At 60.5% G+C, this 56,387-nt stretch carries 54 protein-coding genes and 1 pseudogene (2 of these 55 cut by a window edge); 27 read left to right on the top strand and 28 right to left on the bottom strand.

Annotated features, from left to right (window positions below; genetic code table 11):
* The 3 genes in view from asnB to LGR44_RS01735 are tightly spaced (at most 60 nt apart) and all read left to right on the top strand, a layout consistent with a single transcriptional unit that may run on beyond the window.
* Window positions 1-1,398: the 3' portion of an asparagine synthase (glutamine-hydrolyzing) gene (gene asnB, locus LGR44_RS01745; protein ID WP_226736562.1), read on the top strand. The gene continues 585 nt to the left of window position 1, outside the view; 1,398 of the gene's 1,983 nt are visible here — the last part of the coding sequence; its start codon lies off the left edge, out of view; the stop codon is at window positions 1,396-1,398.
* 60 nt (window positions 1,399-1,458) lie between these two features.
* The gene (locus tag LGR44_RS01740) at window positions 1,459-2,619 is read left to right on the top strand and encodes a polysaccharide deacetylase family protein (protein ID WP_226736560.1); all 1,161 of its coding nucleotides are present in this window, start codon (window positions 1,459-1,461) and stop codon (window positions 2,617-2,619) included.
* Entirely contained in the window at window positions 2,616-3,884 is a 1,269-nt protein-coding gene (locus LGR44_RS01735) for a glycosyltransferase family 4 protein (RefSeq protein WP_226736558.1), read from the top strand. The genes LGR44_RS01740 and LGR44_RS01735 overlap by 4 nt, the downstream gene beginning before the upstream one ends.
* Window positions 3,885-3,910: 26 nt before the next feature.
* Here the strand turns inward: LGR44_RS01735 and LGR44_RS01730 are convergent, their stop codons facing one another.
* Window positions 3,911-4,882, bottom strand: a complete 972-nt coding sequence (locus tag LGR44_RS01730) for a glycosyltransferase (RefSeq protein ID WP_264196300.1) — start codon at window positions 4,880-4,882, stop codon at window positions 3,911-3,913.
* Window positions 4,883-5,206: 324 nt separating this feature from the next.
* Between LGR44_RS01730 and LGR44_RS01725 the strand changes: the two genes are divergently transcribed.
* From LGR44_RS01725 to LGR44_RS01710, 4 genes are all read left to right on the top strand, one after another.
* On the top strand, window positions 5,207-6,295 hold the full coding sequence (locus LGR44_RS01725) for an AraC family transcriptional regulator (RefSeq protein ID WP_226736556.1): 1,089 nt from the start codon (window positions 5,207-5,209) through the stop codon (window positions 6,293-6,295).
* A 236-nt stretch (window positions 6,296-6,531) separates the two neighbouring features.
* On the top strand, window positions 6,532-7,821 hold the full coding sequence (locus LGR44_RS01720) for a GNAT family N-acetyltransferase (protein ID WP_226736554.1): 1,290 nt from the start codon (window positions 6,532-6,534) through the stop codon (window positions 7,819-7,821).
* Between the two features lie 170 nt (window positions 7,822-7,991).
* Window positions 7,992-9,221 carry a polysaccharide biosynthesis/export family protein gene (locus LGR44_RS01715; protein ID WP_226736552.1) on the top strand — a complete coding sequence of 410 codons (1,230 nt, stop codon included), beginning with the start codon at window positions 7,992-7,994 and terminating at the stop codon, window positions 9,219-9,221.
* Window positions 9,222-9,311: 90 nt separating this feature from the next.
* Window positions 9,312-10,490: a GNAT family N-acetyltransferase gene (locus LGR44_RS01710; RefSeq protein WP_226736550.1), complete on the top strand. Its 1,179-nt coding sequence runs from the start codon at window positions 9,312-9,314 to the stop codon at window positions 10,488-10,490.
* 58 nt (window positions 10,491-10,548) lie between these two features.
* Here the strand turns inward: LGR44_RS01710 and LGR44_RS01705 are convergent, their stop codons facing one another.
* On the bottom strand, window positions 10,549-12,240 hold the full coding sequence (locus tag LGR44_RS01705; protein ID WP_226736548.1) for a GNAT family N-acetyltransferase: 1,692 nt from the start codon (window positions 12,238-12,240) through the stop codon (window positions 10,549-10,551).
* Between the two features lie 325 nt (window positions 12,241-12,565).
* Between LGR44_RS01705 and LGR44_RS21895 the strand changes: the two genes are divergently transcribed.
* From LGR44_RS21895 to LGR44_RS01685, 4 genes are all read left to right on the top strand, one after another.
* The gene (locus LGR44_RS21895) at window positions 12,566-13,885 is read left to right on the top strand and encodes a sugar transferase (protein WP_226736546.1); all 1,320 of its coding nucleotides are present in this window, start codon (window positions 12,566-12,568) and stop codon (window positions 13,883-13,885) included.
* A gap of 262 nt (window positions 13,886-14,147) precedes the next feature.
* Window positions 14,148-15,149 carry a GNAT family N-acetyltransferase gene (locus LGR44_RS01695; protein ID WP_226736544.1) on the top strand — a complete coding sequence of 334 codons (1,002 nt, stop codon included), beginning with the start codon at window positions 14,148-14,150 and terminating at the stop codon, window positions 15,147-15,149.
* Window positions 15,150-15,356: 207 nt separating this feature from the next.
* Entirely contained in the window at window positions 15,357-16,133 is a 777-nt protein-coding gene (locus LGR44_RS01690) for a heparin lyase I family protein (protein ID WP_226736542.1), read from the top strand.
* Between the two features lie 264 nt (window positions 16,134-16,397).
* Window positions 16,398-17,117: a LuxR C-terminal-related transcriptional regulator gene (locus tag LGR44_RS01685; RefSeq protein ID WP_226736540.1), complete on the top strand. Its 720-nt coding sequence runs from the start codon at window positions 16,398-16,400 to the stop codon at window positions 17,115-17,117.
* Between the two features lie 133 nt (window positions 17,118-17,250).
* Here LGR44_RS01685 and LGR44_RS01680 read toward each other — a convergent pair whose 3' ends face one another.
* Window positions 17,251-17,565, bottom strand: a complete 315-nt coding sequence (locus tag LGR44_RS01680) for a DUF6894 family protein (RefSeq protein WP_226736538.1) — start codon at window positions 17,563-17,565, stop codon at window positions 17,251-17,253.
* A 437-nt stretch (window positions 17,566-18,002) separates the two neighbouring features.
* Here LGR44_RS01680 and LGR44_RS01675 point away from each other — a divergent pair, with 437 nt between their 5' ends.
* Window positions 18,003-18,725 (top strand): LuxR C-terminal-related transcriptional regulator, encoded by a 723-nt coding sequence (locus LGR44_RS01675; RefSeq protein WP_226736535.1) that lies wholly within the window; start codon window positions 18,003-18,005, stop codon window positions 18,723-18,725.
* A 25-nt stretch (window positions 18,726-18,750) separates the two neighbouring features.
* On the opposite strand, the gene LGR44_RS01670 is transcribed toward LGR44_RS01675, so the two are convergent.
* A complete protein-coding gene (locus tag LGR44_RS01670) occupies window positions 18,751-19,677 on the bottom strand; it encodes an NAD-dependent epimerase/dehydratase family protein (protein WP_226736533.1) in 927 nt (308 codons plus the stop codon).
* 264 nt (window positions 19,678-19,941) lie between these two features.
* Here LGR44_RS01670 and LGR44_RS01665 point away from each other — a divergent pair, with 264 nt between their 5' ends.
* Window positions 19,942-21,033 (top strand): mannose-1-phosphate guanylyltransferase/mannose-6-phosphate isomerase, encoded by a 1,092-nt coding sequence (locus LGR44_RS01665; protein ID WP_226736532.1) that lies wholly within the window; start codon window positions 19,942-19,944, stop codon window positions 21,031-21,033.
* Here the strand turns inward: LGR44_RS01665 and LGR44_RS01660 are convergent.
* From LGR44_RS01660 to LGR44_RS01635, 6 genes are all read right to left on the bottom strand, one after another.
* The gene (locus LGR44_RS01660) at window positions 21,030-22,670 is read right to left on the bottom strand and encodes a GMC family oxidoreductase (RefSeq protein ID WP_226736530.1); all 1,641 of its coding nucleotides are present in this window, start codon (window positions 22,668-22,670) and stop codon (window positions 21,030-21,032) included. The genes LGR44_RS01665 and LGR44_RS01660 overlap by 4 nt on opposite strands.
* Window positions 22,671-22,736: 66 nt before the next feature.
* Complete coding sequence (locus LGR44_RS01655) at window positions 22,737-23,702, bottom strand: branched-chain amino acid ABC transporter permease (protein ID WP_226736528.1); 966 nt, start codon at window positions 23,700-23,702, stop codon at window positions 22,737-22,739.
* A gap of 4 nt (window positions 23,703-23,706) precedes the next feature.
* Entirely contained in the window at window positions 23,707-24,594 is an 888-nt protein-coding gene (locus LGR44_RS01650; RefSeq protein WP_226736526.1) for a branched-chain amino acid ABC transporter permease, read from the bottom strand.
* A 7-nt stretch (window positions 24,595-24,601) separates the two neighbouring features.
* The gene (locus LGR44_RS01645) at window positions 24,602-25,309 is read right to left on the bottom strand and encodes an ABC transporter ATP-binding protein (RefSeq protein WP_226736525.1); all 708 of its coding nucleotides are present in this window, start codon (window positions 25,307-25,309) and stop codon (window positions 24,602-24,604) included.
* The gene (locus LGR44_RS01640) at window positions 25,302-26,060 is read right to left on the bottom strand and encodes an ABC transporter ATP-binding protein (RefSeq protein WP_226736523.1); all 759 of its coding nucleotides are present in this window, start codon (window positions 26,058-26,060) and stop codon (window positions 25,302-25,304) included. The genes LGR44_RS01645 and LGR44_RS01640 overlap by 8 nt, the downstream gene beginning before the upstream one ends.
* A 134-nt stretch (window positions 26,061-26,194) precedes the next feature.
* The gene (locus LGR44_RS01635) at window positions 26,195-27,406 is read right to left on the bottom strand and encodes an ABC transporter substrate-binding protein (protein ID WP_226736521.1); all 1,212 of its coding nucleotides are present in this window, start codon (window positions 27,404-27,406) and stop codon (window positions 26,195-26,197) included.
* A 330-nt stretch (window positions 27,407-27,736) separates the two neighbouring features.
* Here LGR44_RS01635 and LGR44_RS01630 point away from each other — a divergent pair, with 330 nt between their 5' ends.
* On the top strand, window positions 27,737-29,224 hold the full coding sequence (locus LGR44_RS01630; protein WP_226736519.1) for an NAD-dependent succinate-semialdehyde dehydrogenase: 1,488 nt from the start codon (window positions 27,737-27,739) through the stop codon (window positions 29,222-29,224).
* Window positions 29,225-29,290: 66 nt separating this feature from the next.
* Here the strand turns inward: LGR44_RS01630 and LGR44_RS01625 are convergent, their stop codons facing one another.
* Window positions 29,291-30,133 carry an endonuclease/exonuclease/phosphatase family protein gene (locus tag LGR44_RS01625; protein ID WP_226736517.1) on the bottom strand — a complete coding sequence of 281 codons (843 nt, stop codon included), beginning with the start codon at window positions 30,131-30,133 and terminating at the stop codon, window positions 29,291-29,293.
* Window positions 30,134-30,186: 53 nt separating this feature from the next.
* A complete protein-coding gene (locus tag LGR44_RS01620) occupies window positions 30,187-30,999 on the bottom strand; it encodes an HAD family hydrolase (RefSeq protein ID WP_226736515.1) in 813 nt (270 codons plus the stop codon).
* A gap of 223 nt (window positions 31,000-31,222) precedes the next feature.
* On the opposite strand from LGR44_RS01620, the gene LGR44_RS01615 reads away from it, so the two are divergent.
* Together LGR44_RS01615 and LGR44_RS01610 are read left to right on the top strand one after the other, a co-directional pair.
* A complete protein-coding gene (locus LGR44_RS01615; RefSeq protein ID WP_226736513.1) occupies window positions 31,223-32,266 on the top strand; it encodes an aldose epimerase family protein in 1,044 nt (347 codons plus the stop codon).
* 34 nt (window positions 32,267-32,300) lie between these two features.
* On the top strand, window positions 32,301-33,551 hold the full coding sequence (locus LGR44_RS01610) for a glycerate kinase type-2 family protein (protein WP_226736512.1): 1,251 nt from the start codon (window positions 32,301-32,303) through the stop codon (window positions 33,549-33,551).
* Between the two features lie 34 nt (window positions 33,552-33,585).
* Here LGR44_RS01610 and LGR44_RS01605 read toward each other — a convergent pair whose 3' ends face one another.
* Window positions 33,586-34,365: a sensor histidine kinase gene (locus tag LGR44_RS01605; protein WP_226736510.1), complete on the bottom strand. Its 780-nt coding sequence runs from the start codon at window positions 34,363-34,365 to the stop codon at window positions 33,586-33,588.
* Window positions 34,366-34,714: 349 nt separating this feature from the next.
* On the opposite strand from LGR44_RS01605, the gene LGR44_RS01600 reads away from it, so the two are divergent.
* Window positions 34,715-34,894, top strand: coding sequence for a CsbD family protein (locus tag LGR44_RS01600; protein ID WP_226736508.1), 180 nt, complete (start codon window positions 34,715-34,717; stop codon window positions 34,892-34,894).
* A 54-nt stretch (window positions 34,895-34,948) separates the two neighbouring features.
* Here the strand turns inward: LGR44_RS01600 and LGR44_RS01595 are convergent, their stop codons facing one another.
* From LGR44_RS01595 to LGR44_RS01585, 3 genes are read right to left on the bottom strand one after another with little or no spacing between them, the layout of a single operon-like run.
* Window positions 34,949-35,170 (bottom strand): sulfurtransferase TusA family protein, encoded by a 222-nt coding sequence (locus LGR44_RS01595; RefSeq protein WP_226736506.1) that lies wholly within the window; start codon window positions 35,168-35,170, stop codon window positions 34,949-34,951.
* 42 nt (window positions 35,171-35,212) lie between these two features.
* Entirely contained in the window at window positions 35,213-35,857 is a 645-nt protein-coding gene (gene mobA / locus LGR44_RS01590) for a molybdenum cofactor guanylyltransferase MobA (protein ID WP_226737087.1), read from the bottom strand.
* The gene (locus LGR44_RS01585; protein ID WP_226736504.1) at window positions 35,857-36,984 is read right to left on the bottom strand and encodes an Mrp/NBP35 family ATP-binding protein; all 1,128 of its coding nucleotides are present in this window, start codon (window positions 36,982-36,984) and stop codon (window positions 35,857-35,859) included. Before LGR44_RS01585 ends, mobA begins: the two co-directional genes overlap by 1 nt.
* 254 nt (window positions 36,985-37,238) lie before the next feature.
* Here LGR44_RS01585 and LGR44_RS01580 point away from each other — a divergent pair, with 254 nt between their 5' ends.
* The 6 genes and pseudogenes from LGR44_RS01580 (at window position 37,239) to LGR44_RS01555 (ending at window position 42,471) form a co-directional block, all read left to right on the top strand.
* Window positions 37,239-37,742, top strand: coding sequence for a pyridoxamine 5'-phosphate oxidase family protein (locus LGR44_RS01580; RefSeq protein WP_226736502.1), 504 nt, complete (start codon window positions 37,239-37,241; stop codon window positions 37,740-37,742).
* Window positions 37,743-37,916: 174 nt separating this feature from the next.
* Window positions 37,917-39,182, top strand: a pseudogene (locus LGR44_RS01575) (PQQ-dependent sugar dehydrogenase).
* 56 nt (window positions 39,183-39,238) lie between these two features.
* Window positions 39,239-39,568: a c-type cytochrome gene (locus LGR44_RS01570; RefSeq protein ID WP_226736500.1), complete on the top strand. Its 330-nt coding sequence runs from the start codon at window positions 39,239-39,241 to the stop codon at window positions 39,566-39,568.
* Between the two features lie 94 nt (window positions 39,569-39,662).
* Window positions 39,663-40,955: a nicotinate phosphoribosyltransferase gene (pncB, locus tag LGR44_RS01565; protein ID WP_226736498.1), complete on the top strand. Its 1,293-nt coding sequence runs from the start codon at window positions 39,663-39,665 to the stop codon at window positions 40,953-40,955.
* A 5-nt stretch (window positions 40,956-40,960) separates the two neighbouring features.
* Window positions 40,961-41,725 carry a LamB/YcsF family protein gene (locus tag LGR44_RS01560; RefSeq protein WP_226736495.1) on the top strand — a complete coding sequence of 255 codons (765 nt, stop codon included), beginning with the start codon at window positions 40,961-40,963 and terminating at the stop codon, window positions 41,723-41,725.
* Window positions 41,726-41,727: 2 nt separating this feature from the next.
* A complete protein-coding gene (locus tag LGR44_RS01555; RefSeq protein WP_226736493.1) occupies window positions 41,728-42,471 on the top strand; it encodes a class I SAM-dependent methyltransferase in 744 nt (247 codons plus the stop codon).
* Here LGR44_RS01555 and LGR44_RS01550 read toward each other — a convergent pair.
* The 3 genes from LGR44_RS01550 to LGR44_RS01540 are packed head-to-tail and all read right to left on the bottom strand — an operon-like array spanning window position 42,468 to window position 45,643.
* Entirely contained in the window at window positions 42,468-43,349 is an 882-nt protein-coding gene (locus tag LGR44_RS01550) for an alpha/beta fold hydrolase (RefSeq protein WP_226736491.1), read from the bottom strand. The two genes, LGR44_RS01555 and LGR44_RS01550, sit on opposite strands and share 4 nt — an antisense overlap.
* Window positions 43,350-43,372: 23 nt before the next feature.
* Complete coding sequence (gene ade, locus LGR44_RS01545) at window positions 43,373-45,082, bottom strand: adenine deaminase (protein WP_226736489.1); 1,710 nt, start codon at window positions 45,080-45,082, stop codon at window positions 43,373-43,375.
* Between the two features lie 15 nt (window positions 45,083-45,097).
* The gene (locus tag LGR44_RS01540) at window positions 45,098-45,643 is read right to left on the bottom strand and encodes a YcbK family protein (protein ID WP_226736487.1); all 546 of its coding nucleotides are present in this window, start codon (window positions 45,641-45,643) and stop codon (window positions 45,098-45,100) included.
* A 336-nt stretch (window positions 45,644-45,979) separates the two neighbouring features.
* Between LGR44_RS01540 and LGR44_RS01535 the strand changes: the two genes are divergently transcribed.
* Together LGR44_RS01535 and LGR44_RS01530 are read left to right on the top strand one after the other, a co-directional pair.
* Window positions 45,980-46,417 carry a DUF4112 domain-containing protein gene (locus LGR44_RS01535; protein ID WP_226736485.1) on the top strand — a complete coding sequence of 146 codons (438 nt, stop codon included), beginning with the start codon at window positions 45,980-45,982 and terminating at the stop codon, window positions 46,415-46,417.
* Between the two features lie 2 nt (window positions 46,418-46,419).
* Window positions 46,420-46,809 (top strand): hypothetical protein, encoded by a 390-nt coding sequence (locus LGR44_RS01530; protein WP_226736483.1) that lies wholly within the window; start codon window positions 46,420-46,422, stop codon window positions 46,807-46,809.
* 3 nt (window positions 46,810-46,812) lie between these two features.
* Here LGR44_RS01530 and LGR44_RS01525 read toward each other — a convergent pair whose 3' ends face one another.
* The 5 genes from LGR44_RS01525 to LGR44_RS01505 form a co-directional block, all read right to left on the bottom strand.
* Window positions 46,813-47,604: an ABC transporter ATP-binding protein gene (locus LGR44_RS01525; RefSeq protein WP_226736481.1), complete on the bottom strand. Its 792-nt coding sequence runs from the start codon at window positions 47,602-47,604 to the stop codon at window positions 46,813-46,815.
* Window positions 47,597-48,322 (bottom strand): ABC transporter permease, encoded by a 726-nt coding sequence (locus LGR44_RS01520; RefSeq protein ID WP_226736479.1) that lies wholly within the window; start codon window positions 48,320-48,322, stop codon window positions 47,597-47,599. Before LGR44_RS01520 ends, LGR44_RS01525 begins: the two co-directional genes overlap by 8 nt.
* Window positions 48,322-49,044 carry an ABC transporter permease gene (locus tag LGR44_RS01515; RefSeq protein ID WP_319004797.1) on the bottom strand — a complete coding sequence of 241 codons (723 nt, stop codon included), beginning with the start codon at window positions 49,042-49,044 and terminating at the stop codon, window positions 48,322-48,324. Before LGR44_RS01515 ends, LGR44_RS01520 begins: the two co-directional genes overlap by 1 nt.
* A 140-nt stretch (window positions 49,045-49,184) precedes the next feature.
* On the bottom strand, window positions 49,185-50,030 hold the full coding sequence (locus LGR44_RS01510; protein ID WP_226736477.1) for a lysine/arginine/ornithine ABC transporter substrate-binding protein: 846 nt from the start codon (window positions 50,028-50,030) through the stop codon (window positions 49,185-49,187).
* Window positions 50,031-50,249: 219 nt separating this feature from the next.
* Window positions 50,250-51,095, bottom strand: a complete 846-nt coding sequence (locus LGR44_RS01505) for a transporter substrate-binding domain-containing protein (protein ID WP_226736475.1) — start codon at window positions 51,093-51,095, stop codon at window positions 50,250-50,252.
* A 267-nt stretch (window positions 51,096-51,362) separates the two neighbouring features.
* Here LGR44_RS01505 and LGR44_RS01500 point away from each other — a divergent pair, with 267 nt between their 5' ends.
* Both LGR44_RS01500 and LGR44_RS01495 read left to right on the top strand, forming a co-directional pair.
* Complete coding sequence (locus tag LGR44_RS01500) at window positions 51,363-52,832, top strand: FAD-binding oxidoreductase (protein ID WP_226736474.1); 1,470 nt, start codon at window positions 51,363-51,365, stop codon at window positions 52,830-52,832.
* Window positions 52,829-53,755 (top strand): sugar kinase, encoded by a 927-nt coding sequence (locus tag LGR44_RS01495; RefSeq protein ID WP_226736472.1) that lies wholly within the window; start codon window positions 52,829-52,831, stop codon window positions 53,753-53,755. Before LGR44_RS01500 ends, LGR44_RS01495 begins: the two co-directional genes overlap by 4 nt.
* A 57-nt stretch (window positions 53,756-53,812) precedes the next feature.
* On the opposite strand, the gene LGR44_RS01490 is transcribed toward LGR44_RS01495, so the two are convergent.
* The 4 genes from LGR44_RS01490 to mbfA form a co-directional block, all read right to left on the bottom strand.
* Window positions 53,813-54,619 carry a DUF4142 domain-containing protein gene (locus LGR44_RS01490; RefSeq protein ID WP_226736470.1) on the bottom strand — a complete coding sequence of 269 codons (807 nt, stop codon included), beginning with the start codon at window positions 54,617-54,619 and terminating at the stop codon, window positions 53,813-53,815.
* A gap of 232 nt (window positions 54,620-54,851) precedes the next feature.
* Window positions 54,852-55,331: a YbaK/EbsC family protein gene (locus tag LGR44_RS01485; protein WP_226736468.1), complete on the bottom strand. Its 480-nt coding sequence runs from the start codon at window positions 55,329-55,331 to the stop codon at window positions 54,852-54,854.
* On the bottom strand, window positions 55,328-56,242 hold the full coding sequence (locus LGR44_RS01480) for a metallophosphoesterase family protein (RefSeq protein ID WP_226736466.1): 915 nt from the start codon (window positions 56,240-56,242) through the stop codon (window positions 55,328-55,330). Before LGR44_RS01480 ends, LGR44_RS01485 begins: the two co-directional genes overlap by 4 nt.
* Before the next feature lie 53 nt (window positions 56,243-56,295).
* Window positions 56,296-56,387, bottom strand: partial view of an iron exporter MbfA gene (gene mbfA, locus LGR44_RS01475; RefSeq protein WP_226736464.1) — the end only. 880 nt of this gene lie beyond the right edge of the window; only the last 92 of its 972 coding nucleotides appear in the window; its start codon lies beyond the right edge, outside the window; it ends in the stop codon at window positions 56,296-56,298.

Below are 56,387 nucleotides of genomic sequence, written 5' to 3'. Positions count from 1 at the left end.
ATGATCAAGAGTGTGCGAAAGCTGCTCCCAGGTCACGCCTTCGTCGCGCGAGGTCAGCGGATCGAGAGCATGTGGTCGTTCTACGATCTGCCTTATGCGAGCGCGCCCCAGGAGATGAGTGCGGAAGAAGCGATATCGATCGTTCATGACGGGGTTAAGAACGCCGTGGAACGTCAGATGATCGCGGATGTACCTGTCGGAGCATTTCTTTCCGGCGGCCTTGACTCAAGTTCCGTGGTTGCATTCGCGAAAGCGAGCGCCAGGGGCGGCCGGCTACCCTGCTTCACGATTCGCTTTGATCGCGCCGACGCCCGGCAGGAGGGGATTGAGGACGACCTGCCTTATGCTCATCGGGTTGCACGGCATATTGGTGTCGATCTCGAAGAGGTCTCCGTCGGCCCGGATAGTCTCAACCTTTTGCCTGACATGATCTACATGATGGATGAGCCTCAGGCCGACGTATCGCCCATCAACGCCTATCTCATAAGCTCTGTTGCGCGGAAGCAGGGGATCAAGGTCCTCCTGTCCGGGATGGGGGGCGACGATATCTTTACCGGGTATAGGCGGCATTATGCTCTCGAACAGGAGCGATATTGGCGATGGCTGCCCGGCGCGGCGCGTGCCACTGTCGCGCAAATAGCAAGTCACATGCCCGTGCGCATTCCCCTCATGCGCCAGATGCGAAAAGCGCTTTCCTATGCACACTTGCCACAAAGGGAGCGGATTGCCAGCTACTTCTACTGGGGACACCCTGACCTTGTCGCATCGTTGCTTGCTCCTGACCTAAGACAGGAGCTCGCCGGCGAGGGAGTTGAAGCTCCGCTCGTGGCAGCCCTGGAGCGATTGCCGGCAGCAACCCCTCTCACGAACCAGATGCTCTACCTGGATGGAAAGTTCTTCGTACCGGATCACAACCTGAACTTCTTCGACAAGGTGTCGATGGCCTGTGGAGTCGAGTGCAGGGTTCCGCTGCTCGACATCGAACTGGTGAAGATCGCAGCGGCACTTCCGACCCGGTTCAAGCAAGCCGGGAGAGAGGGAAAGTGGGTCTTCAAAAAGGCAATGGAGGCTCATCTGCCTCATCAGGCGATCTATCGCCCGAAGACCGGATTCGGCATGCCTTTGAGAACCTGGATGCGAAATGAGCTCAGAGATCTGCAGGAGGATCTGCTGTCTCCTCAAGTGATACGGAGCCGAGGTTTCTTCGACCCACAGGAGGTCCAGAAGCTTAGAGCTGCCAATGAAAGCGGTCATGTGGATGGATCGTATACATTGCTGTCCCTCATGAGCATCGAATTGTGGGGACGCATCTTCCTAGACCGTACGATGACACCTGCAGCCGGCATTCCCACTTCTGGTGAGAGGCATCTCGACACAGGCATTCCCGAAGTCGCCTGACAGACCTGAGAGTTGCGCTGAACCTGCCTCTATCGGAGGTAACGGACACGAGAGGATACAGTGAGCCATTCATCGAGCAGCTTCGGGCGCCAGGTTCACAAGGATGGATCAGCGGGGATTCTCCCGCACTCGTTGCTTGCTGCCGGCTCCGCTGGTGCGGGGCGTTTGATCAGGCTCCTGTCGACCAACTGGCTGACCGTCATCTGCTACCACCGCGTCCTAGTGCCGGGAGACTTGCTCTTTCAAGGCTACAAGCCGACAATTAGTGCGACGCGGGACAATTTTGCGCAGCAGATGGATTTCCTGCGTATGCATTACAACCCTATCTCTCTGCGTGACCTCGTCGCTTGGCTTGACGAGGGACGGGCAATGCCGCCACGTCCGGTCATCGTTACGTTCGATGATGGTTATCGGGACAATGGAAGCATTGCATGGCCCATCATGCAGGATCGCGGCATTCCTGCCGTTATATTCCTGGCAACGAATCACATTGGAACAGGGCGACCCTTCATCTGGGATCTCGCCGCCTATCTCTTCTCGAAGGCAGCTCCGGGCACGTTCGACCTCCCACTGATCGGGCAGGCGGAGCTTCGGGCAGCGGCAGAGCGCGATGCCGCAACCGACGCGTGGGTGGAGGCCGTTAAGCGCCAGCCTGGATCGAAAAGAACAGATGCCGTTCATGAACTGTCTGTTGCGCTGGATGTGCCCATCCCGTCCCCCAATACGTTCGAGCATCTCTATCTCAACTGGTCCGAGGTTCGAGATCTCGCCCGGCAAGGGGTAGAGTTCGGCGCTCACACGCACACGCATCCGATTCTGACGAGCCTGCCGCAGGAGGAGGCTTCCAGGGAGATCGCCACGTCGGTTGAGCATTTGACGCGTCATCTCGGCGCCAAGCCGCTGGGTTTCGCTTATCCGAATGGTTCCGTAAGAGACTACTCGGCAGCGCATGGAGGAGCGGTCGAAGCTGAAGGGCTTCCACTGGCGTTCAGTCTGGAGCCGGGACCGGTATCCCTTTCACAGGTGCCGCGGCGCCGGATGGCTGTTCCTCGGGTTTACGTCGGAATGCAGGATACAATGCCTCGCTTCATCGCAAAGCTGGCGGGCTTGGCTCGGGTCAGCCATGTCGTCCGTCCTCCGCAATCAACTGCATATCCCTTAAACCGCCTGAAGGTCGCCTTCGAGGCGCGAAGTCAAACACGTGGAGCTGGTTGTTCATGAGAATCATCTATCTTCACCAATACTTTTTCACTCGGTCGATGATTGGAGTTGCCGGCAACCGTTCCTACGAGTTCGCGCGACGCTTGGTGGCGATGGGGCATCAGGTCGAGATGGTGACATCTTATACCCATGCACGGGAGAATGATCCTGCGGAGTGGTTCGAGACAGTGGAGGAAGGAATTCGCGTTCACTGGCTCCCTGTTCCGTACTCGAACAAGATGGGCTTCAGAAAGCGGATACAGGCGTTCTTCCGCTTTGCGGTCGGCGCATCTCGGAAAGCTGCGTCGATCGACGCAGATGTCGTATTTGCAACCAGCGGACCGCTGACCATTGCACTTCCCGGCATTTATGCCTCTTGGCTGCGTAAGGTCCCGATGGTGTTCGAAGTGCGTGACCTTTGGCCCGAGGGTGCCATTCAGCTCGGAGTTCTTACCAATCCAATTGGGAAGAGGCTGGCTCGCGGACTTGAACGTCTGGCATATGGCTGGGCCCGTCATATTGTGGCGCTTTCTCCCGGAATGCGGGACGGTATTGTAGATGCGGGGGTTCCCGAGAATAAGATCACGGTCATCCCAAACGCTGCGGACTTGGACCTTTTCCATCCGGACATCGATGGCAGCGAGATGAAGAAGAGTATCGGGATTCAGGGGCGCTTTTCGCTCGCGTATATAGGAACGATGGGACTCGCCAACGGTCTTGGGTTCGTCTTGGACGCAGCCGCTGAACTGAAGCGGCGGAACGAAAACGATATCGTCTTCGTCTTGCACGGGGATGGGATGGAGCGAGCAAATCTTGAGGCGCGCGCAATCCGGGAGGGGCTCGATAATGTCGTTTTCTCCGGCCCGACGCCTAAGCACCTTACAGCCGAGGTAGTTGCGACAGCCGACGTCTGCATGACGATCTTCAAGAATGTTCCGGTGCTTCGAACCTGCTCTCCCAATAAGTTGTTCGACGCACTAGCCGCAGGCAAGCCGATCCTCACCAATATGCCAGGGTGGTTAGGTGAGATTGCCGAGGGGCATAGAACGGGTGTTCTCGTAGAGCCGGATAATGCTTCTGACTTCGCCGACAAGGCTGTTTGGATGCGCGACAATCCGCAAACGTTATTGGAGTTTCAGCATAATGCGCGCCGTCTTGCAGAGGAGCAGTTTTCGAGAGATGTGTTAGCGCGGCGTCTTGAGGCGACTCTTGCGCAGGCTATGGCGCCGTCCTCACGCCACGCGCCTGTGAAGATCGTGCCTGCAGGCAAGGGTGAGCCTACATAGGGATGTTATCTCTTGCAAACTATCGCTTATCGGGCCGGCATCAAGCTCTGATAGATCGATAGAACCCTGCTTGTCGTGTTCTCTTCCGATACATCGCCAGCCCGAGTCGAGCCATTGGAACGAGCCCCTGTCTTCAACACATCAATAATTGCCTCCCCAATGACCTTCGGGTCCGAAGGGACGATTCTGGAGGGTTCAACGCCCGCCAGGAGTTCTTTTACGTCGCCCACGTCAACTGAGACGACAGGCAGATTGCAGGCAAGGGCCTCCTTGACGACCGTGGGAGATCCCTCCCAGTCGCTCGTGAGGAGTAAGCAGTCGCATCCATTCATATAGAGCGGGATCTGCTCTGGAGCGACTTTGCTGACCGGGACGAGATCAATGTCGGGAATAGCTGATCGAGCGTGATCGATCGCGCTCTCCGCGAGCGAGAGGCGTTTGCCCGCTGGGCGCCCCCCAAGATTGAAGAAGACCAGTTTGCTGTCCAGGCTCCATCCGAGCTTCCGCCGAGCCTCAAGTTGCGGGATCGGCTTGAACAACGAAAGATCGACGCCATCGAAGATGATGGAGGTGGGGCAGGGGCGAGCCCAAAGCCTGTCTTGGAGCTGCTGACTGACGCATATCACATGTTTTGCTCGTAGCACCGAAACTTGGGAGAAGAGACGACCTACCAGGCTCCGCAGAAAGCCGATGTCGCTTGTCGGGTTCAAATCGCTGCCACGGAAGCTGATGACGAGTGGGTGCGCCGATCCCATCGCGCAGAAAAGCGCCGTCATCGTGCCATAGTGGGCATGCACGACATCGGGATCGAACTGCTTGACGGCTTGCCTGAACCGTCTCAGTTCTCGAAAGACTTCACTGGGCGATGTGCGCGAGGAAAGGAAGAAGGTCCTTACCTTCACGCCTCTCTTCTCGAGAGACGACATTTGGCGCCTGGCGAAAACCATGCTGCTCCGGTCGTTCTCATCGCCTGGAATGACGGCTAACACCCTTGGCATGGCAGCTGCGGAGTTCGGACCGCTCCAAGCGGTATGAGTTGCATTCTCGCTATCGTGGAGCATCTTTCAGCCGTGCCTGTTCCAACTTCGGATAAGAGTCGCGCGCCTGCACGCCGTAGGACAACGAGCATTTCGCCGCTTCGCCCCAGGATGCCCCACAGACTACTTGACTGCCACAGAAGACGTCAGGCTTGTAAGGAGTAGTACCAAGGTGGGTTGGCTCCGTCGTCCATCGGCATTGTTGACTGCTTTCCCTCGTGCGAGACTACATCCCCGGCGCTGATGAAAGGCGTCAATGATTGCTGTCACCGTTAGGCGTCTGACATGCCTCGGGGTAGGAACGACCAGTTACCGAGAGACGCTCCCGTCAGATCTCCGACTACAACCGGAGTGCTCTCAAAGCTTGCCGCGGATCGGGCCGCTCTCGTGGGGTTGGACGTAGGTCATTTATTCCGTAAGGCTGGAATTTCAGCCGTGACGGCAACCGGTTCGGAGAGCCGGATTAATGTTCGCAATCAAATTGAGTTTCTCAACGTCACTGCAGAGGCCCTCCAGGACAAGTTGCTGGGGTTCCATCTTGCCAGAGAAAGCGACCTGCGAGAGCTTGGCGCACTCTATTACGTGATGGCTTCGGCCGCTAAACTGGGTGAGACTGTCGACTATGCAGTGCGGTACAGCTTCGTCATCAACGATGCGATTCAAATCCACAAAGCGGCAAACTCACTGTCTATGGAGTTCGAGCATGTAGGCGTGGAGCGCCACATCGATACTCACCAGATCGAATTCTGGGCGACAAGTCTTCTACGTATGGCAAGGATCTTCACAGGACGGGAACTCGTTCCCGTCTCGGCTGAGTTTCTTCATCAGAGCAAGGGCGATGTGTCCGAGCTGGAGCGATACTATGGATGCGGGGTCAATTTCGGATCTCAAAGGGACAGAATCGTCTTCGACCCACAGGATGCTGAACTGCGTAATGCAACGGCAGACCCATTCCTGAACAAATTTCTAGTCGAGTACTATGAAGGGATCCTTGACCGCCGACAGCTGAAACAAAACCCTCTCCGTATCCGGGTCGAGAATGCTATCACTCCTCGCCTGCCGCACGGTGCGGCAGTCGTCGGCAATATCGCGAGCGATCTCGGTATGAGCGCGCGGACGCTGTCGAGAAGGCTTGCCGAAGAGGGGCTGACATTCAGCGGAATCCTCGACGATATTCGTTCAAATCTTGCTATTCGGTATCTGCAGAACAACGATCTGTCGATCTCCCAAATTGCGTGGCTCCTCGGTTACACAGAGGTGAGTTCGTTCGTCCACGCTTTCCAGCGTTGGACAGGAAAATCACCGACTCATTTGAGACGACAGATTGTGCAGGGCGATGGCACGGAGGAAAATCACAAAGTGGATTCACAGTAGGTTCTTCGCCTCGAGTGACAGCTCCTCTGGCAAGGATACCGATGTCACCTCAGGGTTTGTCGACGATCTGCCTCCATATGGGCATATAGGGTTACTCCTTCTGTGGGTGCCATGTTCTATAGAAATTCCCTCAGCGGGTGCGCTAGATTAGAACTGCTTAAGTAACCCGGCGAGCGCATAATACTCTGTAAGACCACGGATACTGGAGCCACTTCGACTGCTGAGGAGAGGCGATTGTGGAATCTTTGCGGACAATCGTTCCTGAATCTGGCGATGTAGGTTTGCCCTATCACGAGCTTATGGGCTCGGACTCCGCCAGATTTGCCGATTTGTCAGTCATCACGAGTGTTGACGACCTTGCTAGCTACACTGCGGATCTAGAGGACCTTGCGAGCGATCTAGCTGTTCAGAACCCTTCCTATGAGCCGTGGGTATTACTCCCTATCGTTAGAGCTTCTGCCGAACGCCGCAGCTTCGTGTTCGTGCTGGCTTTCGAAAGTCACCGGGTGCACGGGCGGCGGTTGGTTGGCTTTTTTCCATTTGAACGGATTTCGATACATTCTTTGATGCCCGTTTCGTGCCTTCGGCTTTGGGCAGATCCTTTCAATTATCTCAATGCCAGATGCGATCCGCTTATCAGGTGCGGAAATGAAGCCTGCATCCAGGACATGCTCAATTGGTTCATGCAGGGCGGTGCCCATGCAGAATTGCTCAATCTGCGCGGCTTGACGGATGGAACTTCCATTGCAGCCGCCGTTACGCGCTACCTGTCGACATCAGAGCTGACGCATACTCACAGCACCATCGAATCTCACCTCTACCGGCGCCATTCTGATGCAAAATCTTACATGGATCACGTCTTCTCCACAAAAAGCCAGCAAACTTTGCGCCGGTACGAGAGGCGTCTGCGGGAGCTGGGGCCCATAGAATACTCGGACGTGACGGAGCATACGGATATCGAGGTGCTGGCCGACGAGTTCATCGACCTGGAGGACAGGGGATGGAAGGGGCAGCAAGGAGTATCTGTTGCCTCTTACGGCCATCGCGATCTCGTCAAGGGTATCCTTTTAGAGGCACACAGACGCAATCGCCTCTCACTGCTGACGCTGCGCATTGCGAAGAAGGTCATCGCCGCACGATGCGTGGTTCTGGCGAAGCCAGGCAGTTTCCTGTTCAAGCTGACGTATGATGAGAGCGAGACCTACTCGAAGCGATCGCCCGGTCTCCTGTTGGAGCTGGAAGCCATCCGCAGAATGCATTCGGACGGTGAGTTGCTCGGTCATCAGGTCGAGTGGATGGATACCTGCGCGTCGCCCTATTCGTCGATCTTCGGCAGAAGCCGATCCGATGCGCTGAAGGTTCACCGGTTTCTGGTCGCGAGGCCAAGAACCATTGGGGCGATAATGCTCGCGATGCTGCCGCACATGTTGATCCTGAGGGATGCGCTCCGGACGCACGGTTCGCAACTTGTGCATCGGGTGAAAGCTTGGCGCACGCGAAGAGGAGGTGTTCGCGGTGCCACTTAGGACTTGCGTAGAAACGAGCTCCCGTTCAGCCGCCGGTTCTCGGGAAGTCCCCGTTTCGATATCCATCGATCCTGCGCCCAGCCACCTCTTGTGGGCTGAACTGCAGGCAGCCACTCGGGATAGTGTTGATGATGTTCAATCGTAGGAAGTGCCGAAGCGAGCCGAATGGTATGCGCCAGTTGATCCTGATGGCCATAATGCTGGCTCTCTTCATTCCGAGGACGGCATTGGCGGACTATCTCGTGGCGCCCGGGGACACTCTCGAAATTTCGATAGCCAGCCTGCCGGAGTTTCGCCAGAGAACGCAGGTCAACATGGAGGGGCAGATCACTTATCCTCTTGTAGGCAGCATTGGCGTCGCAGGTCTCTCTCTGAGCGATATACAGACAAAGCTGAAGAACGAGTTGGCCAACAAATCAGTCCGCAGCCGTTCTTCCGACGGAACCGAGAGGATCGTCTACGTCTATCCGGAGGAGGTATCCGTCGTCATTGCTGAGTATCGCCCTGTCTATGTCAATGGCGACGTGTCAAAGCCTGGCGAACTACCCTACCGTCCCCGCATGACGGTACGGCAGGCTATAGCTCTCGCCGGAGGCCTGGACACGCTGAGGTTCCGGACACGAGATCCTAACCTTGAGGAGGTGGATCTACGGACAGAGAGTAATCTCCTGCGCGAAGAGCTGATGAGGCAAGAGGTGCTGGTAGCGCGTTTAGCTGCCGAGCTGAAGGGCGAGCCTGAGTTTCAGGTCCGCGATGAGGAGGCTGCGGCTCAGCCGATATCAAGGAACGAAAGGGCTCAGGCTGAGGAACTCAAGCTCGCCCTGATCGATCACGACCGGGAAATAAAATCTCTTGGGCGATCACTGGAGCAAACGCAAGCACAGGCCGCTACGCTCGGACGTCTGCAGGAGCAGCTGACGAAAAGCTATGAGCAGCAGGCGGAGGAGGTCGCCAGGTTAAGGTCATCGTTCGAGCGAGGTCTCGCTTCTGTCGCACGCATCGCGGAAGAGCAAAGAGCCCTCGCATTCGCATCCGAGCGCCTGCTGCAGACCGAGGCGCAGTTGAGCTTGGTAAAGAAGGATGAAGAGGAGCAGCGTCGGCAGTTGCAGAAGGCCGAAGACCAGCGGCGTTTGAAGCTCATGCGCGACCTGCAAGAGGCTGAAACGAAGCTCCATGACCTTAAGGCAAAGATCCGAGCTGCCGATGAAAAGATTCTTTACGTTGGTTCCCTCAGGTCCCGGTTAGCGTCGGATTCGCTCGGCAGGCCCCGCGTCCAGATCTTCCGAAACAGCAAGCAAGCCTGGGAGGGACGTGAAGTCGATGAGGACACGGAGCTTGTGCCCGGAGACGTTGTAGAAGTCACCCTGCGGCAAGCCCCAGCGATGAGGGCTCTGCCATAGTCTGGCTCAGCCGTCATGATCTCGGCATGTAGGACTCGAACTGTCCTCATCGGTAAATCCACTGCCGCAGAACTTTTTGGAATCTGGTAGATGCAGAATCTGCAGAAGGCTTCGACTTCACACGCTGCGAATTTCCGCCTTCTGCGGGCTGCAGACGTTCGGCCAGAGGACATTTCGGCCTGGAAGACGCTCGTGCAGGAGGCTGTCGAGCCGAATCCGTTCTTCGAGCCTGAATTCGTACTGCCGTTGTCTGAGGCACGGCCGGAAGACAATGTGCACTTGGTGGTCGTGGAACAGGCCAACCGTTGGACTTTTTGCTTGCCTGTCGTCATCAGGTGGGGGTGGCGCAAGATGCCAGTGCCCGTCATGGCGACATGGCTCAGTCAGTATACTTTCCTTGGAACGCCCTTGATAGCAGCCAGCGAAGGGCCAGCACCCCTGCTTAGGTTGCTTCAGGGAGTGCAGCACGCGCGCGCCGGCCTTTTGGTCTTCGAGTGGGTTGCCGCTAATGGGCCTGTTTCGTCAATGCTGAGGCAGGTGCTGTCGCAATGTGGCAGCCCGTTTGTCCAATGGGAGCGGTATGAACGCGCCGCTCTAGGCCGAGACGTGACGTGCAATCCGCATCTATCGAATAAACGGCGCGCGGAATTGGGGCGGAAGCGAAGAGCTCTAGAACGAGAATGTGGTGGTGTGCTGAAGCTCGTTGACCGAACAGGAGATCCATCCGCAGTCGACGAGTTTCTGGAATTGGAGGCGTCAGGCTGGAAGGGGAGTGAAGGCACTGCAATCGCGTCCCGTGCGGCGGACATCGCATTCTTCCGTAAGGCTTGCAGCGCCATGGCGGAGGCGGGCCATCTGCAGATGCTGGCTCTGATGGGGAATCGAGCGGTAGCGATGCAGTGCAATTTCGTCTCCGGAAACAGCCTTTTCGGCTTCAGGATGTGCTATGATGAGACGCTTTCCCGCTTCTCTCCGGGTGCGTTGTTGCTGTTCGATGCGATTACTCACTTTTACGATAGCAAGGCCGTTTGGTTCGACTCCTGTACTGCTCCGGATAATGAACTGTGCAACCGTCTGATGCATGAGCGTCAGACGATCGAGACACTCCTCGTCGGAGGCGCGGATCCTATCGGAACGACGCTGGTGGTCACGATGCGAACCGCGTCAGTCCTGCGGCAGGCACGGGGCAACATGAGGAGCGCAGGACGCTTATTGAGCTCTCGCCGCTGGATGCATCATCTGCGTGTGCGGCAGGCCGGCAGTGGTTGAGGTTGAGCCGAGATACTCGCCTGAGCCGGATTTGGACGATCGCTGCAGATAATCCTGCTCACATCGAAACAGCTCTTCGGATCGCGGCATCATCCAACTCGTTGCGAGGCGTCATCTCGTGCTGAGGGGAATGCGCGTCTGCATCTGCTGGAACCAGGATCGTCTCTACATTCGGTTCTGCTGCTGCATCGGCTAGACGCTGTTCCAGCGAGAGTTGCGCGAGGCCGCGTTTGCGTGCTTCGGGGTGAGTATAGTCGTCCAGCAGCACACAGGAATTTAGCGGCGCCTCAATTGTATCAAAGGGGGCGACCTTGTGACCGCTCTTCGGCAGGCTGAGCCAAGAACAATGCAGGAGAACGCCGCCCTCCACGATTGTGTACGCGCGGTCGCCCGCCTCAAGTCGCTGTGAGGCTGCGAGAAGAAACTCCATCTTGCTTCGGTCATTCCTGCTTTCGGGTTCATAGCACAAAAGATCCGAAATGCAGTTGATGTTGCAGACGTTCCTGGAGCTGATCTGGCGCGCGCGCTCCAGCGAGACGGTGTTGAAGTGCATGATGGGGAGTCTGCCGGTCCTATAGGTCGATCGCAGAAGTCCGTCCGGGAGCAGACCACGCAAGCCATAGCGGGAGATTTGCTTTCGATATGAGCTCAGAGCCTGCCCATGACGGCCCAGAGCCTGAGTTGCTGCCGCACGGATCCGTACCCTGAGCCAGTGCCAGAGGAAATCGAAACGGTCGAGATGGACGCTAAGCACATATACCTGATCGTAATGATCTGCCGAGCGATCCTTGTACATATCGCCGCCTGGAGTCAGGTCGAGCTCCAAGAGGCCCTGCCTCCCAAGGGTCTGCGCCAGAAGAAGGATGAGGATCTTTCCAGGGGAGTGTTCAGCGAGAAAAGGGGAATGTGCCAGAACCCCAACCGAGACCGACGTGCGGCTGATCAGGCCGATATTGGCGGCGGCTACGGCATCGCCCACTTTCAAAATCGAGACATGTGCGATGCCCGGCTTTTCCAGAAGCTTCAAACAGAACTCTCTCTTCTGGGGGTCCTCTTTGAAGGGCAGAGACGAGTTTATGGCTCCTTGGCGCAGGTCGCAATACTCGGCAATCGAGTCGATATAACGCTCGAGCTCGCTGCGTGTCCGAACCTCAACGAGCGACAGGGGAGCTGTCTTCCTGAGACGGTTGATGCGGCTCTTATTGCTTTTCTTCCTCAATGAATCTTCGACAGAGCTGCCAGGCCCAAGTGTCAGGACCGGGCGCTTCTTCTCGACGATGAATGCTCGCGAGTTGTGCCGCGCCTTGTTGCACCACTGCACCGGGGAGCCAGGCGGAAGATATTGGAGGTGCAGCCGACATCCGGGAAAATCCGATGCCAGAACATCCAAAGCTGCCTCTATGAACGACGTGGAATTGAGATCCGTCGCAATCCAAACCTGATATTCAGCCTGCTCGGCACCCACGTGAACAATCTTGCCGGACGCTCTCTCAATCGCGAGGGGTAGAAGTCCAATAAGTCGTCCGACCTCATCGTGTTCTACGATGAGAAGGGGTTCAAAGCGCGCGATGTAGGCTGCAAACCAAGCTTCAGCGAAGCCTGGGGATTGGCATGCGGTGCTCCAAGGGCATTGTTTGACAAGCGCAGACCAAGCCTGTTCGAAGGCCTCGTTGATCAACAGTTCTCCGGCCATCTCTCCACGGATCAGGTCAACGCTGGATCTCCAGGGGTAAATACTTGAGCCGGTCATGCTGTATTTCCCGCGAAAATACGATGGTAAGAGCTATCTTCAGCGGTTCTATGAGAATAGATTGCAAAAGCAAGCTCTAAGGGGGGAAATTTCTATCATAAATATTTTACAATCGCATACAAAGCGTGATCAAGCGATAAAAGAATATCTGAAATGATAATGGGTATATTCTGCTGAGTAATGTGAACTACCACCTCAGTATATTTGAACTTCTATAGAATAGGCTGGTTGTCCAGCATATCATGCTCCATAACGTGCAAAGCATCGACATCTGTCTTTTTTGAGGCGGCTGGTTCCATAGAGCGGAACGATCGGGAGGTCATCTGTGGCGAATAGTTCCAAGATTCCCCTCCAGAGCACTGCGAGAGGAACTGGGCTCAGCCCCGCCTATGTGCCTGCGGAAAGGCCTCTCCGCCTGTTCATCGGGCCGGCGATTGCCGCTTTGATAGGGCTGCTTTGTTCGATCCAGTCTGCCTTGTTCCTAGGCTTCATCCTCGGCCTAGGCCCATCGGATTCTCGAATCGTTCTTACTATCGTCACCGTAACGGCGCTCAATACATCGGCGGTGGTCACGATTGCCGCATTCGCCCAAAGGGGCTCCACGTCGCGGCTGCTTCTGGCTTTCATATTTAGTTTTATTGCACATTTTACCTGGTTCGCATTTGCTGCAGGGCTGAAGCAGGACATCGCCTGGAGTTTCGTGCCGGCGACGTACATTGCAGCGGTGGCCTGCAGCATCGCCGTAGATCCATTGCGAAGGATTGCTCGACCGCGAAAGATCGGAGCTGTCGCTGCTGGTCTGTCGCCGGAGATCCTGCGGCGGCTTGATGTGGGCGTCGAGATCATCTCCGATCCTGCCGCTGCCGTTTCCCGGTACGATGTCATACTCGTGGACTTCGGCGTGGCGTTGCCGCCGGAATGGACGCGATACATCTCCTTGGCGGCCATGTCGAACTGCGAGCTTCGTCATGTCCGCAACTATGTGATCGACCGTTCCGCATACCTCCTGCCTGAGGATGTCGAGCCTGATGTCCTTCGGCATCATCTTCAAAGAAGCGCGTCATATGCACCGCTCAAACGCTGTATCGATATTGGCGCCTCGCTTCTGATGGCGCCAATAGCTTTCATGCTGGGCGGTGCAGCGGCTTTGGCGATTGCCGTCACTATGGGGCGCCCGATTATTTTCGCTCAGGACAGAGTGGGGCGGAACGGCCGAATATTCCGCATGTACAAACTGCGTACGATGAGCGTGCATAATACGGGTGGCAAACAGATTGCGACCTCAAAGAGCGACTGCAGGGTAACACCACTCGGCAAGGTGCTTCGCCGCTACCGGATCGACGAGTTGCCGCAACTTTTCAATATCTTGAAAGGCGATATGAGCCTAATCGGGCCTCGGCCGGAGCAGCCCCAGCTCGTCTCGGAGTACCAGCAGATCATCCCCCATTACGATCTGCGTCACGCCGTACAGCCGGGGCTCTCCGGTTGGGCTCAGGTCAGCTACGGATATGCATCCACGGTCGAAGAAACGCGCGCGAAACTGACATACGACCTGTTCTACGTTCGGGAGTACGGTCTATCCCTTGATGTCGAGATCGCCGTCGCAACGATCTGGACGCTTCTGGCGGGTCGAAATGTCCGGTAACGCCATGGCAGTCGCAGACATTCCAGTCGCCTCTCCTCGCGCATACGCTGAGCGGGCGGACGGGGAGCTGAGGGTGACGACGGCCTCTAATGTCGCAGACCTCGCTCCACATATCGATTGTTGGAACGAGCTCGCCTCAAAGGCTCCTCAGCGGATTCCCTGTCTGATGCCAGGGTGGGTCAAGGCCTTTCTGGAGCATCGCGTAAAGCCTGGGGAGCATTGGCTCTGTAGCTTCGCCTACGAAGGAGAGAGACTCGTCGGTGTGCTGCCTGTCATTGCCAGAGCGCACCCGCTTCTTGGTACGCGCCGGCCCGTACTGCATACGCTGTATGACGACTTGACACCATCTGGTGATGTCTTGCTGGCTCCCGACCGTGCGGAGGCGGCGCTGCAGTCGCTTTTCTCAGAGCTTCGAAATCTGATCCCTGGTCACCTCGGTCTCACCTTGAGCGGAGTTCGGCAGGGATCTCCTGTTCTGCGGGCCCTCCAACATGGTGCGGATGGCTACGTCAGGTATCGTGGCACACGTTCCTCATACTCATATCTCAATGTGCAAGGCGATTACGGACAGTACTTCGCGGGTCTGGGAAATATGCGCCGCAATCTCAAGCGGTTCCGCAAGAAGCTCGAAGGGCATGGGTCCGTCCTGGTTGAGCTCAGGAAAGGCTACCCGGCGGCAAGTGAGCTCCTAGGCGAGTTCATAGAGCTCGAGGCATCCGGCTGGAAGGGGCGCAATGGAACGGCGATGGCCGATAATCCTGGAGCGGTCGCGTTCTACAAAGCCTTGGCAGAAAACCTGGGGTCGGATGAGGAGTTCGAATGGTATGTCATTCGGGTCAACAATCGTGTCGTGGCGGCTCAAATGTGCATCCGATGCGGCGAGGCTCTTATGCTGGCCAAGATCGCTTTCGACGAAACCTATGCGGATTGCAGGCCCGGTCATCTCCTGACGGGTGAAGTCTTGAGGGATGTTTTCTCTCGCCAGGATGTCGCGGAGGTGAACCATCTCAGCAATGCCGACTGGGAAGGATTCTGGAGGATGAGCCATGACGAATACGTCGATGTTCATCTCGTGCGAAAAAGCGCTATGTCCACGCTGTTTCAAATGCCTCGCGCGGCGGTACATTTCGCCTACCAAAGTTATGTCCGCCCACGGATCCCGCAGAGGATCAAGAGGATCTATCGCGCGTTCAAGCGAAGAGGCGATCGAAAGCCGCTGCGCAGCGCCACCAGTCGCTCCGTCAGGCAGGATGAGAAGAGATAGACGGCCGAGTTCCAGGTGGCTTCACCTTGCCGGAATCTGAGGGCCACGCTCGAAGCTGCCGAAACGATTCTACGGGGGGCGAACACAGGAGCTCCCACAATTCTGTCAGCTAAGCGAGCAGAGGAGGCCGGCATGAGGAACATTGGAATCAAGTCTGTGGCGAGGGCCTCTGGATCATGGCTTTCTGGGATTCTCCTGACCACGTACATGCTGCTCTCTGCAACAGTTGCGACGGCCTCGGACTGGCGGCCTGTCATCGCACCTCTCACCATAGGCGGGCATTATTACGAGCCGGCCTCGGCAGCCTCGAATCATCAAGCGATCCAGCTATCCAAATCTCAGACTGCCCTGCTTCGTTTTACGGTCCGCCGAGGGGAGAACTCACGCTGGGATGCGAAAGAAGGATCTGCTGTCGACAGAGCTGAGCTCACGGGGTGGGCTCAACCTAATCCTCTTGGGAAAGATGTCTGGATCTCCTATGCCCAAAGAATTCTCCCGGGAGAGCCGGTAACATCAAGATGGTGTGTGATCGGCCAGATGCATGCCACGACCCAGGCTGGCGACCGGGGCTCTTCACCGCCGTTCGCCTTGCAGTTGCTGCCTGGCGATGTGTTCATGATATCGACTCGCTACGTTGCCGCGGCAAGACATACAGTTAATCCGGACGAGACGATCCGTTATTCCGGCGCCATTGAACGGGACCGCTGGTATCGGCATGTGTTCCGCTTGCGCTTCGGCTACAAGGGCGATGCCATTCTTCAGTGGTGGCGCGACGGCGTGTTGATGCTCGACCTAACCGATTTCTCCATGGGGTATAATGACCCTGAAGGGCCATACTGGCAGTTTGGGATCTATCGGAATACCTCTCCAGAGGATCTAACGATCGAGTACCGCGATGTCGAAGTCAGTCAGACCTCCTTGGCTCACCGGATCGCTCCGCCTTTATCAAAAGAAACTGCGTCAGACCTGAAATTGATGAGGTAGCTTGCAGGGTATTGGCAGCTCCCAGCGGCGCCTTTAGTCATGAGGAGGGGCGCGGAACTATTTACGCTCTTGGGTAATAAGCGCGGAATTGTGTATTATTGAGCCCGTAAAGTCGCGTGCTGCTAAACAGAAATATTAAGCTTTTACTCCTCACGTTGGCGGTCCTGTACCTCAAAAGCGCTAGAGCCTACTCCTTTTTCATCAATAGTCGCAAAGAGGTTAATTTGTATAATTGAGGACAGATTTCAAAAAAGGATCTTTCGCATGACACGATCTGCGTCGCTGGTGCCAACGATCCTTGTTTGTAAAAACTCAATGCTTCGAGAAGGGCTGAAGCATACTCTTTCGACTACTCGCTTCAGGGTGTGCTCGGAGGGTGATGGTGACGGTCAGGATGAGACTGACAAGGCTCCATCCCTGTTCGTTGTCGATATCAATCTTCACCAGCAAGCCACTTCCGATTTCATCCGGGATATCAAGAGCCGCTACCCGACTTGCCGCACAGTTGTGTTGGCCGAAGAGTTCGATCTGCAAAGCATGATGTCAATGCTGCAGTCCGGAGCCGACGGCTACTGCCTTTCGACGGTGTCGTGTGAAGTCTTGGTCAAATATCTCGATCTCGTCATGTTGGGAGAAAAAGTATTCCCGTCGACTTCCGTGCTCATGGATTTGTCGGCAGGAAAGCTCTCGCGTGTAGAGCGGCCAGTATCAGCCGAGACGCCGGACAATTTGCAGATTATCTCAGCCGGAGCTCCCATTCGAACGCTGTCAAGCCGAGAGGCGGAGATTCTGCATTGTCTGATGCAGGGCGCCCCCAATAAGATTATTGCGCGAAAGCTTGAAGTTGCGGAAGCCACTGTGAAGGTTCACATCAAGGCGATTCTCAGAAAGATCCGCGTCACGAACCGCACACAGGCTGCTATGTGGGCTGTTGCGCACCTCCCGGCCGCCGGCGCATCCGACGAGTCTTGGACATCCCGCTGAAGGGTTTGGTTTATGACAGGTGCGAAGCGCGCGAGGTTCTTTGTATTGCTCGATATGAAGAGCCGTCCTGGGCCGTCGGGGCGGGGGGTTGAAATTGACTTTCCCTATGAAAGCGCGTCCAGGGTGTTGGAGATCAGTGCAGGACACCGCCGAGATTGATCGTGAACAGAATGTTCCCGAATGCATCGGTAACTTCGAGGCTCCAATTCGCCCATTCGTTCGAAGCCGAGTCGTCCTCGTCTCGCAATTCGTCTATTGCTTTCAGGGCCTGGATACGGGCTTGCTCGATGTCCCTGACTTCAATCCCATCCTGGTCTGTGATTTTCTCGCTGCCATTTACGAGGTTGAAGTAGCATCTCATCGTTAGGGGCAGAGTCTCCCGCGCAGATTCTGAAATGGTGTTTCTGTGAACTTTAGCGGCCATGCTGTCAGCGCCGATTTCTAACATGTGTTAAGTCTACAGATTTTCACTGTCCAGCCCGATCTGCAGATCTTCCTACGCTCATGCTGTGGTGCAATTCACCCGCAGGAGGTACACACGTACCGAATCGCAGGCTCAGTGCAGCAAGCTTGACCGATTTAGCTCCGTAGCAGGAACCAACCCGGAGGCTTGCCTCAAGGTGGGTTCGAATAAACGTCCCTTACCGTAAATGAAGTTTTGCATCCTGCAAAGAATTTAATGTTTTTATAGCCTTTCGGACCTCAGTCCAATTGTCCTGAAAGATTTTGTAAGTTAATTTTCTGAGTGATGGGATGTTCGCTGAAGCGGTTGGCGAGCAGGGGCCAGAGGGCTCTAAGATGCGGAAGAATTACGACCAAGACTCTTTGTCCGATCAGAGCGGATCCGAAAGTGGTACATACACGAGATCTGCGGAGGAAACTCAGGTGGGTGATCCGAACGGTGCGGTGGGTGCTCGACTGCAGATTGTCCCAACCCTCTTGGTTGAGCCCAATACATTGCTGAGAGAGGGGCTGAAGAGGATACTATCGGAGACGCCTTATAGTCCCGTTGCATCTGCAGCAAGTCTCGACGAAGTTCGAGGCACCTGGGCAGCCGGCGCCGATCCTTTTCTGCTGATCATGGACGCTGCCAACGATCACGATTCAAAGTGCAATCAGGTCTCGCAGCTCAAGGCGGATCTGCCGACCGCGCGTGTGGTCATGCTCGTCGACTACTACGATCTGAAGCGCGTTCTAGCTGCTTTCCAGGCGGGAGCCGATGGCTATCTCGTCAAGTCTGTCTCATGCGAGGTTCTTGTCAAATCACTCGACCTCGTCATGCTCGGGGAGGCTGTCTTTCCGTCCGCTATCCTCAATCTCCTGCGCGAGCATTCGGCCGTAGAGGATGAAAGCAGTGCCGAGCAGCAGGATGACGACCAGGAAAGCCCTCCCAGAGGCCTGTCTGTTCGCGAGACTGTCATTCTCCGTTGCCTCATGGAGGGTGATTCGAACAAGCTGATCGCACGAAAGTTCGATATCACGGAGGCCACGGTCAAGGTCCACGTCAAGGCGATTCTCCGCAAGATCCGCGCCAAGAATCGGACACAAGCCGCTATCTGGGCAGCAAGTCATCTGCCGTCGAACGGCCGCGGCGCAGCGAGGTCGTAATCGGGATGAGGACGCTTGTCCGTCCTCATCCCGATGCCATGATCGACTGCAGCCCCTCTCGCAGAGATGTGGAAGGCATCAAGCCGAGTATGTCTTTGAGGCGGGAGGGATCGCCGACGGAGATCATGATGTCCCCGGCTCGTGCCGGTCCATTGGCGACGGTCAACCCTGGCTGAACCAGATCGGCGACGGAGTCGGCAAGCTTTCGGATCGAGGTCGCCTGTCCGGTGCAGACATTGCTGATTTCCGCAGACGCGGTTCTTTGATCAAGCAGTCGCTCCATGGCTCTGCGGCATGCTTTGACGGCATCGGCGACGAAGACGAAATCCCGCACCTGATCTCCCGTTCCGTGGATGAGGACGGGAGCTCCATTGAGAGCGTTGCGCATGAAGACCGCGATCACGCCGGAGTAGGGCGAGTGCGGATCCTGTCGCGGGCCGTATATATTGAAAAAACGAAGACCGAAGGATCTCAGGTCTCTCGTCCTCGCACCGGCTGCTGCGTGCAGCTCCATCGCGTATTTGTCGGCGCCATAGGCCGAGATCGGTCTTTTTGGAGCGTCCTCATCGATGGGGGTTCGATCAACGTCGCCGTAGATCGCTGACGAGGAGGCATAGACAACGGGGATATTGTGCTCCGCAGCCAGTTCGAAGATGCCGACTGAGGCGGAGAGATTGATGCTGTGGGAGTCGCGCCACTGCTGGGTGCATTTGGGGACCGATGCGACTGCGGCCAGATGAAAGATGCCGGTACATCCTCGGGCTGCTTCCTGGAGCAAGGAGCCATCCCTGATATCTCCCACGATCAACTCCGCAGCCTCTGTCAGATTGCTGCGATGGCCTGTCGAAAGGTTGTCGAGAACAACAACCTCAGCTCCATCGCCAACCAAGGCCTCTGCCAAATGGGAGCCAATGAAGCCGCAACCGCCGGTTAGCAGAAAGCGCTCGGGCATCGCACACCTCTCGGCAGGTTTTGTTGCGGGAAACGGTCGGCTGAAACTCGTGATCCAGCCAAATCAGGATTTTCAGATCCTTCTTCCACTTTATGAGAACTAGGGATTCTTGCCCAGTCGTACGGGGGATATCTCCTGCGGTAGTTCTTTTTTGAGGATGGCCGATTCATCCCTTGAGTTAGTCGCACAAGCCGATATGTTACTATGATTCATTTTTGGCCTGCTGGGGCAAAGGGAGCAGGCAGCAGCCGTGCCTGTGCGAATATGGGTAAGATCATCCCGGTTCTGCTTTCCGGAGGCGTCGGGGCTCGCTTGTGGCCTCTGTCGGATCGAGTGAGGCCCAAGCAGTTCCTGCCCCTGATTGGATCAATGTCTCCCTTTCAGGAGGCTGTTCAGCGTGTTTGTTGCCCGTCGCTGTTCGAAGCGCCTTTGATCATCGCTTCTCTCAAACATCAGTCTCTTGTTGCGGAGCAAATCCGTTCGGCAGGTAATGCGGTCTCAAAGATCATTCTTGAGCCTACTGGGCGCAATACTGCTCCAGCAGCTACCATTGCAGCCATGATTGCTGCCCGGACAGATCCTGATGGCATCATGTTGCTGATGCCTACGGATCATTCGATTTCCGATATTGATGGGTTTCGTTCAACAGTAGCAGCAGGGCTAGAAGCCGCCAAAGCAGGCGCTTTCGTACTGTTCGGGATAAGCCCCAACGCTCCAAGCACGGGGTTCGGCTATGTCCATATTGGCAAATCCCAGACGGATGGTTCCGCCCCTCGCAAGGTGCTTGCGTTCAAGGAAAAGCCTGATGCGGAGACAGCAGCGGCCTATCTGCGCTCCGGTGAATACCTCTGGAACAGCGGCATTTTTCTGCTTCCAGTCCGTGAATTCCTGGCCGAGATGGAAAGGCTGGAGCCTGGGCTTCTACGGTCATGTGAGATCGCACTTGCATCCTGCGAGACTGATCAGGGCTGCCTTCGTCTCGATGCGCAGGCCTATGCCGAAGTGCCGAGCCTCTCCATCGATCATGCGGTCATGGAGAAGACCGATCGGGCTGTTATCCTGGAGGCACAATTTAGCTGGCGCGATCTCGGGACGTGGTCGGCTCTTTGGGAAGCCAGTGCGAAGAACCAGGACGGTACTGCTGCTCATGGCGAGACCATTCTGTGCGAGACGCGAAATTGCTATGTCCGATCAGAGGGACCGGTGATTGCGGCGCTAGGAATTCAGGGCCTCGTAGTGGTGGCGACGCAGGAGATCGTCCTTATCATGGATAAGAGACGTGATCAGGAAATCACGGCGCTCGTCGAACTCCATGAACTGTCCCCGGGGTCTAAGCCTGGCGAAGTCAGGCGCTAAGCGGACCGCAAGAGCTGCGTGTTCTGTGCAGTCTGATCTTCCAGGATCATGGCAGCGCCCTTCTCGGCAATCATCATCGTTGGCGAGTTCGTGTTGCCGCTGGTGATGGCCGGCATCACGGAGGCGTCGATGACCCGAAGCCCTTCGATACCCCGGACCCGCAGGCGGGAATCTGTGACGGCGAGCGGGTCGTTCTCCGTTCCCATTTTAGCTGTGCCGACTGGATGGAAGATTGTGGTTCCGATATCGCGCGCGCCATGAAGTAGTTCTTCGTCGGTCGTCAGGTGGGCGCCCGGCCTGTATTCCTGAGGGTTGTATCTTTGCAGAGCTGGCATCGAGACAATCCTTCGCACGAGGCGCAGCGCGTCAACAGCAACCTGCTGATCTTCCAAGGTGGCGAGATAGTTCGGCCTGATCGAGGGAGGAGCCGACGGATCCGGGCTCCTGAGTTTGACGCTGCCGCGGCTGGTCGGGCGGAGGTTGCAGACGCTCGCCGTAAAGGCCGGGAACGGATGAGGCTCCTCTCCGAATTTGTCGAGCGACAGGGGCTGAATGTGAAATTGGAGGTTCGGAGTGGCGTAATCGGGTGAGGAGCGGGTGAAGGCGCCAAGCTGCGATGGCGCCATGGTCAGCGGGCCCCGCCGAAACAGCGCGTATTCCAGTGCCATATAGCCCTTCTTCACCCAGGAGCGATAATCCTCGTTCAGGGTTCGGACTCCCTCGACGCGGTAGATCGGACGAAGCTGGAGATGGTCCTGGAGGTTCTCGCCCACTCCGGGGAGATGATAGAGCACTTCGATGCCGTTTTGCTGCAGCAGGGCACCGTCTCCGATGCCGGAAAGCTGGAGCAGTTTAGGCGAGGCAATGGCGCCCGCCGATAGAATGACCTCGCGCCTTGCCCGGATCTGGCGCAGTTGGCCGTTCTGGAGAAACTCGACACCGACAGCCCGTCGGCCTTCGAAGAGAATGCGCGTGGCATGCGCATGTGTTTCGACCTTCAGGTTCTGGCGCGAGAGCGCCGGTCTGAGGAAGCCTCGGGCGGCGGACCAGCGCCGACCGTTCTTCTGGTTCACGTGAAAGTAGGCCACGCCCTCGTTGCTTCCTGTGTTGAAGTCCTCCGTGCGAGGGATGCCAGCTTCGACGGCAGCCTCGATGAAGGAATCCAACAGCTCCCAACGTATGCGCGGCTGATCCACGCGCCACTCGCCACCGGCGCCGTGGTGCTCTCCTTCGCCGAGATAATGGTCCAGGTGCCGACGGAAGATACCCCTGACGTCGTCCCAGCCCCAGCCCTCGAGGCCCATCTGGCGCCAGTTGTCGTAATCCTCTCGCTGCCCTCTCATGTAGATCATGGCATTGATGGCCGAGCATCCTCCAAGGACCTTGCCGCGTGGATAGTTGAGGGCACGCCCGTTCAATCCGGGCTCTTCCTCTGTCTTGAACATCCAGTCCGCGCGAGGGTTGCCGATCGCGAACAGGTAGCCGACGGGAATATGAAACCAGATCCAGTTATCCTTGCCGCCGGCCTCGAGCAGGCAGACGGTATTTCTCGCATCCCTGGATAGCCTGTTGGCGAGAACGCAGCCCGCCGACCCTGCGCCGACGATCACATAATCGTAAAAATCGTTTGCTGACATGGCTAAGCTCAACAGCAGGCGGTCTTTGTGGAATGGCAGGCCCGCAACCGCTCATTCCCAGAGATTCTAACCTGTTTTACGTTTCATGAGGGCCATTATTTCGCCGACGATGCCCCGGCGGAAGACCAGAACGCAAACGACGAAGATGATGCCGATCAGGACCGTGACGGGAAAGTCCGATGCGGCAAGATAGTTCTGCAGGGCAATCACGAGACCTGCGCCCACGGCAGGCCCTATCAAGGTTCCGATTCCGCCGAGCAGCGTCATGAGGATGACCTCCCCCGACATCTGCCATTGGACATCGGTCAAGGTCGCGAACTGGAAGACAATGGCCTTTGTTGCACCTGCGAGCCCTGCCAGAGCGGCCGACATGACGAAGGCGCCGAGCTTGTAGCGGTCGACACGATAGCCGAGAGAAATAGCTCGTCTCTCGTTCTCCCGGATGGCCTGTAGAATGTTCCCGAAAGGCGAATGCACGATGCGCCAGATGGCAAAGAAGCCGAAGAGGAATACGGCCAAGGTAAAGTAATACATGGCCAGTGGCTGATTGAGATCGATGAGGCCGAGAAGGTGTCCGCGAGGAACGCCCTGGATGCCATCCTCACCATGGGTGAACGGTGCCTGCAGGCAGATGAAGGCAAACATCTGCCCGAGGGCGAGCGTGATCATCGCAAAGTAGATGCCCTGCCGGCGAATGGCCAGAAAGCCCACGATGAGGCCGAGAGCGGCAGCGCCTGCCGCGCCGAGCAGAATTCCGGCCAAAGGCTCCCAGCCCCAAACCTTGACGGCGTGAGCCGTGAAGTATGCGGCGCCGCCGAAGAAAGTCGCATGGCCGAACGACAGCAGACCGACATAGCCGATCAGCAGGTTGAACGCGCAGGCGAAGAGCGCGAAGCACAGCACGTTCATCATGAGGACGGGATAGACCGCGAACGGGGCGGCGACGAGGGCCGCAATGGCGACTGCCCCAAAGACCACGGATAAAGCCCGGGGCCGGGGCTGCTCGGCAAGATACTGTGTTCCGACAGCCATGATGTTACTCCTCTCGGCCGAAGAGGCCCGCCGGCCTGACGAGCAGAACGATGGCCATGATGACGAAGATCACGATGCTCGAAGCTTCAGGGTAGAAAACCTTCGTGAGGCCCTCGAGGACGCCCAGCACGTAGCCCGTCACGATGGCTCCGAGGATCGAGCCCATGCCGCCCACGACGACGACGGCGAAAACGATGATGATGAGATTCGAGCCCATGAGAGGACTCACCTGATAGATGGGAGCGGCAAGCACGCCTGCGAGAGCGGCAAGTCCAGCACCAAGTCCATAGGTCAAGGTCAGGAGCCGAGGCACGTTCACGCCGAATGCCTGGACCAGAGTCGCGTTCTCTGTCGCGGCCCGCAGGTAGGCGCCGAGACGAGTCTTCTCGATCAGAAGCCACGTGCCAATGCAAATCACCAGCGATGCGACCACCACCCAGCCGCGATAGATGGGCAGGAACATGAAGCCCAGATTGATGCCTCCTGAGAGTTGGGCGGGAGGTGCGTATGGCTTGCCTGCAGCCCCAAACCAGTAGCGGAACATGCCTTCGAAGATGAGGGCCAGCCCGAATGTCAAAAGCAACCCGTAGAGCGGGTCGATGCTGTAGAGCCGGCTCAACATGGTGCGCTCGATCACAACGGCGACCGCGCCGACGATCAGAGGTGCGAGAATCAGGGCCGGCCAGTAGCCGATGCCCGCATAGTTGAGAAGGAGATACGCGGCGAAGGCGCCGAGCATGTACTGGGCGCCGTGGGCGAAGTTGATGACACGCAGCAGACCGAAGATCACGGCCAGGCCAAGGCTTAAAAGAGCATAGAACGATCCGTTGATGAGACCGATCAGGATCTGCCCGTAAAGGGCAGGGGCGGGAATGCCGAAAATTGTGCTCATGCTTCGTTCACACCCCGAGGACTTCGTGGAGCTGATCCATGTTCGCGTCGAGTTGATGACCAGGGAAGGAGTTCACCATCCGCCCATCCTCCATGAGGTAGAACCGGTCGGCCACCTTGCGGGCGAAACGAAAGTTCTGCTCCACGAGCAAGATCGTCATGCCGCGTTCCTTCAACTCGACCAGTACATCGCCGATGCGCTGCACGATGACAGGGGCAAGGCCTTCCGTCGGCTCGTCGAGGAGCAGGACCCTCGCGCCTGTTCTCAGGATGCGGGCAATGGCCAGCATCTGCTGCTCTCCACCCGACAGCTTCGTGCCCTGGCTCGTGCGGCGCTCATAAAGATTGGGAAAGAGGCGGTATATCTCGTCGACGCTCATGCCGTTATCCGCCACCGCAGGAGGCAGCATGAGGTTCTCGGCAACGTTGAGACTGGCAAAAATGCCTCGCTCTTCGGGGACATAGCCGAGACCTGACTGCGCGACGCGGTGGAGCGGCAGATTGAGAAGATCCTGCCCCCGGAGCCGAATGACCCCCTCCCGCCGCCGTAGGATCCCCATGATCGCCCGCAGGGTCGTGGTCTTGCCTGCTCCATTGCGACCGAGCAGGGTCACCGTCTCGCCTTCGCGAATGTCGAGGTCGACCCCGTGCAGGACGTGGCTCTCGCCGTACCAGGCGTTAAGCCCGCGAACTTCCAGAAGAGGCGCCTCAGTCATGCTCGGTTCCCATGTAAGCTTCGCGCACACGCGGGTCCGCGCTGACCGTCTCGTAGGATCCGTCGGCAAGGATCTCGCCTCGCGCCAGAACCGTCACTCTGTCGCATAGATCGGCAACGACATTCAGATTGTGCTCGACCATGAGAACCGTCCGGTCCCGGGCGATGCGACGGATCAGATCGGAAATGCGGCCGATATCTTCATGCCCCATGCCGGCCATGGGCTCGTCGAGCAGCAACATGGCAGGGTCGAGAGCAAGTGTTGTTGCGATCTCGAGTGCACGCTTGCGTCCATAGGACAGCTCAACGGCAGGCAAATGGGCGTAATTCGCGAGGCCGACGGCGTCGATCAGGGCCATGGCTCGCTCGTCCAGGACCGACAGGGCTGAGGACGAGCGCCAGAACTGGGTTGCCAGATTGGACGGGCGCTGGAGGGCGATGCGGACGTTGTCGAGCACCGTCAGATGAGGAAACACCGCCGAGATCTGGAACGACCGGACAAGTCCGAGGCGGGCGACTTCCGCCGGCTTGAGGGGGGTGATGTCACTGCCGCGAAACGTGATTTGCCCTCGGGTCGGCGTCAGGAACTTGGTCAGCAGGTTGAAGACGGTCGTCTTGCCGGCTCCGTTCGGGCCGATAAGGGCGTGCACCGTCCCCTCGTTGACGGCGATGGTGACGTTGTTCACGGCGACAAAGCCGCGAAATTCCATGGTGAGGCCGGTGGCACTCAAAATTGGCTGGGTACTGACCATCGTACGGTCGATCATCTCGCGCAAGATATAGGCGACAGTGGATGAGAACGATGCGCCGGGCAGAAACCCTGCCGCGCGGTGCACCGTAAACGGACGGCGGGGACGGACATGCCGTCCCCGCCGTCTCGCAAGCCTTACTGAGTCAGCTGACAGCCGCTCTCAGCCGCCTTGATGAAGGCCTCGTCGCCGGGCACCTTGGCGAGCTGGGTGTACATGTCCCACTCGCTCTTGCTCTCTCCCGGCTTCTTCACCTGGAAGAGGTACATGTCGTAGACCATGCGGCCGTTGGGAAGAACCTTGCCGTTCTTGGCGAACACGTCCTCGACAGGCATCTCGTGCAGGGCTTTGGCGACCGGCTCCGTCGCATCCGTTCCGGCCTTCTGAATCGCCTTGAGGTACTGCAGCACGGCCGAATAGGTTCCGACATGGATCATGTTCGGCATGCGGCCGGTCTTTTCCATGAACCTCTTGCCGAACGCGCGGTTCTCGTCGCTCTGATCCCAGTACCATCCTTCGGTCAGGGTCAGGCCCTGGGCCGCCTGGAGGCCGAGTCCATGGACTTCCGCCAACGTGAAGAGGAGCGCCGCGAGGCGCTGACCGCTCTGCGTCAGGCCGAATTCAGCGGCCTGCTTGATCGCGTTCGACGTATCGAGGCCGGCATTGGCCATGCCAACCACGTTGGCGCCGGAACTCTGCGCCTGGAGCAGGAACGACGAGAAGTCGTTGGCGCTCAAAGGATGCCGCACGGCCCCGAGAACCTCGCCGCCCTTGGATTTCACGAACTTCGAGGTTTCGTTTTCGAGGGAGTAGCCGAAGGCGTAGTCGGCCGTCAGGAAGAACCATTTGTTGCCGCCATTTTCCACCAGCGCTCCGCCGGTGCCGACGGCCAGGGCGTGCGTATCATAGGCCCAGTGGAAGCCGTAGGGGGAACATTGCTTACCGGTCAGGTCGGTGGTTGCGGCACCGGTGACGATGTTGATTTTTTTCTTGTCCTTTGAGAGGCCCTGAACCGCGAGAGCCACGGACGAAGTCGTCAGCTCCATGATGGCGTCGACGTTCTCGGCGTCATACCATTGCCGCGCGATGCTGGCGGCCACGTCCGGCTTGTTCTGATGGTCGGCGCTGACGATCTCGATCGGAGCGCCCAGAACCTTTCCGCCGAAATCCTGCACCGCCATGCGCGCGGCCTCGACGGAGTACTTTCCTCCGAAATCGGCATAGACACCCGATTGATCGTTCAGGATGCCGATCTTGACGACGCCGTTGGATACCTGCTGCTGCGCATAGGCCGACGAAGCCAGTACGGTGCAGCTTAGGGCGAACAGAACCTTCTTGAGAACTTTCATTGCTTCCTTCCCTTTCACTCTTGGAAGGCTCATGCGTGCCGAGCCTTCTTGTTATGGCGGTATCGTGGAGCCACGATCGAAGATGGTCAAGGAAGATAGGCGACCTATCCCGCTGAGGAATAAGGCGGAGGTTCATCCTAAAGTCGCACGTCGGACCCGGTCCGAGCCTGCGGGGCGAGCCTGAGCCGGGTCATTCTGCGACCATGGGGCAGCCATTGCATTCAGATCAGCCCTGTTCGGTACTGTCCGGCGGTTCACACGGCTTGTTCAAAAGCTTATATGGCATCTCGCCATCCGCCCTTGCTGTGGGCCTCTTCGTGGAGCCACCCGATGACTGTTCATCAAAAACCCGTCGACCGTCGTGTTCTCGATCTGAAGGATCCCTCGCTTCTCGTAAGCAAAGCCTATGTAGCGGGCGAATGGATCGATGCGCCGGACGGCAAGACCATCCCGGTCACGGACCCCTTCGACGGAGCCCTGATCGCCGAGGTGCCCGATCTCGGCCCCGAGGCGGCCCGCCGTGCCATCGATAAGGCCCATGAGGTGCAGAAGGAATGGGCCGCCCGCACGGCCAAGGAGCGCAGCCAGGTTCTCAAGCGCTGGTACGATCTCATCATGGCCAATGCGGACGATCTGGCCCTCATTCTCACCACGGAGCAGGGCAAGCCGCTGGCCGAAGCCAAGGGCGAGGTGGTTTCCAATGCAGCCTATATCGAGTGGTTTGCCGAAGAGGCCAAACGTATCAACGGCGACATTATTCCTCAGGCGCGTGGCGATCAGCGCATCGTCGTCCTGAAGCAGCCCGTCGGCGTCTGCGCTGCGATCACGCCCTGGAACTTTCCTAACGGCATGATCACCCGCAAGGCTGGTCCCGCTCTGGCAGCCGGTTGCACCATGGTCCTCAAGCCGGCTGCACAGACACCGCTCTCGGCCTTCGCGCTCGCCGTCCTGGCGGAGCGGGCGGGGGTCCCGAAGGGAGCCTTTTCCGTCGTGACGGGCGACGCTCAGCCGATCGGCAAGGAATTCTGCCATAATCCGAAGGTCGCCAAGATCACATTCACGGGCTCGACCAATGTGGGCCGCTGGCTGATGAAGGAGGCCGGAGACAGCATCAAGCGCCTGTCGCTGGAACTCGGCGGAAATGCGCCGTTCATCGTCTTCGACGATGCCGATCTCGATGCGGCGGTCGAGGGGGCGATGATCTCGAAGTTCCGCAATGCGGGTCAGACCTGCGTCTGCGCCAACCGGATCTATGTGCAGGAGGGCGTGGCGGACGCCTTTGCCGAGAAGCTGGTCGCCAAGGCGAAGGAGTTGCGGCTGGGGCGCGGCACGGAGACCGGCGTGAGCATGGGCCCCCTCATCGACGATCGCGCCGTCGCCAAGATGGAGGAGCATGTGGCCGACGCCCTCGCCAAGGGCGGCAAGGTCATTGCCGGCGGCAAGCGGTCCGATCTCGGCAGCACGTTCTTCGAGCCGACCGTGATGACAGGCATCACCCAGTCCATGAAGGTGGCCAAGGAGGAGACCTTCGCACCCTTGGCGCCCATCATCCGCTTCAAGGATGAGGCGGACGTGATCGCCATGGCCAACGACACGGAATTCGGCCTCGCATCGTATTTCTATGCCAAGGACATGGCGCGGGTCTGGCGTGTCGCAGAGGCGTTGGAGAGCGGCATGGTCGGCGTCAACACGGGGCTCATCGCCAATGAGATGGCCCCCTTCGGCGGTGTGAAACAGTCCGGCTTGGGGCGTGAGGGCTCTAGATACGGGATCGAAGGGTTCCTCGAGCTCAAATACATCTGCCTGAGCGGCATTTGAGCCATGAAGGGTCCGGTGGATCGCTCCACCGGGCCCTTTCAATTCTGGGTGTAGGCGTCCCGATACTCACTCCGCCAGCGTCATCGCGATAGGCTGATGGTCCGAGGCCGTCGTTTCCACATCGACGCGGACATCGGCGATCTGATCGGCGATGTCCTCGGAAACGAAGATGAAGTCGCGGCAATGGGGTCCTTGAGGCCATTGCTGGGCGTCGCCCACGCCGGCCGTCGGGGCGTGCGGGACGTTCCCATGCCGTGCTGTCCAGGCATCCACGAAGGAAGAAATATCCGCTGCGATCGGCATCTGCATGCGGGCATAGAGATCGTCTTCCGGGACCAGATTGAAGTCGCCGCAGATGATCGCCCCGACGGGCGCCGCAAGCGTGCGGTAGGGGCCGCTTGAGGTGTCGCGGAACGACAACCGATCTCTCCGCGTGCTCTCGGCATGCAGCTCCCTCATCCGCTCCACTTGCACGGCCCGTTGGGCCGTGGAGTGGAACTCCAAATGGCATGTCGTGATCCGGACCGGGCCTGACTTAGCGGCAACGGTGACTTCCAGGGCCTGACGCTGCATGCTCCTGACCTCGTCCGCAGGCCACGGCAGCATGTGACTGGTGACCTGTAGCACCGGCAGGCACGAGAGGATCATATTGCCGAAGACCTGGGGAACGCCGTTCTTGTCGAACATCTCGACCGCAGGGCGGAAGACGGGAGTGTAGCCGGGAAGGAGGTCCGCCAAGATCCCGGGCTGGTCCTCGCCCCCGTCCTGAGATGGGAAGCCACGCGAGATCTCCTGAAAGCAGAACACATCCGCATCGCAGAGCGAGCGCGCCGTAGCGACGATCCGGCTCAGATCGACTTTGCCATCGCAGCCCAGGCCCCATTGAATATTCCAGGTCACGAGTTTCATCAGAATCTTCCTGCGATTGCGGATTCGATTTGTTTCGCACCTCCTGCAAGCATTCAGGCGGAGTCTTTCCGTTGCTTGGCCTGCAGCAGGAAGGCTGCGAGTTCGGCAAAGCCGTCGCCCGAATGTCCTTGCGTGATGTAGGCCGGCTTGTTCTTCAGCCGATGCGCGAAGGTGTGGACGTTGGCGACCCCAACACTCAGGGGAAAGGCTGCGAACATGGGCTCGTCGTTGGGCGAATCCCCTGCAAAGACCACGCTTTCCTGTGCCTCGTGCCAGCCGATGCCGAAAACCTCGGCCAAGAGAGTCTTTGCCATGCTGAGCTTGTCATAGGCCCCGAACCAACCGTTGACATGAATGGAACTGACCTTCGCCTGTGCCCCGGCTCTTTCGAAGATGGCGACGATCCTGTCCACTTCCGTTTCCGGCAGAGCCGGCACATCCTCACAGAAGTCGATGGCGAGATCGGCCACCCGATAGGCTTGGTCGCTGGCAAGGGCGGAGCCGGGAACCGTAGTGAGGACCTCCCGTTCAATCTCGCTCAACCGGACACGGTTCTGCTTCAGTTCCTGCGGCTGAGCCCAGAAGTGCTGGTGCATCTTCCTCCGGTGACGGTCGTATCTGAAATAGAACGCGCCGTTCTCGCCGACCACGGCATCCACCGGCCACATTCGGGCGATATGATCGCACCAGCCCGCCGGTCGTCCCGTCACGGGCACGACCGTGAAGCCTGCACGGTGCAGCGCCTCGAGCGCGCCGTAGGCGGAGGCCGTCAGCACTCCTTCCGTCGTGATCGTATCGTCGATATCCGTCAGGACGACACGGACGGCGCGCGCCTGCTCGAGCGGAAACTGCGAGAGGGGTTTCAACGCTCGGCCCCTTTGGATCCGGAGACGTGGCAGAAGGAGGGCAACTTGCGCATCGATAGGGCATCCTGAACGGGAATTCCGAGATCTGCCGCGAACCTAGAAGGCGGGTTTCGGCAGATCAAGCAGGGTTGTCGGGACCAAGTCGATTTTCTCCGGCCCTGGTGCTTATATGGTCAGGATCACGAGACGTTTCGGGTTTTCGGCAGCGTACAAGGACAGGGATATGGGGATTGAAAGGACGGTGTTCGGCGCCATCGAGGGGCGGCCTGTCGAGGCCTACCGGCTTGAGAGCGGTGTTCTGCGTGCGCGCGTCATCACCTACGGGGCAATCCTCAGCGAACTGCACGTTCCAGATCGTACCGGCCGCATGGACGATGTTGTGCTCGGCTATGATGATCTGCCGTCCTACCTCCAGTATCGCGGCTCCGCCGGTGCTATCTGCGGGCGCTACGCCAACAGGATCGCCCTGGGGCGGTTCCCGCTTGATGGGGAACTGTACTCGCTCTCCGTCAACGAAGCTCCCAATCACATCCACGGCGGGTTCCGAGGGTTCAATAAGCAGATCTGGACTGCGGAGCCTGACACGGAAGGCAATGCAATTCGCCTGACCTTGGACAGCCCGGACGGGGACGAGGGTTATCCCGGACGCGTGGCCGCATCCGTCACCTACCGCCTGACCGACGAGTCTGCCCTGGAGATCGTCCTGGAGGCGACCACCGACCGGCCGACGATCATCAACTTGGTCTACCATGGTTATTGGAATCTGGCAGGCCACAGCTCAGGCAGCATCCGCGATCAGCATCTCCTCATCGAGGCCGACCACTACACGCCAGTGGGTCCCGGCAAGATCCCGACCGGCGAGATTGCCCCCGTAGCCGGTACGGCGTTCGACTTCAGAAATGAAAGGCCGATCGGCCTGGCCATCGACGACACATCCCAGTTGCCCGAGGCCGGTTACGATCACAACTTCTGTCTCCGGGGGGAGAGCGGAAGACTTCGCCGTGCAGCGCGTGCCGTAGACCCGGGTACTGGGCGAGGATTGGAGATCTGGACGGATCGACCCGGCGTCCAGTTCTACACCGCCAATCACTTCGAGAAGGCGCCTGCTATCGGGAAGGGCGGGGCCGTCTACGGCAAGCATGCCGGGTTCGCGCTCGAGACGCAGGTCTATCCCAACTCTCCCAACGAGCCGCATTTTCCCAATGCCATCCTCAGGCCCGGCGAGACCTATCGGCATGTCATGCGCGTGCCGTTCTTCACGTCCTGATTTCCTCCCGATGAAAGCCCTGCAAAGGAACGCCATGCCGAACGAATCCGAGATCCTCCATGCGCTGTTCAAGGCGGCATTGAGCGCTGCGCTACCGGACGGGAAGTTCGACGGTCGGCTGCCGCCGAAGCCGAAGGGGCGAACCATCGTCGTCGGGGCAGGAAAGGCGTCCGCACGCATGGCTGCGGCCTTCGAGCAGGCCTGGACTCGCACGGGAGCAGGCTGCGAGGGATTGGTCGTCACGCGATACGGGCACGCGGTGCCGACCACCTCCACCGAGGTCGTCGAGGCCTCTCATCCGGTCCCGGACGAGGCGGGACTGAATGCTGCAGGACGCATTCTGCAGCTTGCCGAGAATGCCGGCCCCGAAGATCTCGTGGTCGCTCTCGTCTCTGGCGGGGCCTCGGCGCTCCTTTCTCTCCCGGCAGAGGGGGTGACGCTTGCCGACAAGCAGGCGCTGAACCGGGCGCTCCTGAAGTCGGGCGCCCCCATCGGCGAGATGAACCTGGTGCGCAAGTCCCTTTCGGCCATCAAGGGAGGGCGGCTTGCGGCAAGCGCCGGCAGGGCGCAACTCGTGACGTACCTGATCTCCGACGTACCGGGAGACGATCCGTCCAGCATCGGTTCGGGGCCGACCATTCCCGAGACAGTCGATCCCGAAGCGGCTCTTTCGATCCTGCGCAAATACGACATCGATGTACCGCCGCACATAGCCGCAGCCATCAAGGCCAATGCGGTGCATCGTCCTGCCGCAGGCGGCCCGGTGCACATGCTTGCCACGCCGAAGATGGCCCTGGACGCTGCAGCGGCGAAGGCGCGCGAATTCGGGCTCAATCCCCTTGTGCTCGGAGATGCCATAGAGGGGGAGGCGCGGGAGGTGGGGCGCGTGATGGCGGGCATCGCGCATTCCGTCCTGCAGCACGACGAGCCGATTGCTCGCCCCTGCGTTCTCCTCTCGGGCGGGGAGACGACGGTGACGGTCCGCGGCCAGGGGCGGGGCGGGCGCAACGCCGAGTTCCTGCTGGCCCTGGCGCTTGCGCTGAAGGGAGAAAGGAGCGTGTCAGCGATGGCATGCGATACGGATGGGATCGACGGATCGGAAGACAATGCCGGAGCGTGGTTCGACGCATCCCTCCTCCCGATTGCGCGGGAGAAAGGGATCGATCTGACATCCCTTCTTGCGGGCAATGATGCTTACACCGCGTTCGAACGGCTCGAGCGGCTTGTGGTGACGGGGCCGACGCTTACAAATGTGAACGATTTTCGCGCCATCCTCATTCGCTAGCAGGAGGGTTGCGGAGCGTCCTTCCGACTTTGCTTCATATGTCGGCGCCGAGATCAACGGGAGACCCGTCGGGGAGGATGAGAGCAACGGTCGTTCCTGCTCCCTCCTTGCTGTCGAGCCTCACGCTTCCCCCGTGCAGCTTGAGAATGTGCCAAACGAGACTCAGTCCCAGCCCTGTTCCGGGCATGTGCTTGACGTTCCGCCCCCGGAAAAAGGGCTGCATGAGGTAGGGGAGATCCCCTTCCGGAACGCCCATCCCCTGGTCGGTGACCTCAATCATGATGTTTCCGTCGCGCTTGCGGCTCCTGACGATGATCGGGCAGTCCACCGGCGAGTACTTCATGGCGTTCGACAGAATGATGGCGAGCGCCTGCTCCAGAAGGACCGGATCGCCGACGAAGACGTCGGGAAGGTCCTGAAGGTCGGTTTGAAAGGGTCTGCTCAGCTCCTGGTTGCGGTGCTCCTGACAGACCCGCCGCACGAGGTTCTCGAGGTTGAACAGGTTGAGACTGGGTGTCAGGGCCCCCGAATTGATCCGGGTATAGGACATGATCGTTTCGATCAATTCTTGGAGGCGCAGGCTTGCACGCCAGATCTTTTCCGACCGCTCCTGAACGTCCTCCGTGCTGAGGCGGTTGGCCCGCCTCATCAGGCCCTGGGCGAGCGTGGAGATTGTCGATAGCGGAGTCATGAGCTGGTGCGCGAGCAGGGACATACGGTCGAGATGCCGGGAGGGGTCCCGCCGAGCTTCGTTGCCGGGGGGCGTCTTGTTCGGTCGCGGGTGCTTCTCGGGGGGCGTCTTGGACTCGGGCAAGGGATCAGGGCTCAACGTTACATAAGGATATAACGTTTTTATGTCGCTCCCTCGGTTTGTGTAGAGCCTGCGAGACGACAGGTGCGGGAGGGCACGCGCCTGAGGTCGAGGAGCGAGAGGTGCCAGCCTCCCCAGCTTGTCTGTAGTGAGCGGAGCGCTGCCGGAAGCAGCGCTGGTCCTTATCTGTTGTAACTGTTGCGCTTTTTGGGTGCCGGCCAGGCGGAAAGGGATGTAATCGGCTCGCCTCGTGGGCGAAGTGGCGGGATTTTCTCTACCGATAGTTTTCCGAAACCCTTGCTCTTCTCAAACGTTCCCCTTCGGGTGCTTCGACTATTTGAGGAGAATGATGATGGATAACGATCGCGTCGAAGGCAGCATGAAGAACGTCAAGGGCAAGATGAAGGAAGGTCTCGGCAAGGCCACGGGCGATTCCAAGATGGAATCCGAGGGCAAGATGGATAAGGCCGAAGGCAAGATCCAGAACACCATCGGCGGCATCAAGGATTCCTTCCGCCAGAACAACGATTGATCCGGCGGATCAATCTGCGGACAGGCCCGGCTTCAGGCTGGGCCTTTTGCGTTCTCAGGCCTCCTTACGGATCAGGAAGACCAAGCTGGGGCCGTCCTGTCTCTGATCTTCGATAATGTCACCCGTCTCTCGGACAAGGTTGGGCAGATCGATGGACGACAGAGGATCCGTGGCCACGACGAGGAGCTTCTCGCCGGGCTGCAGTCCGCGGAGGGCCTTGCGGGTTCGCAGAACCGGGAGCGGACATTTCAGGCCTGAAAGATCGAGTTCTATCATGCGGATCCTCGGTGGCCGCTACGTAGACGGCGACGGGGCGTTCTAGCGGCTGTCCGCATCCCCGACAACTCGCTCTGCCTCTGCGAGATCGGCTGCAGTGTTGATGTTGAAGAATGGGTCGGCCGCTTCGATGTTCCACTCGGCACTGGCTGCACCATGCGTGTCCGCCCATTCTCGTATGCTCCGCAGCTTCCTGGCGACGAGGGCATCGCGGAGATCCTCCCGCAGGTCCACGGACCACAATCCGACAGCGTAGTGGGTGCGCGGTCCGGATGAGGCCCAGGCGATGGAGGTGCCGGCTGCGGCCCGCGCTTGGTGCAGGCGTGACACGAGGTCTTCCGGTATGAAGGGCGTGTCGCAGGGGACGCTTGCCACCCATTGAATTCCAGGCTTGGCGGTTGCCGCCCATTCGAGGGCGGCCAGGAGACCGGCAAGCGGGCCCGGATTGCCGGGGACCGGGTCCGGCACGACCGGCCGACCCAGTCTCTCGAAGCGTTCGGGATGACCGTTCGCATTGATGACGACCTCATCGCATTGGGGGCTGAGGCGTTCAAGTACATGGTTCAGGAGAGGGCGGCCCCGGAGCGGTTGAAGCGACTTGTCAGCGCCCTCCATTCGCCGTGCGAGGCCTCCGGCCAGGACGACACCGAGAGTCGGGGGATAGACCTGCGGCACGCCGTCCGCCATCACTCGATGACGATGCGGGGAGCGGGCCTCGCCGGGGCGCCGCCGGACAGCGCCGTCCAGATCTGTCCAGCCATGTCTTTGTAGATCCTGGCGTGCGGGCCTTTGGGATCGGTCGCGACCACGGGGCGTCCCGCATCGGACAATTCGCGGATCGACATGTTGAGCGGCACTTCGCCCAGGAAGGGTACGCCCAGACGCTCGGCCTCCGATCGCGCCCCTCCGTGGCCGAAGATGTGCGAACTCTGCCCGCAATGGGGGCACACGAAGGTGGCCATGTTCTCCACGATGCCGAGGATGGGGATCTCGACCCGCTTGAACATGGAAACGCCACGCCTGGCGTCGATCAGGGCCAGGTCCTGCGGGGTGGACACGATGACGGCTCCGGCAAGGGGCGTGGCCTGGGCCATGGTCAGTTGCGCATCCCCGGTGCCGGGGGGCATGTCTACCACGAGCACGTCCAGATCGCCCCAGGCGACCTCGCGCAGCATCTGCGTGATCGCCGACATTACCATGGGGCCGCGCCAGATCATGGCCGCCTCCTCGTCGACCAGGAAGCCGATCGACATCAGCTTGATGCCATAGGCTTCCATCGGTTCGAGGATGCGGCCCTCCAGGAGCTGCGGCTTTCCGTGAACGCCGAACAGCTTCGGCATGGAAGGGCCATAGATGTCCGCATCCAGAAGGCCCACCTTCAGCCCGAGCGACTTTAGTCCGAGAGCCAGATTGCAGGCGGTGGTGGACTTGCCCACGCCCCCTTTTCCAGAGGCGACGGCAATCACATGCTTGACGCCCGGGATGCGTTGCGTCCTGGGTTGGGCGGCCGCCTGAGGACGCCGGGGCGCCGCGGCGGAAGGAGTTCCCGCTCCAGCGCCGCCAGGGCGGTCCGCGGTAAGGCTGGCGAAGACGCCTTTCACCCCGGGAAGTCCCTGAACGGCGGCCTCCGCGGCCTGGCGCACCCGTTCCATGCCGGCCGCCTCGGACGGGTCGATCGCGATCGAGAACATGACGCGAGCCGCATCGTCGACCACGATGTCGGACAGGCGGCCGGAAGCCACCAGGCTCGTCCCGCCCGCATCGACAGGAATGGTCGAGAGCGCCTGAAGCACATGTTCACGGGTAATTGCCACGATGGAGTCTCCTGCACCGGATCTCGGGATGTCTGCCCGTCATGTATAGCCTGTGCACTCCTGCGTTAAGGCATAAGCGTTCACGCGTGCACGATATCCCGAACCAAAGCGCACCTTGTCCGTTGTTCACCGTGTCCCTTGGAAGTCGGTCTGATCCGGCCGGCGGCCCACGCCGTTGTCTGGCGGGGCTAAGTGGAATTCCCCAATCCGCTGCTGCCGCCCCGAGGGCCTGTGACGAGATCGAGGAGACAAAGATGCACCAACACGGCCATAACGATCCCAACGCGAAGAAGCTCTACGAGCTGATCAAGGACGTGAAGATCGCCATGATGACCACCGTCGATACCGACGGCACTCTCCACAGCCGGCCCATGCACAGCCAGGAAGCCGACGAGCATGGAGATCTCTGGTTCTTCACGCAGATCCAGTCTCCCAAGATCACGGAAGTCTCCCGGGACAACGAGGTCAATCTCGCCTATTCCGACCCGAGCAGCCAGACCTACGTCTCCGTGTCGGGGAAAGCGGAGGTCGTCCGGGACCGCGCGAAGATCGAGGAAAAGTGGTCGGAGCCCCTGCGGGCGTGGTTTCCGGAAGGTGTCGACGACCCGCAGATCGCCCTGATCCGCGTCCACCCGGTCAAGGGCGAGTACTGGGACAGCCCCTCGTCCACCCTGGTTCACCTGTATGGCTACGCCAAAGCTGCCGTAACCGGCCAGCAGCCGGATCCGGGCGATCAGGCGAAAGTCAATCTGCGCTGATATCGGTAGATAGATCTCGAAAGAACTGGGGCCGCCTCGCGGCCCCTTTTCATTTCAGTCTTTCGTCGTTTCATAAGCTTAAGTATAGTGGAATCAGTAGAGTGAACTGCGCAGAAAGATTACGGATCGAACCATAATAACGGTGCTTGAGGGGGCGAACCCGGGGAGGGAACGATGAAAGCCATCTGGCTTGCCGCCGTCTCGACAGTTGCTCTTGCGTCCCAAGTTCTCGCTCAGCCTGCTGCCCAATCGCCGACGAGCAATCTCGAAAAGCTCTCATCCTTCCAGAGTACTTGAACGGTGGAGCCCAAGCCCATTCCACAGGAAGGGCGCCGCGCCGACGCCATTCGGCGCAATCTGGAAAAGATCAAGCTGCCTGAAGGCTTCAAGATCGACCTCTATGCGCTCGTTCCCGACGCACGCCACATGGCAGTCGGTCCTTCGACTGGCGTCGTGTTCGTCGGCACGCGCAAGAACAACGTCTATGTCGCCACCGATCGCGACAAGGACAGGGTGGCCGACGAGGTCAAACAGTTTGCTCCATCCGTCGCCTTCAAGATTCCGAACGGCGTCTGTTTCTCGCGCGATGGCATCCTGTACGTCGCTGAGCAGAACCGCGTGCTGCAGTTTCCGGCAGCTGAATTCTTCTACGAGGGCCCCGACGTGGCTGCTTTCGTGGTCGCCAAGCAGGGGGATCTCATTCCCGCAGCCGAGGAAAGCTACAATCACACCGCAAGGGTGTGCCGGGTCGGACCGGACAACAAGCTCTACATCGCTCTTGGTCAGCCGTTCAACGTGCCGCCCAAGGACAAGATGGACCTCTACAAGCGCACGGGCATAGGCGGCATCGTCCGCATGGACCAGGATGGCAAGAACAAGGAGGTTTACGCCACCGGTATTCGCAATTCCGTCGGAATGGATTTCAACCCGAGCGACAAGACCTTGTGGTTCACCGACAACCAAGTTGACGGCATGGGCGACGATCAGCCGCCCGGAGAGGTCAACCGGATCACCGAGATGGGGCAGGATTTCGGCTTTCCCTATTACGGCGGCGGTGCCATCCGGACAGTCGAGTACAAGGACGACCCGATACCCTCGGGTGTCGTCGCGCCCCAGGTCGAGATGACGGCTCATGCGGCCGATCTCGGGATGGTGTTCTATACCGGGAAAATGTTCCCTCAACAGTATCAGGGCGGCATCTTCTCGGCGCAGCATGGATCGTGGAACCGCACGACTCCTGTCGGTGCCCGGGTCATGTTTACGCCTGCGAAGCCGGATGGCACGGCCGACGAGCCCCGGGTTTTCGCTGAAGGCTGGCTCACGGAAAACGGCGAGTATCTCGGAAGGCCCGTCGACGTCGCCACTCTGCCCGACGGCTCGCTCCTGGTGTCCGACGACACGGCCGGAGCGATCTATCGCATCTCCTACGAAAACCAGTAACCGATCTCCTGGCAGGCATGCTCTATCGGCATGCCTGCTCCTTTGGGGCTGAAGAGATGAAAAACGTCTGCGCCGTAGCTGTGTTTGGGGGCGTCCTGAGCAGCTTCGTCTCCGTTCCGGCCGATGCGGCGGACCCTCACGCGGGGCGCCAGAAAGTCGTCGTATGCCAGGCATGTCATGGCATGGACGGTCTTTCGAAGAACCCCGAGGCGCCGAACCTCGCCGGTCAGGTTGAAGGCTACTTGGTCAAGACGCTCAAGGATTATCGCTCGCTGGAACGCAGGCACGAGTCGATGAACATTGTAGCGAAGGACCTTTCTGACGAGGATATCGCCAACGTGGCCGCCTATTATGCCTCGATTCAAGTCGATGTTCTGCCGCCATAAGATCCGGCAGGGCCGAATCCCGTAGCCGGGCACCCTTTCATCGCAGGCATCCCTTCGCTATTGTCGCGCCTCCGGAAACGGCGAGGAGCAGGCGATGGTGGACATCGCGACCAGGGTCTACAACCATACTTGGAAGATCGATCCGATCGTCCGGTCCGTTCTGGACACGGATTTCTACAAGCTTCTGATGGCGCAGACGATCTTTCGCCGCCATCGGGACGTGCAGGTGACCTTCGGGATCCATAACCGCACCACCCGCATCCGCTTGGGGGATATCATCGACGCGGGCGAGTTGCGGGAGCAGCTTGACCATGTGCGCTCCTTGTCCCTGACCCGGGGTGAGTCCACCTGGCTGCGTGGCAACACGTTCTACGGCAAGCGGCAGATGTTCTCGCCGGAATTCATGGACTGGCTCGAGACCTTCCGCTTCCCGGAATACCTGCTCGAAAAGCAGAACGGTCAATACGTCCTCACCTTCCATGGTCCGTGGATCGAGACCACCATGTGGGAGATCCCGGCGCTCGCCATCCTGAACGAACTGCGCTCGCGCGGCGTCCTCAAGAGCATGGGCAAATTCGAGCTGCAGGTTCTCTATGCCCGCGCCATGACCAGGGTTTGGGAGAAGATCGAGCGGCTGAGGAAGCTGCCGGATCTCTCCATCGCCGATTTCGGCACCCGCCGCAGGCACGGTTATCTTTGGCAGGATTGGTGCGTTCAGGCGATGATCGAAGGGCTCGGGTCCTCCTTCCTCGGCACCTCCAACTGCCTGATCGCATTGAAGCGTGAGGTGGAGGCCGTGGGCACCAATGCCCACGAACTGCCGATGGTCTATGCCGCTCTTGCCGACAGCGACGAGGAACTAGCTCAGGCCCCCTACCGCGTCCTCGCCGACTGGCAGGAGGATTACCAGGGCAACCTTCTCGTGATCCTGCCCGACACCTACGGCACCACGAACTTCCTGCAGAACGCTCCCGATTGGGTTGCCTCCTGGACCGGTATCCGTGTCGATTCCAAGGAGCCCATCGAAGGCGGCGAGGAGGCTATCGAATGGTGGCGTCAACGCGGCCAGAACCCCAAGGAGAAACTGGCGATCTTCTCCGACGGTCTCGACGTGGAAGTGATCGAGCGCATCCACCGGCACTTCCAGGGCCGCATGCGCATCGGCTACGGCTGGGGCACGCTTCTGACCAACGACTTCCGTGGTCTGGCTCCGGACGGAAGCCTCGATCCGATCTCCATCGTCTGCAAGGTCATCTCGGCTGACGGACGACCGACGGTGAAGCTGTCGGACAATCCCACGAAGGCCATGGGGCCGAAGGCTGAAATCGAACGCTACAAACGCGTCTTTCAAGTCGGCACGCAACAGGCGCAGCCGGTGCTGGTGTAATGCGCATGAAAATCGATCTGAACTGCGATATGGGCGAAGGCTTCGGTCCCTGGCCCATGGGCGACGACGAGGCGATGCTCGACATCGTGTCCTCCGCCAACATCGCCTGCGGCTTCCATGCCGGCGATCCGTCCATCATGTTCCGCACGGCGGAGATCGCGAAGCGGAAAGGCGTCGCCGTCGGCGCGCATCCCGGCTTCAATGACCTCCAGGGGTTCGGACGCCGCGTGATCCGCGGCGACAGCCCGGCCGAGATCGAGCGCATGGTCGCCTATCAGATCGGCGCCATGCAGGCCGTCGCCTCCCTTGCGGGACACAAGGTCACTTACGTAAAAGCCCATGGCTCGCTGAACAACATGGCGAACGAGGACGACGACTTGGCGCTCGCCATCGCCCGCGCCATCAAGGGCGTGGACGGCAGTCTCGTGAACGTTTGCATGCCGGGCCTTCTCATGGAGAAGGCGTCCGAAAAGATCGGCGTGCCCGTGGCGCGCGAGTTCTTCGCGGATCGCACCTACGAGGACAACGGAACCCTGACCAGCCGCAAGAAGCCCGGCTCCGTCCTGCACGACGCCGAGGCCGCGGCCGAGCGCGTGCTGCAGACACTCCAGGAAAGCGCCGTCACGACGGTCACGGGCAAGCGCATTCCCATTCGGGTCGACACGGTCTGCGTTCATGGGGACGAGCCGAGCGCCGTCGCGATGGCGCGGACGATCAGGGCGAAGCTCGAGGCGAACGGCATCACCATCGCGCCCTTCACAGAGTTCTGACCTTGTCGTTCAAGGACCACTTCTCGACCCGGTCCGGCGATTACGCAGCCTATCGTCCGACATATCCTCCGGCTGTCGTCGATTTTCTGGCAGGTCTCTGCCCGGCTCCCGGTGCGGCACTCGACGTCGGCTGCGGCACGGGACAGCTATCCGTTCTGCTGGCGGAGAGGTTCGACCGCGTCATCGCCACGGATGCAAGCCCGCAGCAGATCGGAAAGGCGCAGCCTCACGCACGTGTCGAATACCGTGTCGCACCGGCGGAGCAATGTGGCCTTCCACCAGCCTCGGTCGATCTCGTCACCGCAGCCCAGGCCGCCCACTGGTTCGATCTTCCGGCATTCTACGAGGAGGTTCGCCGCGTCGGAAAACCCGGCGCCGTCCTTGCGCTGATCACCTACGGCGTCGTGCGAGCCGATCCGGAGATCGACCCGACGATCCAGCATTTCTACAAGGATGTGGTCGGACCGTATTGGCCACCGGAGCGGCGGCATGTGGAGGATGGCTACCGCGCCTTCGCATTCCCATTCCAGGAACTCACTGCCCCAGTTCTTGCAATCGAAGTGAGCTGGCGTGCGGCGGATTTCACTGGCTACACGGAAACATGGTCCGCGGTAAAAGAAGCGGAGAAGGCGCTCGGCCGAGAGCCGATCGAGAGCTTTCATCGCGACCTGCTCGAAGCATGGGGCGACCCGGAACGGCGCCGCACGATCCGGTTCCCCTTGTCCTTTCGCGTCGGGCGGCTTTAGAAGCCGGATTTCTCGAACGCCCGGGACAGGAACGGTATGAGCGCCGCCAGCGTCTCCTCTGGCGCTTCCTCAGCGAGGTAGTGGCCGCAATCGATGCCGTGTCCCTGCACGTCGTCAGCCCAAGCGCGCCACACCTCGCAGACATCGTACCAGCGTTCCAGGCCGTTCCTGAGCCCCCACAGGGCCAGCACCGGACAGGCGATGCGCTTTCCGGCCTTCTGGTCCATCTCGTCCAGTTGCATGTCGATGGTCGCGCCCGCACGGTAGTCCTCGCACATGGCGTGGATCGTCTCCGGTTTGGAGTAGCAGCGCCGGTACTCGGCAAGGGCAGCCTCGTCGAACATGGAGCGACCGCGGCGCAGATAGAACGCATCGGGATCCGCACCGATCAGCCGCTCCGGCAGATCATGCGGCTGCGCCAGGAAGAACCAGTGCCAGTACCCCATGGCGAAGGCCATGTCCGTGCGCTGGAAATGCTCGGCCGTGGGCAGGATGTCCAGAACCGACAGCGCCACGATGCGCTCCGGGTGATCCAACGCCATCCGGTAGGCACATCTGCCGCCGCGATCATGGCCGACAACGGCGAACCGCTCGAAGCCGAGGATCTGCATGACCTCGACCTGATCCCGCGCCATGGCTCGCTTCGAGTACGGGGCGTGGTCGGCCGTCGTCGGAGGCTTCGAACTGTCGCCGTAGCCGCGCAGGTCGGCGCAGACCACCGTATAGGTTTCTGCCAGACGCGGTGCGATCCGGTGCCACATCGCGTGGGTCTGCGGGTGACCGTGCAGAAGAAGCAGGGGAGGGCCGTTTCCTTTGTGTCGTAGATTGATGACGGCTTCGGATGTCGCGATCTGCCGGTGCGTGAAATCTTCGAACATGTCTCATTCCAAGGCTGACACGATCAGACCAGTTGCATCCTGTCCACATCCACAAGGCCGAAATCGGAGATCTTGAGGTGCGGGATGACCGGCAGTGGCAGGAACGCCACCTGAAGGAAAGGCTCCGCCAGGGTCACTCCGAGGCCCTTGGCCGCGTCCCTCAGAGGATAGAGCGCGTCGCGCACGTCCTCGTAGGTCTTGTCGCTCATGAGGCCTGCGATCGGCAATGCGAGCTCAGCGCGAACGGTGCCGTCGGACACGACCACAAAGCCGCCCTGTATCTCCCGCAGGCGATTGATCGCGACGGCCATGTCGCTGTCGTCGGCTCCGACTACGCAGATGTTGTGGCTGTCGTGTCCCACCGATGAGGCAATGGCGCCGCGCTTCAAGCCGAAGCCCTTTACAAACCCCAAGCCGATATTGTGGTTGATCCCGTGGCGGGCCACCACTGCGACCTTCACCACGTCCTGCCCAGGATCAATCCGGAGCATTCCATTCTGCACGGGCAGGTTTAGGCTCAGATGCTCCGTGATGATCTTTCCCGGAATGACGCCGATGACCTCGGCCTTGCCGGTCGAGCTCTCGACCCGGAACTGCTCAGGCGAAACAGGCGCCGCCTTCACGCTGTTGAGCCCGACGGGAACAATCGTCTCGCGGGTCGTGAAAAGCGTCTCATCAACCAGATGCCCGCCGGCGATCACGTCGGAGACGGCGCAGGCTTCGAGATCGTCCAATAGAACGATGTCGGCGCGCTTGCCCGGCGCGATCATGCCTCGGTCGTTCAGGCCGAACGCATGGGCCGCAGTCAGCGAAGCGGCCCTATAGGCGGCCAGCGGCTCGCAGCCCAACGAAATCAGCGTCCGGATCATGAAGTCGAGATGGCCCTCCTCGGCGATGTCGAGGGGATTGCGGTCGTCGGTGCACAGAGCCAGGAAGGGAGATGTCTGGACCGAGAGGAGCGGCGCCAGCGCATGCAGGTCCTTCGAGACGGAACCTTCGCGGATCAGCACGGTCATGCCCTTGCGGATCTTCTCCAGCGCCTCCTCGGCCGTCGTGGTTTCATGATCGGTGCGGATGCCGGCGGCAAGATAGCCGTTGAGATCGAGGCCGCGTACCAAAGGCGCGTGCCCGTCGATGTGCCGGCCGGCAAAGGCTTCGATCTTCGCCAAGCAAGAGGGATCCGCAGCCAGCAGGCCGGGAAAGTTCATGAACTCCGCAAGGCCGATCACCTTGGGATGGTCGCGGTAGCGGGCCAGATCGCCCGCCTCGATCCGGGCTCCGGATGTTTCCAGATGCGTCGCCGGCACGCAGCTCGAAAGCTGCACGCGCAGATCCATGATCATCCGATCCGCGCACGAGAGAAAATAATCGAACGCCGCGGTGCCGATGACGTTCGCCATTTCATGCGGGTCGCAGATCGCCGTCGTCACCCCGTGAGGAAGAACGCAGCGGTCGAACTCCAGCGGCGTGACGAGGGAAGACTCCACATGAAGGTGGGTGTCGATGAAGCCTGGCACTGCGATGCGCCCGCGCCCGTCGATCGTATGTGTGCCCTTGAACCGTCCATAGGTGCCGACGATGGTATCGCGGCAGATGGCGATATCCGTCTGCGCCAGGGATCCTGTCACAAGATCCAGCAGGCGGACGTCGGTGATGACGAGATCGGCGGGAGCGGAGCCGCGGCCCTGGGCGATGCGCGCCGCGGTCGTTGTAGCGTCAGGCTTTCTCGTCATGCAGCTCCAAGGTCCCTACCAGCTCCGGCGCTGTCCATTGTCGATATGGATGATGCCGTTTCGGTAGACCTTAAGGCCACCCACTTCCGGACGCGAGCGTAAATACGCCATCACGCCCCTGGCTCGGGTGCGGACGCGGAAATCGATGGCGCGGCAGGCGAGATGAAGGGATTGCCGTGCGCCGCCAGCCTTTCGGTTCCGGGTTCTGCTGCGGTGCGTGGATTCCACGCTGACGGGGCCGAACTTGGCGGCGACCGCTGCAACCACCTCGCGAAGATCGCCAGGAAGGCACTTGGTCGGGGCGCTTGCCCGGACGAGGATCGCTCCCCGCTCCACGAAGGAATAAAAACTGGAGAGGTTTCGCAGGGCGGGGTTGCCGGGACTCGGCAGGCTTCCCGTGACGCCGGGGTCGAGGCGGTTCTGCGGCGGCAGGTTCGCATACTGGCTCGTCGGAGCGTCGCCCCCTTCCGCAAGAGCCGGTGCAGACATCGCACCGGCCATCAAGGCGCCGGTCACGAACACAAGCGACACTGCTCGATGAAATCGAGGATTGGTGCTCATCGGGTCCTCCCCGTATTGAGCCCCCACGTTTAACGGTCGTCAGATGACCGCCCTTTTGGCATTTTGCCTGTTATTGGCCGTTATTCGGCGTTCGAGGCTGTTACTTAGGCCGAATAATCGAAGTTCAATCCCGTGTTGGCAACTATCCCGTGGAGGTAAATCAAATTAATAAACTTCAAGTTGTGAAATTGTGCTTCCTTGTATCGTAAGCGAAACAAAGATATATTATCGAAAACATATGAAATGTTATTAAGTATGTCAAATCTTGCGCTTCCGCAGGGCAGTACACACATTCCCTCTGTTGCGTTGCAGGAGTTGCGACGTGGAGGAGAATGGATGCACGCTGCTCAGGGCGCCTTTTTCGATGCCATCAAGACTGCCGGCCCTCGCCGGGAGGATGCGATTGCACGCATTACGCTGCTCGCCAAACTGCTGGACAGCGCTTTCTTCGTTCCTGGACTGAACCGACGCGTGGGCATCGATTCCGTGATCGGTCTCGTTCCAGGCGTGGGCGACGCCATTTCGACCCTGCTCGCGAGCTACATCATCTGGGAGGCTCGCCAGCTCGGCCTGCCCCGGTGGAAGATCGCGCGCATGATCGGCAACGTGGCGGTGGATACCGCTGTCGGCGCAATTCCCATCGCCGGCGATCTGTTCGACGTCTACTTCAAAGCCAATGAGCGCAACCTGCGCATCATTCACGAGCATCTCGGCATGCCGAAGCGCGGTCCACGCGAGATCGACGGCACCGCCGTGCGGGTCGAGGAGCGCTGACGATGAGACGCCTGCTCTGGATCGTAGCGTGGATCGGCGTGGCGGTGTGGTCGCTCTTCGCTTGGGGAGCCTATGGCCTTTTCGACTTCTTCGGCGGCGTTGCCGTGCGTAACGCCGATGTGGTGAGCACTCATCCCGAGACGGTCGAGTGGCTGTCCTGGGCGCTGACGATGCTCAAGGGCCTCGGCCTCGCCGCGATCACGATCGTCTGGGCGACCGTGTCACTGCTGATCCTGGCCGTTCCTGCCATCCTGGGGCTTTTCCTGGGGCGGTCCCGAGCCGAGATCCGCTCGGAGAACTGGAACCTCCAGCGCCGGCACCACCATGCCGACCGGCGGGACGGGGAGGTCCTCCCGCCACAGGCGCCCATGCGCCGGATCGAGAGACGCTGATCCCTAGCGATGGCTCGAGATGAACTGCTTGAAGCGCTCCGACTTCGGCGCTTCGAACACCTCCGCCGGACGGCCTTCCTCTTCCACGACGCCCTTGTGCAGGAACACGACCCGGTTGGACACCTCGCGGGCGAAACCCATCTCGTGCGTCACCACGAGCATGGTGCGCCCTTCCTCCGCAAGCGAGCGCATGACACGCAGCACTTCGCCGACCAGTTCCGGATCCAAGGCGGAGGTGGGTTCGTCGAACAGCATCACCTGGGGCCGCATGGCGAGCGCCCTGGCGATGGCCGCGCGCTGCTGCTGGCCGCCGGAGAGGTGCGAGGGGTACTGGTTGCGCTTGTCGACGATGCCGACCTTCGCCAGCAGCTCTTCCGCTTCGGCGATGCACTCCGCCTTCGGACGCTTCTGAACGTGCACCGGGGCTTCGATGACGTTCTCCAGGATCGTCATGTGGGACCAGAGATTGAAGCTCTGGAAAACCATCGCGACCTTTGAGCGGATTCGGTCCACCTGCCGCTGATCGGCAGGCTCCATCCCGCGTCGGCTCTTCCTCAGCTTGATCGTCTCGCCGCCGATCTGGACGTCGCCGGAATCCGGCACCTCCAGCATGTTGATGCAGCGGAGCATGGTCGACTTGCCCGAGCCGGATGCGCCCAGGATCGAGATGACGTCGCCTTCCTTCGCGCTGAGCGACACGCCCTTGAGAACCTCCAGCGATCCGAAGCTCTTGCGGAGATTGCTGATGGAGACGGCGGTGGTTTCGGACGACAAGGACGAGACTCCGTTAGACATGGGCGGCCTCCAGACGCGGCTCCACTGCCGGCGGTCGGCGCAGGTGAGGCGAGAGCCACCACTCGATGGCCATGACGATGCGCGTGATGATGAAGTTGATGATCAGGTAGATCAGTCCGGCGACGACGAAGATTTCGACGGCACGGAAGGTCTGCGAGATCAGTTTGGCCGCGATGCCGGTCACTTCCATCATCGTGATGATCGAAGCCAACGACGTCGCCTTCACCATGAGGATGATCTCGCTGCCATAGGCGGGGAGCGCCTGACGGACCGCGATGGGAAAGACGATGCGGCGGAAGAGCAGGAAGCCCGACATGCCGCAGGCGCGGGCTGCCTCCACCTGCTGGTGCGGCACGGATTGCAGGCCGCCGCGAATGATTTCGCTCGCATAGGCCGCGGTGTTGAGGGTCAGCGCCAGCACCGCGCACCAATAGGGCTCGCGGAAGAAGATCCAGAGCCCCCATTCCTGAAGGGCTGGGCGGAACTGCCCGAGGCCGTAGTAGATCAGGAAGATCTGCACGAGCAGCGGCGTTCCGCGGAACACGAACACATAGGCCTGCGCCACCGCGGCGAGCACGCTCACGCCCGACAAGCGCATGAGCGCGAGGATCATGGCGAAGACCGTGCCGAACGCCACGGAAGTGAAGGCCAGGTTCAGCGTCAGCGGCACGCCACTCAGGAGACTTAGGAAAGTTTCCTTCATGAAGGCGAAATCCATCAGGAAGCCCTCCGGATGCCGCGCATCGAATGGTTTTCCGCACGCTGGAAGAGATACGTGGAAACCCAGGTGATCAGGAGATAGAGCACCGCCGCCGTGAGATAGAAGTCGAACGGGCGGCGCGTGGAGCCGGCCGCGATGTGCGACTGGCGCAGCAGCTCGACGAGACCGGTGACGGAGATGAGAGCCGATTCCTTCAGCACCAGCTGCCAGGTATTGCCGAGGCCGGGAATGGCGTAGCGCAGGACCTGGGGGGCGATGATGCGGCGGAACATGAGCCAGCGGTGCATGCCCACGGACCGCGCCGCTTCGATCTCGCCCTTGCTGACGACCTGATAGGCGCCGCGGAAGACTTCGGCCTGGTAGGCGCCCGAGATGATGCCGATGGCGAGGGCGCCGGTGACGAAGGCCGGAACGCCGATGAAGCCCTCCGCGCCGAACAGGCTGCCGATGGCGCCGAGCGCCGCGCTGCCGCCGAAATAGAAAAGATAGATGACGAGGAGGTCCGGGATGCCGCGCAGGACGGTCGTGTATCCGTCGGCGATGCCGCGGATCGCGAGGTTTCCTCCGACCTTCGCCCACGCCACGAACGTTCCGACGACCGAGCCGATGAGAAAGCCGCATACGGCCACGGCGAGGGTCATGCCCGTTGCGGTGAGAAGAGCCCATCCCCAGCCGTTGGGGCCAAAGCCGACGAGCTCGAAGTAGCTCAGCTGCTGCACGCTTCAACTTTCCTGATTTCGTCTCCCCTTCGCCGGAAAGCTAAGGGCGAGACAGCATTCGTCACATCCGGCACCCGTAATGCCGAAACGTCCCGGATCCGTATAGTGCGATCCGGGACGTCGATTTCCGCACGCTCCCGTCAGGCCTGGGGAGTGGCGTCGATCTTGAACCACTTCTCGGACAGCTTCTTCACCGTACCGTCCTTGATGGCGGCCTGGATCGCCTCGTCGAAGGACTTCTTCAACTCGGCATCGTCCTTGCGCATGCCCACCGCGACGCCGCGGCCCAGCACGTCGCCGCGCATGCCCGTTCCGGTGATGACCATGTCCTTGAACTCAGGCTTTTCCTGCGTGGCCTTCAGGGCGCCATGACCGGCGAAGATGGCGTCGACGCGACCGGCGGTCAGGTCGAGGTCGTGCTGCTCGGTGGTCTTGTACTCGCGGATCTCGACGACGTCCTTCAGGTACTTCTCCAGGAACTGCGAGTTCACGGTCGATCCCTGAACGCCGACGGTCTTGCCCTTCAGGAGCGGCTTCCAGGCCTCGATGGCCTTCTTGGCGGCCTCGGGGTCCTTGTCGATGCTCACGGTCGTGCCGGTGCCCGGCAGCTTGGCGAGGGGGGAATCCTTCATCACGCCCCAGCCGTGCGGGGTGGACGCATAGGGAAGCGAGAAGTTGATCACTTCCAGACGCTTGTCGGTGATGTTCATGCCAGCCATGATGGCGTCGTACTTCTTGGCCTGCAGCGCCGGAATGATGCCGTCCCAGTCCTGGGCCATGATCTCGCACTTCACCTTCATGCGCGCGCACAGGTCGTTGGCCAGATCGATCTCGAACCCTTCGAGCTTGCCGCCGGGGCCGGTGAAGTTCCACGGAGCGTAGGCGCCCTCGGTGGCAATCTTGACAGTCCTCTCCTGTGCCGCCGCTCCGCCAAGCGCAAGAGCAGAGGCCAGAAGTCCAAGGCCGAATGCTTTGAACAGTTTCATCGTCGTTCCCTGTTGGTGGCTTCAACTGAGCCTTTTTCGACGAGACCGCTAGGGCAGGCCCCGCCACTTCGAAAAGCTAACAGTCAAAAGCTAAGCCAGCGCAAGTCCCAATCGTGCCGAATAAAGCGGCCGAAATGGCGTTTTCCGTCGCAGTGGGGGCGGATTTCGGACAAAAAAGGCGCGGCCGGAGCCGCGCCTTTCCAATCCTGGATCGAGATCTCAGCTCTTCGGGGTGGTGTCGATCTTGAACCACTTCTCCGACAGCTTCTTCACCGTGCCGTCCTTGATGGCGGCCTGGATGGCCTCGTTGAAGGATTTCTTCAGCTCGGTATCGTCCTTGCGCAGGCCGACGCCCACGCCCTCGCCCAGCATGCCGCCGGTGATGGAGGGGCCGACGAGAACATAGTCCTTGAACTCGGGCTTCTCCAGCGTGCCGATGATGGCCGTGGCGTCGGCGAGGACGGCGTCGATGCGGCCCGCAGCCAGATCGAGGTCGTGCTGCTCGGTCGTCTTGTACTCACGGACGTCGGCCATGCCCTTCAGGTACTTATCGGCGAAGTTCGAGTGGATGGTCGATCCCTGGACGCCGACGGTCTTGCCCTTCAGGGTCTGCGCGCTGGCCTGGATGGCCTTCTCGGCCGCAGCCTGCTGGGTGCCGAGGTTATAGGCCTCGCCCGTGCCGGGCATCTTGGCGAGCGGCGAGTTCTTCGCCACGAGATAGCCGTTCGGGGAATTGGCATAGGGGCCGGCGAAGTCGATGACTTCCTTGCGCTTCGGCGTAATGCTCATGCCGGCCATGATGGCATCGTACTTCTTGGCCTGCAGCGCCGGGATGATGCCGTCCCAGTCCTGGGCCATGATCTCGCACTTCACCTTCATGCGCGCGCACAGGTCGTTGGCCAGATCGATCTCGAACCCTTCGAGCTTGCCGCCGGGGCCGGTGAAGTTCCACGGAGCGTAGGCGCCCTCGGTGGCAATCTTGACAGTCCTCTCCTGCGCCGCCGCTCCGCCAAGCGCAAGAGCAGAGCCGACCAGGGCCAGACTGAGGGTTTTGAAGAACGTCATTGTTGTTCCCTTATATTTGGAAGCCCGTGCTGGAGGCGGGCCTTGCTTCCCGCGATCCGGGATCGCGTCGGAACGCAGTAACGGTCAAACTCGAAAAAAAGGCAAGCGCCGGTTGCAGGGGGCGGGCGGCGCCGGGGTGTCCGGTTCCCGCCCTCTAAAAGTGCCGTAACGTCAGATACATCCACCGGGATTGCGGAGACCGGCCCGACAGCCCTTGCGAACCGCGCCGCAAGACGCAATGAGTAGGGACGTTTTCAGGGAGCGGGAATGGCGATCCAGACAAAGGCGGGGGTGGCTCTCCTAGAGGCGCTGGCGGCGCGGCTCGGGGCCGGATCTGTTCTGACGGATGCTGGGGATATCGGCGGCCACCTCGTCGAGAGCCGGGGGCTTTATCAGGGCGAGGCTCTCGCGGTGGTCCGCCCGCGCAGCCCCGAGGAGGTCGCGTTCGTGGTCCGCCGATGCGCCGAAGCCGGCATCCCGATCGTGCCGCAGGGCGGCAATACGGGGCTGGTCGGAGGCGGCGTTCCCTATGGCGGCATCGTCCTGGCCCTGGCGCGCCTCGACACCATTCGAGAGGTCGACCCGCTCAACGCGACCATCACCGTCGAGGCGGGCTGCATCCTCAGGTCCGTCCACGAGGCAGCCGAGCGGGTCGGGTATCATTTCCCCCTGTCTCTTCCATCCGAGGGCTCGTGCCGCATCGGCGGCAATCTCGCGACCAACGCGGGGGGAACCGCGGTTCTGCGCTACGGCAACATGCGCGAACTGACGCTGGGGCTCGAGGTCGTGCTCGCCGACGGACGGATCTGGAACGGCCTGAAGGGACTGCGCAAGGACAATACGGGCTACGATCTCCGGAATCTTTTCATCGGCTCCGAAGGCACTCTGGGGATCATCACGGCCGCCGTCCTCAAGCTTTTCCCCAAACCGCAGGCTCGCAGCACCGCCTTCATCGGCTGCTCGTCGCCGCATCGCGCGCTGGCCCTCTTCGAGCACCTGCGCACCGAGGCGGGCGATCACCTGACGACGTTCGAATACATGACGGATTTCGGCCTGGAGATCGTGCTCAAGCACAAGCCCGCCTCGGTCCGTCCGCTGGCCGATCGCCACCCGTCCTATGCCCTGATCGAATTGTCGTCGCCGCAGGCCGATGCCGATCTTCAAGGGCAGCTGGAAACGATCCTCGGAAAGGCTCTCGAAGACGGGCTCATCGAAGACGCGACGATCAGCACGAGCGGCGCGCAGAGCGCGGCCCTCTGGTCCCTGCGCGAGGACCTGTCCGAGGTCCAGCGCCTCGAGGGCGGCTCGATCAAGCACGATGTCTCCGTGCCGGTCTCGAAGGTGGCCGGGTTCATCGAGACGGCTTCAGCAGCCTGCGAAGCGCAAATGTCGGGGATCCGCGTCTGCGCATTCGGCCATTTCGGGGACGGCAACATCCACTTCAACCTGTCCCAGCCCGTCGGCATGGACAAGGGTGCCTTCCTGGCCGAGTGGGGACGGTTCAACCGCATCGTCCACGACATCGTCCACCGCATGAACGGGTCCATCTCGGCCGAGCACGGCATCGGCCTCATCAAGCGCGACGAGCTTCCTCTCTACAAGGATCCTGTCGCCCTCGACCTCATGCGCACCCTCAAGCGGACGCTCGATCCGCGGAACATCCTCAATCCCGGCAAGGTCGTCGCCATTGACGCGGACCATCCCGCAACTCTTCCGGCTCTGACAGGACATCCATGAAAACGATCGATCTTTTGGCCATCGGCGAACCGTTGATGGAGTTCGCCGAGGTTCAGCGGAATGGCGAGCGCCTGTATCTGCCGGGCTTCGGGGGCGACGTCTCCAACACGGCCGTCGCGGCCGCGCGCCAGGGCGCGAAGACCGCCATCTTCACGGCGCTGGGGAGCGATCCTTTCGGCCAGGATTTCCTCAGGCTCTGGAGCGAGGAGGGAGTGGATCATTCCTCCGTCATCCTTCGCGAGGACGGGCGGACCGGGGTCTACTTCATCACCTATGGCGAGGAGGGGCACGTCTTCTCCTACGCCCGTGCCGGATCCGCCGCGAGCCTCGTGCGGGCGCGGGAACTTCCTCTGTCGCAAATCGCCGCCGCGCGCGTGCTGCATGCATCGGGCATCAGCCAGGCGATCTCGGAGAGCTGTGCGGATGCGGTCTTCGCCGCCATCCGTCACGCGCGGGAGAACGGCACGGTCGTCAGTTACGACACAAATCTGCGGCTGCGGCTGTGGCCCTTGGACCGGGCGCGCGCCATCATCAACGGGACGGCCGCCCTTTCGGACATCGCCCTGCCGGGGCTCGATGATGCGCGACAGCTGACGGGCCTGGAGCGGCCGGAGGAGATCTGCGCCTTCTATCTCGACCTGGGTTGCGGAATCGTCGCGCTGACGATGGGCAAGTCCGGCACCATGGTCGCCACGTCGGAGCGTGTGGAGGTCATTGCCGCCCGTCCGGTCGAGGCGGTCGACGCCACAGGCGCGGGGGATACCTTCGACGGAGCATTCCTGGCGGAGTGGCTCGCCCATCGCGACCCGTTCCGGGCGGCGGCCTATGCCAATGCGGCGGCCGCTCTGTCGACCCTGGGGCATGGGGCCGTCGCGCCGATGCCCAGGCGCGAGCGGGTCGAGGCTTTTCTTCACGCGTCCTGAGATGCGAAACGGCGGGCCCGAGGGCCCGCCGCTGCTGAAGACCTGTCGTGCTGCCGCTTAGCGACGGCGGACTGCCGCGCCGGGCAGGCTGCGGGCTTCGGCGTAGTGATGCTGGAGATGCGGGATGACCTGCACGGCGAACTGGCGGAGCGCCGGATCGTTTCCGGTCTGCGCATAGGTGGTGTAGAGCGCCAGCGCCTGCTCGTGCGCCATGCGCTGATACTGGCCGTAGAGGCGGTCGAACTGCGAGCCGCTGGTGGAGGCCAGCTGGTTCAGCATGGCGGCCTTCTGGGCGTCGAGCTGAACGGGGAGCTGCATCGGCGCAGACGAGATCGCGCCTGTTGCCTGAACGTCGCTCGCAGAGGCCGCTCCGGCCGTCGCGCCGACGCCCGCACCCACCGCAGCGCCGACCGGGCCGCCGACGAGCGCACCCACGCCTGCGCCGGCAAGCGCGCCGCCAGCCGGGCTGGCGCTACCTGCGCCTGCACCGCCTGCAACCGAGCCAGCCGTCGCACCGATGCCGGCGCCGACAGCAGCACCCACCGGGCCGCCGACAAGCGCACCGATGCCCGCGCCGGCCAGGGTGCCGGAGACAGCGCCGCCGATCATCTCACCAGACGCAGCATAGACCGCACGGCCGCCGTTGAGCGCTTCGCTCGTCATGCCGTGATCCCGGATCATCTGCTGTGCATAGCTGCGGACGAGGGAGTTGCGGGAACGCTCAATGGCGAGGCGGCTCGACGCGATCTCGAACGCGTCGGACTGCATGGCCATCATGCGGAAGGTCTGGCTGTCGATCGTCTGCGCGACGGCCGGTGCCGAAACGGTCGCAAACACTGCCGCGAGGGCAAGATATTTCTTCATGGGAAGAGCTCCTGTTTCCGGGTTGCAGATCACCGCGGCAAGCCGAACGGGCTCGCGAAAGGCATAGGTGGCTGCTGCACCCCGTCAACGACGAAGCATCTGGGCGGTTCCAAAATAGGAAATAATCTTATCATAGTACAAGCTTGACCGTTAAGCTTGGCCTATTGATGAAGATTGTGCGCGTATACAGAAGAAAGGAAGCTCAAGTCTTTACGTTGTTGGGCGGGAGTGCTCAGGCAACTGCGATGATTTCGGCGCCGGTCGCCTGCATGAGAGCTTTGGGGTCTGTCGAGAACACCGCGCGCGGTGTGCCTGCCGCCGCCCAGACGATGTCGTGCCCGAGCAGGTCGCGATCGACCAACGTGCGCAGGGGCATGGCATGTCCGAAAGGCGGGATGCCGCCGATGGCATAGCCCGTCCACGAACGCACCTGCGCCGCATCCGGGCGGAGCAGCGCCTCGCCGATGTGCCCGGCCACTCCCTCTTCGTCGACACGGTTCTTGCCCGACACGAGAAGCAGATAGGGCTGTCCGCTCCCGGCGCCCTGAAACACCAGGGACTTTACGATCTGCGCCACATCGCAGCCGCAGGCTGCCGCGGCCTCCTCGGCGGTGCGTGTCGATTGCGGCATTTCCAGAATCGAGATCGAGAGGCCCAGCCTTTCGGCGGCGGCCTGGACCCGCTGGCTGCTCGAGGTCAGGGGAGCGTTCATGGGCCCTCGTGAGGTTGACGGATGCGGCCGAGGGAGAGCATGCCCATGCCGCCGACACTGCCGTCGGGCTTCAGGCCGCGCAATTCCGCCTTGAGGAGAAAGCCCGTTTCATCCTGCTCGACGGTGAAGAGATGGTAGCCCGCCGTGTGGGTCAGGGTGCCGCCCCGCGCCGAGGCGGAGGGAGCCCCGACGACCGGCACGGGACCGCGCGGGCCATCGAGATGCGCCAGGGAGCCCACATGGTTGTGTCCATGGAGAACCAGCTCCGCGCCGACGCGGCGGATGATGTCCTCGAACTTGTGGGCATCGGTCAGGTTGCGGCCCGGCTGGGCACCGCCCACGTGGGGCGGGTGGTGAATGAGGACGATGCGGAAGCAGGATGGATCCTTGCCCAACTCGCTCAGGATCTCCTCCGCGACTGCGCGCTGCTTCGACCCGACGCGGCCGCTCGCCACGAAGGGCAGGGTTGGAATGGCGGAGGAGAGCCCGATCATCGCGATAGGGCCGTAGCGGCGCAGGAAGGGAAACGCACCCTCCGATCCGTCGTCTCCGCGGGTCCAGGGCGACACCTCCTTCAACAGGCCTTCGAGCGAGCCCATCACATAGGCATCGTGATTGCCGGGAACGAAGCTGACCCGGGATGGATCGCCGAGGCCTTCGAGGAACACGCGCGACGTCGCCCATTCGCTCGGCAGGCCGATATTGCAGGTGTCGCCGGTGCAGGTGATGTGATCGGGTTTCTGATCGTGAATGTCGGCGACGAGCTCCGCCAGAAGCTCCATGTCGTGCATGTCCTGGCGGCTGCGGTGCCAGTTGTACCAGCCGGTAAGGCGCTTGCTCATCAGATGGCGGAGCTTCGGCCTCGGCAGCGGTCCCACATGCGGGTCGGTCAGATGGGCGATGCGAAACATGATGGCTCGAATGTAGAGGCTGGGTTGAGACTTCGTCGAGCCGCATCGCTGCGTCAAGCGCTGCCGATGAAGATACCGGCCAGGAGAACCAGGACGCCTCCGACGATCACCTGATATGTGGCGCTCAGGAAAGGCGTGTCCATGT

The organism is Microvirga lenta (assembly GCF_020532555.1).
Classification (GTDB): domain Bacteria; phylum Pseudomonadota; class Alphaproteobacteria; order Rhizobiales; family Beijerinckiaceae; genus Microvirga; species Microvirga lenta.
The sequence above is the reverse complement of the archived record's forward strand: the minus strand, read 5'-3'. Positions and strand labels throughout refer to the sequence as shown.

Bases quoted from the DNA above. Each gene is read 5' to 3' on its own strand.
- LGR44_RS01570 (WP_226736500.1), top strand. From the start codon at position 39,239: ATGAAAAACGTCTGCGCCGTAGCTGTGTTTGGGGGCGTCCTGAGCAGC.
- LGR44_RS01560 (WP_226736495.1), top strand. From the start codon at position 40,961: ATGAAAATCGATCTGAACTGCGATATGGGCGAAGGCTTCGGTCCCTGG.
- LGR44_RS01690 (WP_226736542.1), top strand. From the start codon at position 15,357: ATGCTGCTCTCTGCAACAGTTGCGACGGCCTCGGACTGGCGGCCTGTC.
- LGR44_RS01670 (WP_226736533.1), bottom strand. From the start codon at position 19,677: ATGCCCGAGCGCTTTCTGCTAACCGGCGGTTGCGGCTTCATTGGCTCC.
- LGR44_RS01500 (WP_226736474.1), top strand. From the start codon at position 51,363: ATGGCGATCCAGACAAAGGCGGGGGTGGCTCTCCTAGAGGCGCTGGCG.
- LGR44_RS01660 (WP_226736530.1), bottom strand. From the start codon at position 22,670: ATGTCAGCAAACGATTTTTACGATTATGTGATCGTCGGCGCAGGGTCG.
- LGR44_RS01685 (WP_226736540.1), top strand. From the start codon at position 16,398: ATGACACGATCTGCGTCGCTGGTGCCAACGATCCTTGTTTGTAAAAAC.
- LGR44_RS01540 (WP_226736487.1), bottom strand. From the start codon at position 45,643: ATGAGCACCAATCCTCGATTTCATCGAGCAGTGTCGCTTGTGTTCGTG.
- LGR44_RS01725 (WP_226736556.1), top strand. From the start codon at position 5,207: ATGCCTCGGGGTAGGAACGACCAGTTACCGAGAGACGCTCCCGTCAGA.
- LGR44_RS01625 (WP_226736517.1), bottom strand. From the start codon at position 30,133: ATGAAACTCGTGACCTGGAATATTCAATGGGGCCTGGGCTGCGATGGC.
- LGR44_RS01490 (WP_226736470.1), bottom strand. From the start codon at position 54,619: ATGAAGAAATATCTTGCCCTCGCGGCAGTGTTTGCGACCGTTTCGGCA.
- LGR44_RS01715 (WP_226736552.1), top strand. From the start codon at position 7,992: ATGCGCCAGTTGATCCTGATGGCCATAATGCTGGCTCTCTTCATTCCG.
- LGR44_RS01530 (WP_226736483.1), top strand. From the start codon at position 46,420: ATGAGACGCCTGCTCTGGATCGTAGCGTGGATCGGCGTGGCGGTGTGG.
- LGR44_RS01615 (WP_226736513.1), top strand. From the start codon at position 31,223: ATGGGGATTGAAAGGACGGTGTTCGGCGCCATCGAGGGGCGGCCTGTC.
- LGR44_RS01610 (WP_226736512.1), top strand. From the start codon at position 32,301: ATGCCGAACGAATCCGAGATCCTCCATGCGCTGTTCAAGGCGGCATTG.
- LGR44_RS01735 (WP_226736558.1), top strand. From the start codon at position 2,616: ATGAGAATCATCTATCTTCACCAATACTTTTTCACTCGGTCGATGATT.
- LGR44_RS01595 (WP_226736506.1), bottom strand. From the start codon at position 35,170: ATGATAGAACTCGATCTTTCAGGCCTGAAATGTCCGCTCCCGGTTCTG.
- LGR44_RS01730 (WP_264196300.1), bottom strand. From the start codon at position 4,882: ATGCCAAGGGTGTTAGCCGTCATTCCAGGCGATGAGAACGACCGGAGC.
- LGR44_RS01520 (WP_226736479.1), bottom strand. From the start codon at position 48,322: ATGGATTTCGCCTTCATGAAGGAAACTTTCCTAAGTCTCCTGAGTGGC.
- LGR44_RS01650 (WP_226736526.1), bottom strand. From the start codon at position 24,594: ATGAGCACAATTTTCGGCATTCCCGCCCCTGCCCTTTACGGGCAGATC.
- LGR44_RS01505 (WP_226736475.1), bottom strand. From the start codon at position 51,095: ATGACGTTCTTCAAAACCCTCAGTCTGGCCCTGGTCGGCTCTGCTCTT.
- LGR44_RS01680 (WP_226736538.1), bottom strand. From the start codon at position 17,565: ATGTTAGAAATCGGCGCTGACAGCATGGCCGCTAAAGTTCACAGAAAC.
- mobA (WP_226737087.1), bottom strand. From the start codon at position 35,857: ATGGCGGACGGCGTGCCGCAGGTCTATCCCCCGACTCTCGGTGTCGTC.
- LGR44_RS01635 (WP_226736521.1), bottom strand. From the start codon at position 27,406: ATGAAAGTTCTCAAGAAGGTTCTGTTCGCCCTAAGCTGCACCGTACTG.
- LGR44_RS01645 (WP_226736525.1), bottom strand. From the start codon at position 25,309: ATGACTGAGGCGCCTCTTCTGGAAGTTCGCGGGCTTAACGCCTGGTAC.
- LGR44_RS01525 (WP_226736481.1), bottom strand. From the start codon at position 47,604: ATGTCTAACGGAGTCTCGTCCTTGTCGTCCGAAACCACCGCCGTCTCC.
- LGR44_RS01510 (WP_226736477.1), bottom strand. From the start codon at position 50,030: ATGAAACTGTTCAAAGCATTCGGCCTTGGACTTCTGGCCTCTGCTCTT.
- pncB (WP_226736498.1), top strand. From the start codon at position 39,663: ATGGTGGACATCGCGACCAGGGTCTACAACCATACTTGGAAGATCGAT.
- LGR44_RS01655 (WP_226736528.1), bottom strand. From the start codon at position 23,702: ATGGCTGTCGGAACACAGTATCTTGCCGAGCAGCCCCGGCCCCGGGCT.
- LGR44_RS01640 (WP_226736523.1), bottom strand. From the start codon at position 26,060: ATGGTCAGTACCCAGCCAATTTTGAGTGCCACCGGCCTCACCATGGAA.
- LGR44_RS01535 (WP_226736485.1), top strand. From the start codon at position 45,980: ATGCACGCTGCTCAGGGCGCCTTTTTCGATGCCATCAAGACTGCCGGC.
- LGR44_RS01600 (WP_226736508.1), top strand. From the start codon at position 34,715: ATGGATAACGATCGCGTCGAAGGCAGCATGAAGAACGTCAAGGGCAAG.
- LGR44_RS01665 (WP_226736532.1), top strand. From the start codon at position 19,942: ATGGGTAAGATCATCCCGGTTCTGCTTTCCGGAGGCGTCGGGGCTCGC.
- LGR44_RS01550 (WP_226736491.1), bottom strand. From the start codon at position 43,349: ATGTTCGAAGATTTCACGCACCGGCAGATCGCGACATCCGAAGCCGTC.
- LGR44_RS01630 (WP_226736519.1), top strand. From the start codon at position 27,737: ATGACTGTTCATCAAAAACCCGTCGACCGTCGTGTTCTCGATCTGAAG.
- LGR44_RS01710 (WP_226736550.1), top strand. From the start codon at position 9,312: ATGCAGAATCTGCAGAAGGCTTCGACTTCACACGCTGCGAATTTCCGC.
- LGR44_RS01495 (WP_226736472.1), top strand. From the start codon at position 52,829: ATGAAAACGATCGATCTTTTGGCCATCGGCGAACCGTTGATGGAGTTC.
- LGR44_RS01485 (WP_226736468.1), bottom strand. From the start codon at position 55,331: ATGAACGCTCCCCTGACCTCGAGCAGCCAGCGGGTCCAGGCCGCCGCC.
- LGR44_RS01480 (WP_226736466.1), bottom strand. From the start codon at position 56,242: ATGTTTCGCATCGCCCATCTGACCGACCCGCATGTGGGACCGCTGCCG.
- ade (WP_226736489.1), bottom strand. From the start codon at position 45,082: ATGACGAGAAAGCCTGACGCTACAACGACCGCGGCGCGCATCGCCCAG.
- LGR44_RS01705 (WP_226736548.1), bottom strand. From the start codon at position 12,240: ATGACCGGCTCAAGTATTTACCCCTGGAGATCCAGCGTTGACCTGATC.
- LGR44_RS01580 (WP_226736502.1), top strand. From the start codon at position 37,239: ATGCACCAACACGGCCATAACGATCCCAACGCGAAGAAGCTCTACGAG.